Below are 57,671 nucleotides of genomic sequence, written 5' to 3' on the forward strand. Positions count from 1 at the left end.
GGCCACATAGGCGCGCAGAGCGACACTCCCGACTCCGACAACCCGGTGCGCGACGTCGATGACGTTGTATCCCGAGACGACTCGGCGCCAGTGTGGTGCAAGGGTTTCGAGATACTCGTCCAGACCCTCCAGGAGGAAGTCGGTGTCCTGCGGCGTGAGTCGTGTTGTGAGCGGCGGGTTCTCGACCAACTGGCGCCGTCCGTGATCCTCGACGGTGAACCGCGGCACCGCATGGTCACTCGTACGCCGCCGGGCGCGCTCCGCGGCGCGCCTGATCTCGGCCAGCAACCCAGGATCGGTGACGTGGTCGGTGAGTCCGTCGAGATCGACCCGGTCGAAGGAGCGATCGAACAGCGGACGCTCGGAGAGCTTCGCCAAGTGGAGGCGATACGCGGACACACACGAGGTTGTTGCTGTTTCGCATTGAGCTTCGGTGAGACCGTTCTGCCGACCGGCCACCCAGATGCTCGCAGCCAGCCTTCGTAGATCCCATTCCCAGGGGCCGGGATGTGCTTCGTCGAAATCGTTGAGGTCTATGACAAGTTCGCGTTCCGGAGATCCGTAGAACCCGAAGTTTCCGACGTGCGCATCTCCACAGATGACGGGAGTGATGCCGGTGGACGGCAGCTGCGCCATGTCCTCTGCCATCAATCCGGCGGTACCGCGCAGGAATCCGTATGGCGAAGCGACCATTCGCCCCACACGGATCGGAACCAACCAGTCGAGTCTTCCCTCGTGTGCCGTGTTGACCTGATCGACCGGGTCACGTCGATCGGATGGGGGCGTCCAGTCGCCGAGCGACGATCGCGCCACTCGCTTGCGCAGGCCTTTCCCGATCTTGCGACGCTCACTGCGGGGCGTCTGACGCGCCCGCAAAGTCGCCCTGCCGTCCGGTTCGTTCTCGAGAGCCAGCTGACCGGCAGGCCTGTTCAGCGGGTCCATGTCGGGCTCTCTTTCGTCGGGCGTGCGAAACTCGCGCTCGATCTTATGCCCGCCGGATTGTGCGCCGCGCGACGAGTTCCTTAACTACCCGCCTGGGCAATCAACTCGACAGCGCGGTCGGCGCACAGTTCAGGATCCGGCATTCTCCCGATACCGAGGCATTCGACAACGGCGAACGACGCATCCGGTGTGGTTTCCACGCCGAGCGCCCACCCGAAGTAGTGATTCCAGGCGAGTACGGCTCGGTGGCCACTGTGCTGCGGAATCTCGCTGCCCAGAACGAGTACTGCGTCGAACGCGGGGCCGTCGCACCAGATGACCGATTCGGCGAAGGTGGAGCTGGCGACGGCGACTACGTACCTGTGACAAGTCGATTCACTCGGAATGGCGATGTGTGCACGCATGGTCGCTCCTCCGGCTCGGTTTGCGATCGGAGGGTTCCCCGTTGCCGGCGCCGAAAAAACGCTTGTCAGATTACGTCCCGGCCACAGATCTACGACGCAGACGGTGCCTGAGATGTTTTTGTGCTGCCCGCGCGACCGAGCGAGTCGAGAGATACTGTTCGGCCGGTATCAACCGGGAACCGAACAAGTAGAACCTTCGGGCTTCGTCGTGGTCGTGGGTGGCCGCGGAGATGAGCAGACGTTCGATCGCGGTGAACTTTCGCCCACCGGCGTAACCACTCATGTAGTCGATGTGATTCGTCATACTCGCTCTGGCGCTACGGTATTCGGTCAATGCAGCGTTCACGTTCCGATGTGAGTCGAGTGTGTCTGCCGGCGTCTCCGTCAGCATGTGCGCGGTCGCATCGACCAGCATCTGAGCGGTCTCGAGTGCCCACGAGCATCCGATACCCCACAACGGGTCGTTGGTTGCCGCAGCGTCGCCGATGAGTGCGAACCCGTTACCTACGGGTTCGGTGAGGGTTGTGGAGAAGTGTTTGGTACCAACGATCTTTCCGACGATGTGCTCTCGCCGAACAAGCGGAGCGCCGGGTAATGCGTTGGCGTACTCGAGGAAAGCAGTAGACAGGTCGTCAGCGAACGAGCCGAGCTTGTCGAGGGCAGGGAAGACCACCAGCACGCTGATTCCGCCGTCGTTGGGGAGCGGATAGGCGACGTCGGGATCCATGAACCACGACAATGACGTTTCTCCGCCGGGTCGTTCAAGTCCGGAGAGTTGGGCGAAATAGCTGAAACGCCCGTTGGATGCAGTCACGGAGTCACAACGAGCGGATCGTGCGACGGTCGAATCCTTGCCGTCCGCTCCGACGGTCAATCGTGCTTCGACAGTGAAGACCGAACCCTGTTCGGTGCCGTAGACGCCTGCAGTAGTGCCGTTCTCGGTCAGCAGTCCGGAAACGCGATACCCGAGAAGAAGGTCGACGTTCGGGTAGTCGTTCGCGAGTTGGCGCAGTAGGGGGTCGAGAGTTTCCCTTCGGACGTTGAACCCAGGTGGCGGTGAGTTCTCTGCCGCGTCAGGGGTGATCACTCCCCAAGGGGTCCAGAATGTCGGAACGGTTTCCACCATTCCCAGGGCGAGCAGTTTTTCCGTGGCGCCGAGTCGTTGCAAGATCGGGGCACCGCACGGTTGCAGGTGGTGAGTGCACAGGACTTTGTGCGCCCGGATGTCGGAGCGAGCGTCGAGAAGCGCTATCCGCAGACCTTGCTGGGCGTACATGATGGCGGCCGCGCATCCCGCGATGCTCGCGCCGACAATCACAACGTCATACTTTTCCCGTGCCTTCGAAGTCACTCGATCAGCTTAATGCATAAGGTTATAACTTAAATATGACTGGATTCAGTCATCGTGTTCGGGCGTTAAGTCCCGAACTGCGGCCCGGATGGACTGTTCACGAAGCTCGTTCTCTCTGTGCAGTTCACGACGCCGTCGCCCGGCCTCGAATCGCTGCCTGGCGATTGTTCCGGTCGGCCGGAGTTGGGGTACCTCAGCCGGTTTCCCGTCGCTTCCCATCGCCACCATCGTGAAATAGCAACTATTGGTGTGGCGAGATTTTCCGAGAAGAAAGTCTTCGGTTTCGACTCGAATTCCGATTTCCATCGAGGTGCGCCCGGTGTAATTGACGGAAGCGCTGAACGTGACGAGTTCGCCGACATGCACCGGCTCGCGGAACACCACACGATCCACCGACAGAGTCACGACGTAGGTCTGGGCATATCGACTCGCGCACGCATAGGCAACCTGGTCGAGAAACTTCAGAATCGTTCCGCCGTGCACGTTGCCCGAGAAGTTTGACATGTCCGGCGTCATGAGGACGGACATGGACAAGGTTTGTTTCGATGCTTGCTGCGATGCTTGCTTCAATTCAGGTAGGGAGTTCGATTCAGACATCAAGCGGGCCTCTTCGGTTCGGTGGACGGTGAAGAGACCGTATCCGGCAAAGAGGGTTACCCGCGCGTTCGGAAGAGCGCGGTGTCAGAGTTCGGGACAGTGCCCGTGTGGAGGACGTATTCGCTGGTGGCGACGGGGCCGGCCGCGCTCGACCTGAGACAGGGTGCGAGCGTCGAGCGGAGGTGCGCTGACATCGAAGCCCAATTCCCTGCGCCTCGAACCGCCTCGCGAAAGTTCTTCAACGCCGGCGCCTGGTCGCACAGTTCCTCGACGGGATCCGAACCGGCTGGTAGTTGCCACTCGAGCAGGTGCGAGGCCGAGCTCACCGACTCCAATCCAGCTGCTGCCTTCTCGAATTCGCTCGGGCTCGACCATGTCGTCGGTAGTGGTGTGATGCCATTCAACGCAGAGGCGGCCTCCCTTCGGAGTGCTGCTGCCCACCCGTTCTCCGACCACGTTGCGACACAAATGCTTCCACCCGGGCGGGTCACCCGCATCATCTCTGCGAGGGCGATCGCAGGGTTGGGGCAGAAGATGATCCCGAAGATGCTGACACAGGCGTCGGCGCTCGAATCCGACCACGGCAGAGACTGTGCATCGCCGATCGTGAAAGTGGGTTCGGTAGTTCCGGGGCGAGGAATCCAGCGTTCGCGCGCGACCTCCAGCTGGCTGGCGGAGAGGTCGAGTGCGTGGACCGCGATCCCGGACTGGGCCGCCGGGAGCGTAAAGTTCCCCGTTCCGGCGCAGACGTCGTACGCCGTGCGCACGTGCCCGATCGAGCGCAGCGCCTCTGTCGATGCAGGTGAGAGTTGTTCGGCAAGAGGGGAATATGCCGCACCGTTCCAGTTTCCCCGATTCACGACAAGCTCCTTTCGACTGCGTCGATGACCGTATCGAGCGCTGCGCCTGCCGCACGCGCTGCTTCGCCGGGGTTGCGTTCCTCGATGGCAGCGATCAAGGGTCGGTGCTCGTCGACGTGGAAACCTGGACCGACACTGACGGCGGACAGCGAATCCGTCACGGCGGCAAGGACTCCCCGGTAGACGTCGATCAGTGCGGAATTGTGGGACGCCTCGACGATCGAAAGGTGCAAGGCCATGCCGGCTTCGACAGTGAAGCCGCCGACGTGACCGGGGTGGGCATTCCAGGCTGCATGTATCCGCGCGAGATCTTCGGGGGTGTGGCGCTGCGCTGCAAGTCGCGCGGCTTCGACCTCGAGTCCGCGTCGCAGGCTCAGTACGTCGAGAACGTCACCTATGGCGAGCCTGCGCCCGAGTAGTCCTTCGACCGGCGACGCCGCCATGACGTACACGCCGCCACCGTGACGAACGGACAGAACTCCGGCGTGTGCAAGCGCCCGTACCGCTTCGCGCATGGTGTTTCGGGCGACTCCCAATTCCTCGACCAATGCGGTCTCCGGCGGGAGTTTTGATCCGACGGGCCATCGGCCGGTCGATATCGCCTCCTCGATCGCCGCAGCGACGATGTCTACCTTGCGTCCGGAGTCGGACATGTGTGCCACCTCGGGTAAGTGAGTCAATGACTTTGCCCGAGGTTAGCGTGCTCTCACGAGTGGGTCAATGACTTGGGAATTATCCGCGTACGTCCAGGCTGCGGGCGTAGTGCTCCTTGAAGACCTCGAGATGCGCCCACGATTCCAAGCCGCTGACACCGTCGATGCCCCGGATTCGCTCGGACAGGGCATGGAGGTCGTTGGACGAGTTGGCGGCGACCGTCGCGATCACGTCGTATCGTCCGAGGGTCCGGGCGAGGAATTCGATTCCGGGCAGCGACTCGATCTCCGATACCGCGTTGTCGTCCCGTGAGCCCAGATTGACGCCGATGCCCATCGCCAGCGTTCGGCCACCACCTCGCCGCTTGACGACAGCGCCGACGCGCAGTGCCGTGCTCGCGATCAGATGATTGACCCGGTTGCGCACGGCGCTCGGCGACAGTCCGGTGTGTTCGGCCAGCTCGAGAAAGGGCATTCGCCCGTTGCGCTCGAGCAGTTCGATCAACGCGACATCTGTCGAGTCGAGTCGGATATCGGCTTGTAAAGCGGTCTCGGGCATGAAGATTCCCTTGATGACGTCGACGTAGACCAGCGTGCTCACGGATCGAACGCCACGTTGTGAGCGGAGTTCGGCGATGGCACGGTACAGATCGTCGTGACTGGGCACCCGAAGTTCCGCAATCACGTTGTACTGCCCGCTGACTGCCGAGATGTAGACGGCGGCCTCGGATGCGATCAACGCGTCCAGCACCGGGGTCATCGGTCCGGACACTGCGATCGAGACGTGTGCAAGCGCCTTCAGCCCGAGAAGTTCGGGGTGCGCGACGGCCACTACGGACACCGTTCCCGAGTCGAGTAGCGCCTGCACTCTGGTGGACACCGCCGCTCGTGGGGCGTCGACCGCCACGGACAGTTCGCGGTACGTCGCTCGCCCGTTGCGCTGAAGTGCGGCAATGAGCTTGGAATCGAGATCGACCGTCATGGTTGCCCCAACTTTTCCAGAGATTTTTCTGTATGAGCTTCCTATTAGAACAGTCGCATGTGGCCATGGATGATGTGGATAAGTGCAGAAATGCTCAAGAACTCATACAAAAAAGTTGTATACCGCCTGGTCTGAAACTTTGATGCATTGCATAGCTCCAGGTCAGGGCGTAGTTTTCGCTCAACACGCAGTGACCTGCACCACCATCTCGACGAAGGACCACCATGCGCAAGTTGCACACGCACGAAGCCTCGCCTCTCGACGCCACCGGCACGATCTTCACCGGCGCCAAGATCCACACCGTTGACGACAGCACGGTGGGAGCCGAAGCGTTCCTGGTGTTCGGAAACCGCTTTGCAGCGGTGGGAACGCTCGAGGAATGCCGCACCGAGGCGCGTCGGCTGAGCACTCGCACAACCGCGGTGGTCGAACTCGACGGCGCCACCGTCGTCCCCGGCTTCGTCGATCCACATGCACACCCGTTGATGTACGGGCAGATGCTCAGCTGGGTGGACTGTGGGCCGGAGAAGGCACATTCCATCCCCGGAATCATTGCGCTACTTCAGGAAGCGGCGCTCACAGCACCTGCGGGCGTCCCGATTCGCGGATACGGCTACGAGCACCGCAACCTGATCGAAGGGCGTCACCCGCTCAAGGAAGAGCTCGATCAGGTGGCCACCGATCGCGAGGTCTACCTCATGAACGCGAGCGGTCACGGCGGCGTCGTCAACTCCTTCACTTTCGACAAGCACGGTATCGACGCGAGCACCGAGAATCCGGCCGGTGGCGAGTTCTTCCGAGATGAAGACGGCGAACTCACCGGTGAGCTCTCCGACGCCGCGTGCAACATTCTCACCGGCGTCAACGGAGTGAAGGTCGGCCATCACGGCCCCAACTTCCATCTCGAGGACGAGCCGGAAGAGCACCTTCGCCAGCTGTCGGTCGCTCAGGACAAGTTCCTGGCCGGTGGCGTCACCACCATCGGTGACTGCCAGGTGACCCGGCGTGAATTCGACATGTACCTGCGTCTGGCCGAGCAGGATCAGCTCAAGACCCGCGTCAGCATGTACATGCTCAGCCACCTCCTCGATCACGTCATCGACACGGGAATGCACGGCGCCTTCGGCAATTCGCGGCTCGCGTTCGGCGGCATCAAGTTCTACGCCGACGGCACACTCGGAGGCTGGACCGCATACTTCCCCGACGGCTACGTGGGCGACCCGTGCCGCACCGGGCAGCTCTACCACGAGCCGGCGGACTACTCGGAGCTGATTGCCAAGGCACATTCGGTGGGTCTGCAGACCGCCACGCACGCTCAGTCACCGACCGCCATCGACATGGTGCTCGATGCCATCGAAGCTGCGCAGAAGGCTCACCCCGACGCCGACGCTCGTCACCGCATCGAGCATTGCGGACTCCCGACGGCCGAGCAGATCGCAAGGATGAACCTGGCCGGTGTCTACCCGGTGAACCAGCCACAGCACTACTACAACTGGGGTGAGGGCGTGACCGCTGCGATCGGCACTCCGGGCGAGCGGTTCAACCCGCTCGGCGAGTTCATCGCTGCCGAAGTTCCCGTGACCATCAGCTCCGACGCCCCCGTCGCAGAGCCGAAGCCGCTCGAAGCAATTCAGGCAGCCGTTACTCGTGTGACGCGTCAGGGCCATCAGCTCGGCTCCGATGCACTCCGCATCACCGCCGACCAGGCATTGCAGGCTCATACCCTCAACGGTGCGCGTGCGCTGGGCCGCGAAGCAGAGCTGGGCAGCATCTCGGTCGGCAAGCGGGCCGACTTCGTCATTCTGGGCGCGGATCCCCTCGAGGTTCCGGCCGACGCGATTGCGCAGATCGAGGTCCGAGAGACCTGGATCGACGGCGAACTCGCACATTCAGGTCATAACCACCTATTGTCGAGCACTTCGACCACCGAGGAAAAGTAATGAACCGAGAGCAACAGATCGTGAAGGCCCGCAAGGCGGGATTTGCAGCCTTCGTCGGTACAACTATCGAGTGGTACGACTTCTACGTGTATGCCACGGCAGCCGCCCTGGTGTTCGGTGACATCTTCTTCCCACCCGGAACCGACCGCCTGACCGGCGTTGCGGCGGCGTTCGCGACATACGCCGTCGGTTTCTTCGCTCGCCCGCTCGGCGGAATCGTGTTCGGCCATGTCGGTGACAAGATGGGCCGACGCACCGCATTGGTTGTGACTTTGACGCTGATGGGTGCAGGCACGTTCCTCATCGGCATGTTGCCCACTTACGCGTCGATCGGGTTCTGGGCGCCGTTACTGCTGGTACTGCTCCGCTTCGTCCAGGGCTTTGCCGTCGGCGGCGAATGGGGCGGCGCGGTCCTGATGGCCGTCGAGCATGCACCCGAGGACAAGAAGACCTTCTACGGCGGTTTCGCTCAGCTGGGCAACCCGGCCGGCGCGCTCCTGGCCACAGGTTTCTTCAGCATTCTCTCCACCTTCGGCGACGACGCTCTGCGCGAGTGGGCTTGGCGACTGCCGTTCCTCTGCTCGGCGCTGCTGATTCTCGTCGGCTTGGTCGTTCGCCTGAAGGTCGAAGAGTCCCCGGTTTTCGAATCCGAGGTGAAGTCCGCGGACGTACCGGAAATGCTCCCGCTCAAGTACGCGCTGGTGACCAACTGGCGCCCGATCATCCTGGGCATCGGCATTCTGCCCGTCGCAGTCGGCGGCTACTACCTCGTGACGACCTTCATCACGGCATACGCAACCGACCCCGATGTCGGATTGTCGGAGACGTTGATTCTCAACGCGCTGAGTGTCGCTGCAGTGGTCGAATTGATCGCGACTCTCGGCGTGGCGTGGCTCGGCGACAAGGTGGGACGCGTCCGCGTCGTCATCTGGGGCCTTGCGGCAGTCGCGATTCTCGCAGCGCCGCAGTTCCTGGTGCTGAAGTCCGGATCCGTGTTCCTGATCTTCCTGACCTTCGCTGTCATGCGACTGGTGCTGGCGGCCACGTACGGCCCGATCGCCGCCGTCCTGTCGCAGATGTTCAAGCCGCAGGCCCGCTACACAAGCATTTCGTTGGCGTACCAGGGTGCAGGCGCGATCTTCGGTGGGTTGTCTCCGCTGGTGTCGACGCTGATGTACAAGGCAACCGGCAGCATCTGGCCGGTCATCGCACTGCTGATCGGCATGTGCGTCCTGAGCATCGTCTGCCTGCTCTTCGCTCCGCAGCATGTGGACGAGGCGACAGATACCGACGGTGCTCCGCAGGGCCTGAACAAGGAATCGGCTTCCGCCTGATTGCCGAGAGTCGGCTTCCGCCTGATTGCCGAGAGTCGGCTTCCGCCTGACAACTGAAACACGACAGCTGGGGCAGTACACGATTTCCGTGTACTGCCCCAGCTGTCGTTTCAGGTCAGTTGTCGTTCAGCGCCGGTTACGCGCCGACGAGATGGCGATGAAAATGATCGCTGCGTCGGTGGGCCTGGCTGAGATTTCTGATCTCACGCAGCCAGAAGTGAGACGCCAGCGTGTTACTGCTTCCGTAACCAGTGCCGGACGTGTCTTCGTCGATCAGGGCGACAAGCGCTTTGATCAGGCTGGTGACCTTGAGGTTGTTGGTCTGAGAATGTCGGAGCAACAGCTCGGCGGCTTCGTCGGTGCTGCAACGGTAGAGGGTGCAGACGATTTCGATACCGCGCTCGCGGATCCGGCCCGAAGTAGTCGGGATCCGTAGACCGTTCGTCGAGTTGCTGTTCGTCTGGTTGTTCGTGTCGTCGGGGTGAATCATGGTGTTGATCAAGGTATTCCTTTAAACCGCAGGGTCTTTGGGCCCGTGCGGTGTGTAGCGCATGTTGATACTGGTGCAGTCGGTACGCGATTGGCGGCGGACTCCGTCGGAGCCTTCGGCCTGGTCAACAATCTGCGGGACTGATGAAAGTGCGTAGTGATCAAAGGCGCGGATTTGCACCGAACTGGAAGTCTGCCCCTGGAACGAATACTGGAACTGTTGTTCCGGGCGAAGCGACCGGCTGCCTGACTGACGGCTGCCCTCTGATAACCCCACCGTACGTCATCGATTGAGTTTCAGCTAATTCTATTTCGAGCGGCTGAGAGCACTGTGGCCCGTATTACCTGCTCAAGAGGCATTTATGTGGCCGATTATTGCTTGCTTGGTGGTAGCCCAGGCGTCGGTCGTCGGGTTGCCGAACTCGCCGTGGCCGACGCCGGGAAGTTCGATCAGATCGACCACGTCGCCTGCTGCTCGGGCGGCACGGGCATAGCGCCGACTCTGTTCGACCGACACGACCTTGTCTCCGAGTCCGTGGATCACCGTGACGGGGAGGCCGGTGGGGAGGTGCTCGATCGGTGATGCGATGCGGTAGCGATCGGGATGATCGGTAGGCATGCCGCCCAGAAGATTTCGAACAAATCGATCTTTGCCCGCGGTTGCGGCGAGCGTCATGTCGAAGACGCCGGCCATGATCGTCGTCGAGCGAACCGGCACCGAGAGGTTTGGTTCCGGGGCGTCTGCACCCTGTTGGGATCGCGATGCGACCCAGGCGGCAAGTTGTCCACCCGCGGAGTAGCCGGCGATGTGTACACGGCTCAAATCCAGTCGCCCGGAGGCCTTTTCCTGAACGATGCCGGCCAGAGCGTTGGTGGCCGTAACGGTATCGGAGAGCGTGGTCGGCCAACCACCCTGACCGCCGACGCGTCTGTATTCGATGTTCCAGACCGCAATTCCGTACGGGGTCAGGGTTTTTGCCCACGCGCCCGCGTATTCGAGATTGCTCTTCTGGGCCCATCCACCGCCGTGAATGAGTACGACGACCGGCAGGTCACCGTCCGATCCTTCTGGAAGATACAGATCGCCGAAAGTGTCTGCGGCCGCGGCGTAGGCGATGCGGACCGGAGCGACGTCGCGGTCGAGGCCGGTCGCACTGCTGACAGATGCGAGGAGGGCGAGTGCACAGACCAGCACTACGGCGAGATACCCGGCCAAGCGGTCGCGGGAGCGGTGCGCGATGACCTGATTCCTCTCGGCAGGCGACGGACGATAATTCGGAAATCAGTCTATCGGTGCCAGGTGAATTTATGGTGTGAGCGAATGGGCCGTGCTCGCTCGCACGCGGAGTTCGCTACGCGTATAGCTCTGAACTGGGGGTTCGTCACCGTTGACCAGAGCCAACAGTGCATCTACGGCCGCTGCCGCCTGTTCTTGGGGGAAGAAGTCGAAGGCAGTGATCGGGGGCTGGGAAACCAGCAGGGCGGGTTCGTCACTGTCCTGTGCAATCAAGACGTCACCCGGAATCGACAGCCCGAGATCGAGGGCCGCTCGCGCCGCTGCCGGGGCGCAACCGAGAATCAACGACAGGATCGCGTCAGGCGGAGTCGAGGAGTCGAGGGCCTCGCGGGTGGCCGCATACGCGGCCCCGATGAGGCCTCCGACGGTGCTGGCGCCCGGAAACGACGTCAATTCCTCGCTGGTGCGTGGTGCCACGCCTCGGGCGCGGCACCACTCGAAGTAAGCGAAAGTCGTTGCGCGGGTCCACTCCGAATGCATTCCGGGAGTGAGGACGAAAATGTCCCTTGCGCCACGTTCGGCGAGGTGGTTCAGAAGAGTCTCCGTGGTGGAGACGAGGTCCGGTGAGGTGGAGTATCCGAACTGCCCGGATTGTCCAGGACCCACTGCGACAGAGGGGATTCCGATCTTCTGCAGAACTTCGACGCGCGGGTCGTCGACCATCGGGTCGACGACCAGTACGCCGTCCATCTCGATGCGCCGCAGTCCGTTCGGATCTTTCATCGACGGCAGTAGGAGGAGTGAGTGATCGGCGTGGAATGCAGCCTGGGTCGCGGCGGTCGCCACGCGCCCGTACCAGTCGAAATTGAGGTACTCGGCCGATGACAGTTGGTCGGGAGCGGGGAGCATCAACCCGAGGGTGGCAGTCCGGCCTGACCTGAGATTCTGGGCCGACCGATTGGCACGGTATCCAAGGCGGTCGGCAACCTCTCGAACCCGAGCGCGAGTGGCCGCGTCGACCCGGCCCTTGCCGTTGAGTGCATAGGAGACCGTGGACACCGCGACGCCGGCGGCGTTGGCGACATCACGAAGCGTCGGCGAAACAGGGGTAGCCACTGCGGATCGTTTCTACTCGTTGGTCGGTTTGTCTCCAGCCTATCGATCAATCGTTTCGGCATGTTGCGTGCACCGGTGAGGGGCACCTCAAAACAAAACGTCGAATCGTTTCAGCGCAGGTATTGACACTGATGAAACGATTCGGCACTCTCTTAGGAACACCGGGCGAACGTCGAGAGAAATTCGGGCGAACCTCGGGAAACCTGACCAGGCAGGCGCATACTTGCCTTAACTCGCGGAGCCTCCCCATGACCGAAAAAACCGACCCTCCCGGTGCAGGAACGCATTCTGAATCCGGTTCTCCCACGTCATCCTCGGGCCTGCGCGCCGGAACTATCAACAGCCGTCATCTGGTCTTCTTCGTCATCGCCGCAGCGGCGCCACTGACGATCCTGGTGGGATTCGCGCCACTGGGCCTGATGGTTTCCGGCGCTGCGCTTCCGGTGGGGTACGTCGTTCCCGGGATCGTCTATCTACTGTTCGCCGTCGGCTTCACGGCGATGAGCAGGCATATCCGCGGCGCGGGCGCGTTCTACGCCTACATCACCGAAGGGCTCGGAAAAACAGTCGGCGCAGGCGCCTCTGTGCTGGCTTACATCGGCTATCTCGGTGGCCAGATCGGATTCGTCGTCGCTTGCGGCATCTTTCTCTCGTCGACGATCGAGTTGTTCTTGGGAGTAACCGTTTCCGTCTACACCTGCGCATTGGCGGTCGCAGTTCTGGTCGTGGTGGTGGGATATCGCAGGGTCGATATCGGCGCGAAGGTGCTGGCCGTTTTGATGGCGCTCGAGCTCGGCGTCCTCGCAGTCTTCTGTGTGGCGGTTCTGTTGAAAGGCGGCCACGAAGGACTGTCGCTCGACAGTTTTTCGCCGTCGACCTTCATGACAGCCGGACTGGCGAGCGTCTTCGTGTTGACCTTCACCTCCTTCGTCGGTTTCGAGCAAACGGCGATCTACAGCGAGGAAGTTGTCGATTCCAAACGCACAGTGTCGCGTGCGACCTACACAGCAGTCACTGTTCTGGCTGTGGTCTACGCATTCTGTGCTTGGGTGATCGTGCAGGCCGTCGGCCCGAGTCGGATGGGCGACCTACTCGGCGGTGACCCGTCCGAGCTGATCTTCGATCTCAACAATGAATTTGCCGGCTCCATGATGACCGACGTGATGCATCTGTTGATCGACACGAGCTTCTTCGCGGGTTGCCTTGCCCTCCACAATGCTTGCAGTCGCTATCTGCTCACCATGGGGCGCGCGAAAGTCTTTCCTGCCGCGCTTGCACGGGTTTCGCCGACCACTGGAACGCCGAGCGTCGCCGGAATCACACAAGGCGCACTGGTATTCGCGGCAATCGCCGGCTTTGCGCTGACGCCCGCAGACCCGTACACCCAAGTAGTCGTGTGGACGAATACACCAACGATCATCGGTGTGCTGGTGTTGCAGGTTCTCACTTCCGTCGCCGTGCTCAGGTTCTTCTCGCAGGATTCTCGCGGTGAAGGTCTGTGGCAGAGGTTGATTGCACCCTCGCTCGCTGCAGTGGCGTTGATCGTCGCGCTCGGATACCTCTTGATGAACATGAGTGACCTGACCGGGTTGACCACCGCGCAAAACTTCTTGTTGGCAGTGCCATTGCTGTTGGCTTTCGCATTCGGCGTGGGACGCGGGATGCGCGTACGTGAACACTCGGTCGAGGAGTTGTCGGCATGAGCGAATACGCATGGTCGGTCCCCGGAGGGTTGGTCGAACGTCCCGGAATTGTTCCGGGCGCTCCCGAGATATGGGTCTATGCGGACAGGTTCTCGTACTTCGGTGGTGACACCGTCTCGATCCGAGTGCATACCACCGCAGAAGAATACGACCTCGAAATTGTTCGAGACGGCGCCCGGCCGCAACAGGTCGCGCAATACGTCGGTCTGCCGGGCAAGCAGCAGCAGACGCCTGCCGACGCGTACGCAGTGGGCTGCGACTGGTCGGAATCCCTTGCCGTCGAGATAGATCCGAAGTGGACGTCCGGCATGTACTTGGTTCTGGTCCGGATGCTCCACGAAGGGGTGACTATTGAGCGGGAGGGCTTCTTCGTCGTCAAGGCGCGCGAACCCGAGCATGCCGACTTCGTACTCATTCACACCACCAGCACGATGTTGGCCTACAACGACTGGGGTGGGGCAAACCACTACCGAGGTGTTCCGGACGGCTCCGGCGATGTGCCGACACCGATTTCCTCGACGCAGCGTCCCGTCGCGCGGGGGATGTTGCGCAAACCCGAGGGCGCAGCACGCAACATCCACACCGACACACCGGGAATCGGATGGATACCCCGTCACCCGCCGTACGAATGGGCGTGGGTGAACGGCTACTCGCGTCACCATGCGGACGCCTTCTGGGCCACTTACGAGAGGCCGTTCACGGTCTGGGCGGAAGAGCAGGGGTTCCGCGTCCACCACGTGACACAACACGATCTGCATAACGATCCGTCAGCGCTGCATGGATATTCATGCGCAGTTGTCGTCGGTCACGACGAGTACTGGTCCTGGGAGATGCGTGACCGCATAGATGATTTCGTCGAAGAGGGTGGTGGTCTGGCGCGATTCGGCGGGAACTTCCTGTGGCAGGTACGCCTCGAAAACGACGCACAAGTCTGTTACAAGAATCCGTTCGACGATCCGATGCGAGAAGTCGACCCGACCCGGGTGACGACGGCGTGGGATTCGCCCGAGGTTGCCCGACCGGGGGCGTGGACGATGGGATTGACCGGCATGGCCGGTGTCTACAATCGTTACGGTGCAACAACTCCCAGGTCTTCGGGCGGTTTCACGGTATACCGGCCGGATCATTGGGCGTTGAACGGAACCGACCTGTACTACGGAGACAACTTCGGGATCGCCCCGATCTGTGTTGCCGGATTCGAGATGGACGGCGTGGATTTCACGTTCCGGAAGGGCCAGCCGTATGCGACCGGCGTCGACGGCGCTCCCGAGGATCTGGAGATCATCGCGATGGCGCCGGCAGTTTCGGGTTCGCGGGACAAATGGAACGGGAAAGTTCCGATCGGTGCGCCTTTCGCCGAAGTGCAGGGAATCATCGAATGCTTCTATGGCAGTGAGCCTCCAGATCACCTTCGTGATCTCGAATACGGATCGGGAATGGTCGCCTGTCACAAGCGAGGTCTCGGCTCCGTGTTCAACGCAGGTTCCACCGAATGGGTGAACGGGCTGATCCATCACGATCCGTTCACCGAACGAATAACTGCAAACGTACTGAATCTGTTTGCTGCACGAATTTCCAGCTCCAACACGAAGGAAAAATGACATGAGTGTCAACGACATTCGAATGTTCGGGCCAGGGCAGGGGACGCGGTTCATCCCGGAGTGGGGTGACGACGCGAGCCCGAACTGGTCGGAATCCGAATGGAGGTCGTTCGGAGATCCGAACGGGGAATACTTCGGCGGTGGTTGGGAAGGCGAGCCCGGCACGCTCTTGTGCGACCCGTATCCGTACGACGAGGTCTGCATCATGATCAGCGGCCGGGTGGCGCTGATCGACCTCGATGGAAACCGTCGCGAATTCTCCGCTGGGGAAGCATTTTTCGTGCCGCAGTCGTTTCGCGGTACCTGGGAGACGGTTGAGCCGTCGAAGAAGTTCTTCGTCGCGCTCCCCGGATCGCGCTCATGACGGTGGAAACTTCGATGACTGTCGCAGCGTTTGGTCACGTGATCAACGGAACGTGCGAGAGCCCGGCAGGTAGACTTTCCGTGCTGGTCGATCCGGTGACCGACAATGTATACGCCCGTGCTGCCGTCGGTTCCGCCGATGACGTCGACCGAGCCTGCCGTTCGTCCGAGAAGGCTGCGCGGTCCTGGCGCCGGTCCACCCCTGCGCGCCGTCAGGAGTTGCTGCTGGCCCTCGCGGACGCGCTGGAAGCAAACGCGAAATATTTCCTCGAGGTCGAATGCCGCAGTACCGGCAAGCCTCTCAGGCAGGTGCGAGACGACGAGATCCCGCAGTGTGTTGACTTTCTGCGGTACTTCGCGGGTATTGCCCGCTCTCTGCCGGGCGTTGCCGCAATGGAGTACACGGAGGGTGCTACGTCTTATGTCAGACGTGAACCCATTGGCGTGATCGGTGCGATCGCTCCTTGGAACTACCCGTTGATGATGGCGGTCTGGAAGATCGCGCCGGCACTCGCGACGGGAAACACCCTCGTGCTCAAGCCGGCCGAGGAGACGCCGGAAACCGCGGTGATGCTGGGAGTGCTTGCAGCGCAGATCTATCCGCCCGGGGTGTTGAACGTAGTGTGCGGCGATCGCGATACCGGAGCCGCGCTCGTCGCTCATCCGGTTCCTCGGATGATTGCGCTGACGGGATCGACGAGAGCGGGTATTTCGGTCGCAAAGGCCGCGTCGGAAGACGTCAAGCTGTTGCATCTCGAACTCGGAGGCAAGGCACCCGCCGTTGTTTTCGCCGACGCGGACCTCGACGGCGCAGTCGCGGGGATTGTTGCCGGGGCCTTTTACAACAGCGGTCAAGATTGCACCGCTGCGACGAGGATTCTCGTTCAAGAGGAGGTTGCGGAGGAGTTCACCGAGAAGTTGACGGCTGCGGCCGCGGACTTGAGGTTGGGCGGACCGGAATCGGGCGATTGTCTCGGCCCCCTGGTCAGCCGCGCTCACCGTGATCGAGTGGCGGAGTTGGTAGAGAGACGCTCAGCAAATACGAACGTATGTATTGGCGGGGGAAAGCCAGCTGGACCAGGGTTTTTCTATCTGCCGACTGTTATTTCCGGGGTGCAGCAGGAAGATGAGCTGGTCCAGGAAGAGATATTCGGGCCGGTTGTCACCGTACAGTCGTTCTCCACCGAGGCTGAAGCGATCGAACTTGCGAACGGGACCAAGTACGCTCTCGCGTCGAGCGTGTGGACGTCCGACCACGGCACCGCGATGAGGATGACGGCCGAACTGGATTTCGGCTGCGTCTGGGTGGGAGCCCACGGAATGCTCGCCGCTGAGATGCCTCACGGTGGCTTCGCCGGGTCGGGTTACGGCAAGGATCTGTCGGAGCTCGCACTGGCGGAGTACACGAGGGCCAAGCACGTCATGCATGTGACGAGCGTCTGACTCCTCGGCAATATCCAACGACGGCCACCTGCCCGCGCTGCGGGACGGTGGCCGTCGTCGTGCCTCGGTGGACCTGCAAGCTGCTGTTTGAATATGTTGCAGTGCAACATGTTTAGAGAGAATTTTCGTTGATTCGGGTCGCGAATGCCGGTAAAGTGACGTGTGCAACATTGCGCACTTCGGCGCACATTCAACCCCACTTTCAATTCTGACTCCAGGAGACTGCCATGGGTTCATCCGACACCGATCTCAAAGCGCTCGACAGCGTTATCACCGTCGCCGGTGCATTGGCGGCGATATTCGGCGGAATCGCCGGAGTTGCCGGGCTGGCCACTTTTCTCGGAACCGGCGGCGGTTCTTAGGTTTTCAGCTGACATCAGTGAGGCTCGGACCGTTCGATTCTGACGATCAGATCCGCGCGTGGCCTGACTGCGCTGATCAACTCGGCGTTCGGCTGATCTACCCGTTTCACCCACTCTGCAGCCGCTTCGGAACTCTTTCCGAAGCGGCTGTGGCGTTTCACCAAGCGCTTCGTCCGAGTTTCCTCCGGAACGTCGAGATACCAGACCTCGTCGAGTGCTGCTCGCACTTCCTGCCATCCACCACTGGGTAGGAGGAGATAGTTCCCCTCGGTGACTATCAGCGGTGTACATGGATCGACAGCCGTTGTGCTGCCTATTGATTCGTCGAACTCGCGATCGAAGACCGGAGCATAGACCGTCGAGTTCGAGGCTCGGAGTCGGCGTAGTAGAGCCGCGTAGCCGTCGACGTCGAAGGTGTCCGGTGCGCCTTTGCGTTCATGCCTGCCGAGTCGGTCGAGTTCCCGATTGGCAAGATGAAAACCGTCCATCTCGACGATGGAGCAACGAGAACCTAATTTCCGCACAATTGCCTGTGACACCGTCGACTTTCCGGCTCCCGGTGCGCCCGTGATGCCGAGGATTCTCCGACCGTCGTCGGTGATCAGGGAAGCAGCGCGTGAAGCAAGTTGGTCGAGCGTCAGCGAGACGGTCGGCGGTGAGGTCGTCACGTGTTGCTCCGATCAGTCCGAAGGGCCGGTGCATCGAGAGTACGCCGGAGGCTTTCGGCCATTGACAGTCTGAATGGACTGTGAAACTGTGATCCATGCCACTCGAGAAGTTGGAGGTGAGACCGTGACCCTGCGCGATGCGCAGCGCGAAGCGACGCGCCACCGGATTCTCGATGCGGCAACGGATTTACTGATAGCGGACGGTTATTCATCTCTGACGGCGCAGTCGGTGCAAACCGCTGCCGGAGTCAGTCGGGGCGCTCTGCTGCACCACTTTCCGAACATGCAGGAGCTCACTGCGGCGTTGGTGTCGAACATCGTCGTACGGAACGAGGTGGCGGTAAGAGCTGCCATGTCTCGGCAGGATTCGTCGGTTGACACGATCGAGAACTCGATCTCCGCTCTGTATTCGGCGTTGACTCAGCCGCCATTTCAAGCGGAACTCGAACTGTGGTCCGCAGCGCGGACGGATCCGGTGTTGGCCGAGGTGCTCCGGGAATCGGAGCGAATCGCCGGGCGGGATCTGCGGCGAGTTGTCCACGACGCTTTCGGTCCCGAAATTGTTGCTTCCGAGAACTATTCGCAGATTGCAGATCTGACGGTGCTGATGCTCCGTGGTTTGGCGCTGTCCCGGGCAGTGCAGAAGAGCGACGCGTCTGCGCGTCGTTCGATCAGTCAATGGGCAGGCGTCGTTCGCCTGCTCCTCACCCAGAACTAGCGCAACTCGTTCCGAGCGAGGCGCGCTCTGTCGACAGGACCGATGATGACGGATTTTGCGACCCTGAAGTACGAGACGTCCGGTGGTAAAGCGTATATCACGCTCAACCGTCCCGATCGGCTCAACGCGATCGACGACCGGATGCCGTCGGACATTCGAAACGCGGTGGCAGCAGCCAATGACGACGACGAGGTCCGTGTGATCGTCTTGCAAGGTGCGGGCAAGGCGTTTTGTGCCGGGTACGACCTCAAGAAGTTTGCCGAAGGCGACCTTGACGGAAAGTGGAACCAGGGCCCGGTCTGGGACCCCATCAAGGACTTTCGCGGGATGAAGCAGAACACCGACGACTTCTTCACGCTCTGGCGATCGCTCAAGCCGACGATCTGCAAGGTTCAGGGATATGCGATTGCCGGTGGGAGTGACATCGCGCTGTCCTGCGACATGCTGATCATGGCCGACGACGCTCGCATCGGATACCCGCCTGCGCGTGTGTGGGGTTGCCCGACGACGGCGATGTGGGTGTACCGGCTCGGAGCCCAGCGTGCCAAGCGAATGCTGTTGACGGGAGACACCATTGACGGTGTCACTGCGGCTGACTGGGGATTGGCGCTCGAAGCGGTGCCGGCCGACGAATTGGACTCGGCGTTGGGAGCGTTGGCAGATCGCATCGCCGGTGTTCCGCTCAATCAGTTGGCCATGCAGAAGATGATGATCAACCAGGCGTACGACAACATGGGATTGCAAGGCACCCAGGTACTGGCAACCCTGTTCGACGGAATTACGCGTCACTCCCCGGAGGGGCGCTGGTTCAAGGATTTTGCCGAGCGCGACGGATTCCATGCCGCGGTTCAGTACCGCGATTCCGGACGCAAGATTCCAGACGGAGGCGGGCCGCTCCCCGCGTCCGACACCCCTCCTCGATAGAAAGTGGATGTGAGATGAGCAGTGTTCTCGAAACGTCGTACTTCCCCGCTGACGTGTCTGACCCGATAGAGGAGCAAACGGTGGGTGGGCTGCTGCGAGAGTGCGCCGCGGACTCGCCGAATCTGATTGCAATCAGAGAAGTGGTTCCGACGCAATCGCATTCGCTTTCCGGGGCGGCTGAAACCGATCGCACGTGGACCTTCGCGGAGCTTCTCGACGAAGCAGAGGGGTGTGCGCACTACCTCTTGTCTCAGTTCGACTGCGGAGATCGGATCACTGTCTGGGCTCCGAACGTTCCGGAATGGATGATTCTGCAATACGGCGCCGCGCTCGCCGGGATGGTTCTGGTGACCGCCAATCCTGCGTTGGGTGCGGAGGAGCTGGCGTACGTCTTGTCGCAGTCCCAGTCTCGGGGGCTCTTCCACACCGGAAAGTTTCGCGGTGGCGATATGGCAGCGGTTGCATCCGAGGCGATTTCGATTTCGGGAGAAGAAGTTCTCGCAGTCAACTTCGAGGAGTGGGATCGCCAGGTTCGAGGTTGGGCGGGCGAACGGGGCGCTCTGCCGGAAGTCTCGCCTGACGACAATGCGCAGATCCAGTACACGTCGGGAACCACCGGAGTTCCCAAAGGTGCTCTGTTGCATCACCGCGGATTGGTCAACAATGCCGATTTTGTGAGTCGGAGAGGCCGATTCCCTGAGCGGGGTTCGGTTGTGTCGGCCATGCCGCTGTTCCACACCGCCGGGTGCGGCATCCTGGTTCTCGGCGCCGCGCAGCGAAGAATGTCCATCGGCCTGATCCAGTACTTCGATCCGACTGCGGTTCTCGATGCGGCGGAACGCTTTCACGCTGACGTGGTCAGTGGAGTGCCGACGATGCTGATCGCGATGATCAACGACGCCAGCTTCGCGAGTCGCGACTTTTCGGCCTGTTCGGTGGTCGTATCCGGCGGGTCGTCGGTCCCGCCCGAACTCGTCAGCACGGTGGAGTCGGCCTTCGGGGCGGGGTTCAGCATCGTCTACGGACAGACCGAGGCCAGCCCCGTCATCACACAGACCAGCCCGGCCGACACCCCCGAGGACAAGTCGGAGACGGTCGGACTCGCGTTGCCGCAGGTCGAAGTGAAGATCTCCGACGTCGTGACCGGGGACAGCGTGCCGCTCGGCGAACAAGGCGAGATCTGCGCGCGCGGGTACCTCGTCATGACCGAGTACTTCCGTAATCCGGAGGCTTCGGCCGACACCGTGGACAAGGACGGTTGGTTGCATACCGGCGATTTGGGGACGATGGACGAACGTGGATACGTCCGGGTTACCGGCCGCCTCAAGGACATGATCATCCGCGGCGGTGAGAACATCTATCCGCGTGAGGTCGAGTCCGTGATCTTCACACATCCGAAGATTCTCGACGTGGCGGTCGTGGGTGTGCCCGACGAGGTGTGGGGTGAGCGAGTTGTCGCCGTTATCCGCTGGAAGGACGAGTCCGACCAACCGACCGCCGCCGAGCTGGTCGAGTTCTGCACCGAGCGACTGGCGCGCCACAAGGCGCCCAAGGAGTGGTTCAGCGCGGAGGCGTTCCCACTGACAGGGTCGGGCAAGATCCAGAAATATCGAATTGCGAGCCTGGTCGGCGAAGGCGTGTACGGCGTCGTCAACTGATCGGTGCACATAGCACGTCGGAGCGATTCTGTCTGGGTTATCCCCGTAAATCGCTTCGACGTGCCCTGTTTATCCTGGTGCCGTGAGTTCAACCTTCGGTGAGACCGGACACAACGCCACCTCCAACCGCATTCGCGCCACAGCGTTTGCGTCGAAGGTGATGTCTGCGTCCGACGCCGTGAAGTTCATCAACCCGGGCGACACCGTCGCGATCAGCGGTTTCGCGAGCGCCGGTACACCCAAGGTTGTCATTCCGGCCCTGGCCGAGCGTATTCACCGGACCCGCGGCAACGGATCGAACTTCACGATCAATCTCCTGACCGGCGCTTCTGTGTCCACCGAGACCGAAAGGCTGCTCGCGGAGGTCGACGGAATCGCGCTGCGCATGCCGTATCAGTCCGAGGCCACCGCACGTCGCCGGATCAACGAGGGTCGTATGGACTACGTGGACATCCATCTCTCCCACGTGGCTCAGCAGGTGTGGGAGGGCTACTACGGCAACGTAGACGTCGCGGTGGTCGAGGTCGCCGGTATCACCGAATCAGGGGAATTGATTCCCTCCGCGTCGATTGGCAACAACAAGACCTGGCTGGACGTCGCCGACAGAGTCATCCTCGAAGTCAACTCGTGGGTGCCCGAGGCGATGGAAGGTATTCACGACGTCTATTACGGCACCGCGCTGCCGCCGCATCGCAAGCCGCTCGAGATCATTCGTGTCGAGGACCGGATCGGCCAGACCACGTTCCGAGTGGATCCCACGAAGGTTGTGGCCGTTGTCGAGACCAACTGCCGTGACAGCGCGAGCCCTCTCACTGCACCCGACGCCGTCAGTGAGGCGATCGCCGGCCACGTCCTGGAATTCTTCGACTTCGAGGTGCGCGCCGGACGGATGCCGGCCGATACGTTGCTTCCGCTGCAGGCGGGCATCGGCAATGTCGCCAACGCGGTGCTCGGAGGGCTCGATCGGGGGCCGTATCGCGGCCTGACCTGCTACTCCGAGGTCATCCAGGACGGGATGCTGAAGCTGATCAAGGACGGAACCGTCGCGCATGCGTCGTCGACGGCTTTGGCGCTCACCGAAGAGGGCATCGAAGAACTGACCGCGAACATCGACTTCTACCGCCACCACATCACGCTCCGTCCGCAGGAGATCAGCAACCACCCGGAGGTGGTGCGCAGGCTCGGAATCATCGCCATGAACGGCATGCTCGAGGCCGACATCTACGGCAACGTGAACTCGACGCACGTCATGGGGACGAAGATCATGAACGGAATCGGCGGCTCGGGGGACTTCGCCCGCAACGGCTACGTGTCCATGTTCCTGAGCCCGTCGACGGCCCGCGGCGGTGAGATCTCGGCGATCGTGCCGATGGTTCCGCACGTCGACCACACCGAGCACGACACTCAGGTGTTGGTGACCGAGCAGGGGTTGGCGGATCTGCGCGGTCTGTCGCCGCGGCGACGCGCGCGCCTGATCGTCGACAAGTGTGCTCACCCGGAATTCCGGCCACTGCTCCACGATTACATCGCTCGCGCCGACGCTCAACCGGGTGCGGGGCAGACGCCGCACATCCTGGGCGAGGCATTCTCGTTCCATCAGCGGTACATCGACACGGGTTCGATGCGCCTTTCGTGACGCCAGGCAATGCTGCCGGCAGTGAGAGAATGCGAGGGTGAGCCGAACCGGGGTACCTGACGACGCCATACGCCGGGTTGCCGCGGCGGGGGCCGATGACGCCGGTGGCCTGCCCGTCGAACTGCTGGGTGATTTCCTCGACGTGCTCAGCGACGCTGTCTGTGAAGGGAAACCGCTGCAGCGTCGTCAGCTGCACCGCTTCCGCGCTCGCGGGGAAGAAGCAGCGCAGCAAGGTGTGGCCCTGCGAGCCCTGCTCGATCTGTATCTCTCCTCGGCCTGGCGTCTGTGGCGTGAACTGCCTGCTGTTATTGCGGCACAATCGGATCCGAACGCCGTCGTCGCGGCCGGCGAAGTGATGCTGCGTGCCGTCGACGATGCCGTCGCCGAACTGGCCGAAGGTTTTCAGTTGGCCAGGCGTTCTCTGGTCCGCTCGCAGGTATCGGCACGCCGCGAGTTCGTCGACGACTTGTTGACCGGCGGCGCTGACGTCGTCGGATTGTTGGATCGCGCTTCAGGATTCGGTCTCCACCTCAGTGGTCCGCATGCCGTGGCGGTAGTGACCGCCGCCCGTGAGTTCACCGACGACAACCCTTTGGTGCGCGCCGTCGAACGTGCCGTTCTGGGTAGCAAGGGTGACGCCGATGCGTTGGTCGCCAGCAAGAGCGGCAAACTGGTGGTCGTTTTCGCGGCGCCGGATCGCGATGCCGTCGACCACGTGCTGGCAGGGATTCGGTCGGCTCTCGGGCCGGGGACCGATGACGACGGGCGAGTGCAGTTGCAGCGGCGTCCTTTGGACGGCACGTGGCAGATCGCTGTCGGGCGCCCTCGAACCACCGCTTCGGGCGTGGTGGCGTCGTACCGGGAGGCGCTGGACGCACTGGACCTGGCGCAGCGCCTGTCGTTGACCGCACCGATCATCGATGCTCGTGACCTGCTGGTCTACCGGGTTCTGGTCAACGACAGACCGGCGGTCACCGACCTGATCCACACCCTTCTCACACCGCTGCTCGAGGCGCGTGGTGGCGCTGGACCGATGATCGACACGCTGCTCGCGTACTTTTCCGCCGGCGGCAATACGGCTAAGACCGCCCGAGACCTGCATTTGTCCGTCCGCGCCGTGACGTACCGGTTGGACCGCATCCGTGAACTCACCGGTCAGAACGTCAACGATCCCAACGACAGCTTCGCGCTCCACGCTGCCGTACTGGGTGCGAAGCTGCTCGACTGGCCGGCCACCGAGCTGACCTGATCAGCTTGCGCGGGCGCGTTCTTCGTAGGCAGCACGTGCCGCGGTGTCGACGTCGCCGAGAAACTGCGTCTCGACGCCGAACAGTCGGCTCAATGCCTCGTACGGCCGCCGGGGGAAGAAGCCCTGTGCCTGCACGAGCAGCCCGGACACCCGCGTAATGCGTACGCGTGGACGCGGTTTGGTGATCAAACCGACGACGGCTTCGGCGATTTCCTCCGGCTGAACTTCTCGGAATCCCTTCATTCCCGAAGTGCCCGAGGTGAGTTGGGTGTTGGTGAGCGTCGGCAGCACGGACGAGATGTGAACTCCGGTGCCACGAACTTCCTTGCGGACAGAATCGGTGAAGCCCAACACCGCATGCTTGGCGCCGCAGTACGTCGACAAACCGGGGCACGGGAGTTCGCCTGCAAGCGAAGCGATGTTGATGACGTGTCCACGTCCGCGCGGAAGCATCCGTCGCAATGCGAGCTTGGTTCCCGTGATCACGCCGAGGACGTCGATCTCGATGATGCGTCTGGTCACGGAGTCGTCCTCGTCGACGATCCGTCCGACCGGCATGATGCCCGCATTGTTGACCAGCACGTCGATCGGGCCGAGTTCACCTTCGACGGTGTCGAGGAAGTCGAAGAACGAGGCGGGGTCGGTGACGTCGAGGCGCCCGAACGTGCGGATGCCCAAATCCTTGGCTGCTCGCGCGAGAGTGGCTTCGTCGATGTCGCCGATCGCGACGGTCGCACCCAGGCTGATCAGCCGCTTCGCGGTGGCGTATCCGATGCCCCGGGCGCCGCCGGTGATGACCACTACCTGACCGTCGAAAGGTTTGTTCATTTACTCCAGCGTCTCCAAAGATAGGGGTTGGTTGCAGTGAGATGAATCTGCAGTGAGATGTGATTGTGGACCAGTCGAAACCGGGTTGCTAGGGCTTCTTGGCCGAAGTGAGACGATAGATTTGTGACTAAGTCACAATCAGGGTGACAAGTCGGGGAGGCGCCATGGACACATCGGAGTTGGACGGCTGGATTGCAAATCTCGCGCCCATCTATCTCCAGCCGGATGTGATCGACGGTTTCGTTCAACGCATCGACGACGCCATTGCGGTGGCCAATCCTGAAGTGGCGGGTGATCGGGAGCTACGACGCGATGTGGATGCGAGCACTGCGGCGCAGCTTCGCGTCATCGTGGCCGCGATCGCGGGCGGTTCCCAGGAGGTCACGCCGCCGCCGGAGTCGGTTGCGCTTGCACTCACCGTTGCCAGGCGCGGTATGGATCTTCGAGTCCTGCTCAAGATCTACGGTGCCGGACGCCTCGCGATGCTGGGCTTCGTCGACGAGTCGATAGAAGCACTTCCGATCGGTCCGGAACTCAAGCGCGCACTTCTGGTCCGAGTGTGGGGTTCGGCGATGAGATGGCTGGAAGTGACCACCGAATTGTTGGTGGCAACGTATGCGAAGGAGCGTGAGAGCTTGGCGCGCGGCGCTTTTGCGCGTCGGTCCGAGACGGTGCACGCGATTGTCGCAGGCGAAGCACTTCACTCCGATGAGGTGTCGCAGATTCTCGACTACCCGATGCGGCGCCACCACACTGCGTTTGTTCTCTGGACGGACGACACCGATCCGGCCGCCGACGTATTGGCCCGATTGGACTCGTATGCGCGTTCCTTTGTGGACGAGTCGAATGCCGAGCGCGTGCTGACGCTGCCTTCGGGGGCGCGCGAGGTGTGGTCGTGGGTCGCGCATTTCGACGACCATGAGTGGGCGGCGCTCGATCGTGCTCGGAATTCGGACCTCCGTGTCGCGGTGGGGGCCAGCGGTTACGGAATGGAAGGATTCGCGCGCAGTCACCGCGAGGCTCTCGCCGCGCAGCGCATCGCGGTCCGTTCGACGGGTTCGCCGGGGGTCACCGTCTACGAAGATGTTCAGGTTCCCTGTCTGCTCACCGAAGATCTGGACGAACTGCGTGCGTTGGTGGCCCGGGAATTGAAAGGACTCGCCGGCGCGGACGGTGTCACGACGCGTATCCGTGACACCGTTCGGGTCTATTACGAGAACAATTGCACTGCAGCCGCTACCGCCGTGGCGCTCGGTCTGCACAAGAACACCGTGCGGTATCGACTCGATCAGGCCGAAAAGCTGTTAGACCGCAGCGTGGACCAGCGTCGGCTGCCAACAGAGTTGGCGCTCATCGCGCTGGAGAGCTACGGAGCCGCCCTCCTGGCGAACCCGTGACTCGCTACTGCATGTCGTCGAGCCCGGGGAGCGAATAGCCGGAGCTGTCATCCCAATCGGCGGGGGTGTCGTCGAGTGAAACGTCCCAGTCTGCGTCGGGCACCGCTCGCCGGAGTTCGGTCAGAGCGTTGAACCAGTAGACGAGCGAAGGGAATACCTCGGTCGGGTCGCTCGAGATCTTTGTCGAACCGTTGAGCAGAGTGTTGGGGATATCCGACGGATAGAGGTCCAGGACCTCGTAGTCGAACGGAAATTCGTCGTTGTGGACGGCGATGAGTCGGTCGACTTCGGCCTTCTCGTCGTCGGTCAGCGGTGTGGTGCGGACGGCGGAGTAGTACAACGAGGTGCTCATGCTTGCCAGGCTAGAACAAGATGCCGTCCAGCGGCGGTTTCGGACGCAACACCCTCAGATTGCATGGTTTCGGCAACTTCAGGTGTGAAAGTCGTCGATATTTCGACCGGGATGGATAGAAGTCGGCAAGGAACACTGGAGAAGACGGCGAGACGGCCGTCCGAACCCAGTGAAGGAGCTCCCCGTGACCGCAGTCATCAGTGCCATTCGGGTAGGTGGTCAGCGATGAACGTTCCCATGTGGGCGTGGGCCGCGTTCGCCGCAGTCATCGTCGTCATGTTGCTCATCGACCTGCTCGCCCACCGCGGCGCGCACGTCATCGGCTTCAAGGAAGCGGCCTGGTGGAGTGCACTCTGGGTCGGTTTGTCTCTCGTATTCGCGGTGGTCGTCACCCTGACCTTGGGGGTGAACTCGGGCGTCGAATTCACCACGGCCTGGCTGTTGGAGAAGAGCCTCTCCGTCGACAACCTCTTCGTGTTCGCCCTGATCTTCGGTTACTTCAAGGTGCCCCGTGAATACCAGCACCGCGTGTTGTTCTTCGGTGTCATCGGCGCCCTGATCTTCCGCGGTATCTTCCTCGCCGCCGGCGTTGCCGTGGTCAGCAAGTTCACGGCCGTTCTGTTCGTCTTCGCCGCCATCCTGCTCTACAGCGCCTACAAGCTGCTCAAGGACGACGACGAGAACTTCGATCCGGGAACCTCGCTGGCGGTTCGCTTGCTGCGCAAGATCATGCCGGTCCGTGAGGAATACGCAGGAACCAAGTTCTTCGTCAAGGAAGCCGGAAAGCGCGTCGCAACACCACTGTTCGCCGTCGTCGTCGCCATCGAAGCTGCCGACCTCGTGTTCGCAGTCGACAGTGTCCCGGCAGTGCTGGCAGTGAGTGACGATCCATTCATCGTGTACTCCAGCAACGCGTTTGCGATCTTGGGTCTGCGTGCCCTGTACTTCCTGCTCTCGGGCCTGCTCGAGAAGTTCCACTACCTGTCCAAGGGTCTGTCGATCATCCTCGCCTTCATCGGCGTGAAGCTGATCATGCAGGCCAGCCACAAGGTGATCAGCACGTCGATCCCCGAGATTCCCTCACTGGTCAGCCTCGCGGTGATCATCGTGGTGTTGGCAGGCTCGATCATCCTGAGTCTCAAGAAGCCGCTACCGGAAGAGCCTGAGGCCGAAGAGGTTGCGACCGGTGATGCACCGATCGACCTCGAGAAGTCAGGTGCTGACGGCAGCATCGAGAAATCCGGCGTCCAGCTCGCAACCGGCGAGCGCGACGACGATGACGACAAGGTAGATGCTCGGCCCAGAGGCTGACGCCTGATCGGCTGAACGAATCGAAAAGGGAGACCACACAACGACGTGTGGTCTCCCTTTGTCAAATCATCACCAACTGCTTCCCCCGGTTGTGCCCCGAAAGCTGCCCGATCAAGGCCGCTGGGGCATTTTCGATGCCCTCGGTGACATCGTTGCGGTAGCGCAGTCCACCTTCGGCGATTCGAGCGGACGCCCACGCCCGGTACTCCGGGTACCGGTCGTAGTGGTCGTAGCAGATGAACCCTTCGATGCGTAGACGTTTGCGTAGTACAGGGCGTAGGGGAGGCCCGACTTCGCTTTCATCCTGGTTGTATTCGCTGATCATTCCGCACACGACGACCCTTCCGAAATCGGCCATGCGATCGAAAACCGCTCGCGTGATCGAGCCTCCGACGTTGTCGAAATAGACGTCGACGCCCTTCGGACACAATTCGTCCAACTGCTCGCCGATGTTCGCCGTCTTCCTATCTATGCAGGCGTCGAACCCCAATTCCTCCACAACGTATTCGGTCTTCTCACCCCCGGCGATTCCGATCACCCGGGCGCCCGCCAGCTTCGCGATTTGGCCTGCAACCATGCCGACTGCTCCGCCGGCCGCCGAAACCACGACTGTGTCTCGCTCTCGGACGTCGGCGACCAACCGCATTCCGCAGTGTGCGACAAATCCTGGCTGTCCTAGAATTCCGAGTTCATCTCCTAGGGAAGCTCGATTCTCCCTCGGTATGCGGTCCAGGGCAGCGCCTTTGATTGTGTGATAAACCTGCCAGTGCGTGCCGCCTCGAACCAAATCACCTGCCGCAAAGTCAGGATGCCGCGAAGAAATCACTTCGCCGACTGCGATGCCGTCCAAACCGGAGTGCGCAGGCACTACTCCAGCCAAGACGACGTCGCCGATACCGGCAACAGCTCCCAACGGCCCGGGGGCAGAGCTGGTGGACGGTAGGCGTCTTCGTATCGCCGGATCGATCGAAAGATAGTGGGCGCGGAACAGAACTTCGCCGTCCGCGGGCGGCCGGATCGGGACCTCGTCGATCCGAAAATCTTCTACGACAGGCAAGCCGCGGGGAGCTCGAACGACTCGCACAGCGCGGTTCACATATTCGGTCATGCGCAATTTCCAATCTGCTTCGACACCGGTTCGCATCACTTCTCGGGACGATTGCCCGGAATTGATCTCGCCGCCTTACTGATTCACGGCGAAGACGTCTGGGAATTCTGTCCTCGAGCAGCAAGGAGCGCACCTTCCCGCCCGCTCAGTGAGAATGTGGCAACCCGACGTCCGGAGCGCGACTTCATTTCCCATACAGCGGGCGGTTTGTTGGTTGCCTCGTAGTCCGACTGTGAAGCTCTGCGCAGTTCAGTTCAGCGCAGCGCTGACGCTCGTCACCAGTGGTATTCGGCTGTGGATTTTTACGAGGGCGTCAATGATCTGCCAGATCTTGTGTGAGTGATTTTGTCGAGGACGAGAGGTTGACTATGACTTCGCCGGTGGGTTCGGAGCGTGCGGTTCATGACACAACGGATTGGCTCAGAACGGGATTGGTCGATCCAACGGAGCCAGGCTTCCTGTCCGATCCGTACGCGCGGTACGCGATTGCGCGAGAAGTTGCTCCGGTACAACAGCATTCGAATGGCGTATACATGCTTTTCGCCTACGACGACGTGAAACGCGCACTGGCGGACAAGTCGCTGAGTTCGTCGGAACAGTATGCACTCGAGGCACCGCGCAATATGCGGATCAAGGCGGCCGGTGGCAGCGACGCCTACTTGTTGCGCCCATCGTTGTCGAAGCTGGATCCACCGGACCATCTGGCATTGCGCAAGCTACTGGCGCGCCCGTTCACGCCCAGGGCAATCAAGCGTTACGACGCGCGGGCGAAGGAAATCGTCGACGAGTTGCTTGCCGATCATGGACGGGGCTCCGAGATCGAGCTGGTGACGGAAGTTGCTCATCCGCTACCGATTCGCCTTGTCTGCGAAATTTTCGGTATCCCCGTACCTGCCGACACCGATACGATGTTCGAGTGGACCCGTAAGGGACTCAACCTACTCGATCCGTTTCTGACTGCCGAGCAGACCAGCGACTACATTTCCGCTCAGCGTGATTTCTCGGCACACCTTCAGGACGTTATCGCTTGGAAGCGCAACAATCTTGGCGACGACATCCTGTCGGACTTCATCTCCGCCGGCGACGAAGGCGAGATAATCGGGCCGGATCAAGTTGCCGCTACCGTGCAGACTTTGGTCATCGCCGGACTGGACACCACAGTCAATCAGGTCGGTCTCACCATGAATGCACTTATGGGCCATCGTGATCAGTGGGAACGACTCGTCGACGACAGGGCACTGCTCGATCACGCGGTAGAAGAAGTCCTGCGCTATGAGCCGACGGCGCAGTTGATGATTCGCATTGCTCCCGAGGATTACGCGGTGGGAGATGCGGTGATTCCGGCCGGAAATCACATTGTGACGTGGCTGGCGTCGGCAAACCGCGATGAAACTCGATTCGGTCCGAACGCGGACAGATTGGACTGGTCGAGGTCAAATGTCCGGGACCACATCACGTTCGGTCACGGTGCGCACGCTTGCCTCGGTGCGTGGTTGGCCCGGCTGGAGATCAAGACCATCCTGAATGCGTTGATCGACAAAGCGCCGAATACCGAGCTCGTCGACGGTGGAGTGACGTGGGGTGGCACGGCCTTTATCCGCGGTGTCTCCGAACTGCGATTGAACCTTTTCTGATTGCACGAATTCGTGAACAGACCACTCGGTGGGCAAGTCGGTGTCAGGTGGTCGACGTCTTGTTAGTCTGGGCCGGTGCCTGATCCCGCAACTGCGTGTTACCCGGCATTGCCCGCGACAAGTTGGGCAGTGCTGGGAATGCTCACATTCGGAGAAGAACTCAGTGGCAGCGATCTGAAAAGCTGGGCCGACTGGAGCATCGGGTTCTATTACTGGAGCCCGTCGGTGAGCCAGGTCTATACCGAGCTCAAAAAGCTGGAAACGCTGGGATTCGTCAGTTCGCGGGAGGTTTCGGAATCGGGTGGGCGTCGTCGACGAGTGTTCACGATAACCGAATCCGGTATCGAGGCTCTCAGATCATGGTCACGCCGATCGGAGATCGAAACCCCCGTTCTCAAACATGGAGTGATGTTGAGACTGTGGGTCGGCCACCTCAACGACCCCGATCAGCTCAAGTCGATAGTGCTCGATCACATCGACAACCTCGAGGCAAAGAAGCTCAAGGCAATCGAACACGCCGATAACTCGGAGAATGAACCCGCCTGGGCATTTACCGAGATGAGTCTGCGATGGATAGGCCGCCATTTTCAGATGGAGATCGACCTCGCCGCTCAGTTGCTCGATGACATCGATGAGGCCGCCGCTCGATTCGCGCAAGGCGACGCCAACGCTCTCGGCTTGCCGCAGCCCGTCAATGCCGGTAGTTGGAAGTTGATCTGAGCGTGCGGAGGTACAACTCTCCAGATTCTGCCCCACGCCAATAGAATTGTGCTGTCGAGGTTTTCGTGCCCAGTCTTCGTGCTTAGTCTTCGTGCTTAGTCTTCGTGCCTAGTCTTCGTGCCTACTGAGCTCGCATGCTTTCGGTGGTCCGGACGCCCGCATTTCGCCACAGGGAAGCGGCTGTTTCCCGAAGAAGCCCGGTGAGAGGCGAGTTCCGCTCGTCGAGCGGCATTTGTCGGAGCGGTCCGCAGATCGACAGCGCGGAGGTCGCGACGCCGATCGGGCCGATCGGAGTGGCGATCGTGCCGAATCCGTCGATCGGCGTGTCACGGCCGTATCCCACGCCGGTTTTTCGGACCTCGTCGGCCGCCTCTCCTCGCTCGTTGTTGAAGGTGTGGAGGACCCTGCCGACGAGAGTTCCGTCTGCGCGCGTGCTGAAACCGATCCGATTCGGAATCATGCTGGCGAAACGACCTGCCATGTGGGCGCGGCACACCACATTTGAGCCGTCGAGAATCGTCATCTCGACGATCAGTCCGGTACGCCGGTGCAATTCGTACAGGTGCGGATGCGCAGCTGAGTGAAGTCTGTCCTGGTACACGGCCAACGAGCCGAGTTCCACGAGCCGCAACCCGAGCGTGTAATCGCGGCCGCTGCGGTGCAGCCACCGAAGTTGGACCAGATGGTCGAGTATGCGGTGGGCTGAAGACCTTGGAAGCCCGGTTCGTCGGACAATCTCGGCGAGGGTGAGACGATCTCGACCGCCGAACGCATCCAGTAGCAGAGAGACTCGGTCGAGGAAGGCGTTCGGCGTTGCGGGATCGACCTCGAGCTGGAGCGACATGTGTTCCCTCTGCTATCCCGTAGTCAAGTTGGACAACTGCCCTGGACAAGGCTATTTCGATTAGGAATGATGACATGTTTTTTCTGCTTTGTGAAGAAGGCCACCCTGTGGATCGGACGCCTCCGGTGCTCGTCGGCGGAAACGGACCACTGATCGGGAGAGCGGGTTCCTTGCTTGGTGGTGGGCGATCTACGTTGACGTGATCACACGCCAAGTGGACAAACGCGGATGCCGGCGCAGACGTAGCGCCACCCGCCGGGCTGAGAGACCAGGAGACTATATGACGATTCAAGCGGAAGTCACCACGATGCTTGCAACCCTCAACGCTGGATTCCCGGATGTCACCAGTGTCCCGCCGTCGGAGCTACGAACTCTGATTCGGAACCGACGTGCGCCGCTGACGGGTCTTCCCGACATGCTTTCAGTCGAGAATCACGTAATCGACGGTCCCGGTGGAGATCTGGCAATTCGCGTCTTTCGTCCGCATGGAACCTCGAACGACGTTCCTCTCGTGGTCTTCGCTCACGGGGGCGGTTTCGTGTTCTGCGATCTGGACAGTCACGACGAATTCTGTCGATCGATGGCGCAGGGAGTCGGCGCAGTAGTGGTTGCCGTCGACTATCGGTTGGCGCCGGAGCATCCGGCACCGGCAGCCCACGACGACGTCTACGCCGCGGTGGCGTGGGCCAGCGAGCATGCTGCCGAATACGGTTCCGACGCAGGTAAAATCGCACTTGTGGGCGACAGTGCGGGAGGGAACCTCGCGGCGACCGTGGCTATTGCCGCTCGGGATCGGGGTGGTCCGGAAATTGCCCTTCAGGTTCTCATCTACCCCGTGATCGACGACGACTTCGAAACCGAGTCGTATCGGCTCTACGGCACGGGTCACTACAACACCACCGCAGCGATGGAATGGTACTGGCAGCAGTACGCGCCTGAAGGTCGCGACGACGCCCGTGTGATTCCTACGCGTGCGGAGACGCTCGCCGGTCTTCCGTCGGCTGTCGTCGTGACAGCCGAACTCGATCCGCCGTGTTCGTCAGGTGACGCGTATGCGCAGATGCTCGCGACGGCTGGCGTTTCGGTGCGCCATCATCGCTTCGAAGGATTGTTCCACGGCTTCCTCACTATCCCGTCTTTGTCACTGACCGAGCCTGCGCGACAGAAGCTTTGGGCGATGACGCGCGAGGCGCTCGGTAGCGAGTAGGCAGATCACTTCACTGTCAGGAGTCTCTCGGTGAGATTGCCGAACGTGTGACAGATTCTGTCGTGGACCACTGCCTCGGGACATTCGGGGTCGAACCACCGGTCCACCACTGCCCAGTGAATCGGATGATCGAGGTACTGGGTCTGCAGTGAGCCGAGGTCGGTGAACTCCTGCTCCCAGACATGAGTCCATGGTGTGTGCCCGGTCGCTGCGTCGACTCGGCTGAGACGCCAGGCGCAGATCGACGAGATATGGGTAGGCATCCTGAGCAGATCCCGTTCGAATTCTTCGAGTACGTCCTGGGGTGTGCTGGGGGATACCCGGATGAACAGCGCTCGGTACACCTGACCGGCGGCTTCGGCGCCGGAACGTCCCGTGGTCCCGGACGAGTACTCGGCGCCGTGGAAGTGGTCGACGGTGGCGCAGCGCAGGCTGTCGTCGACCGCATCTCGGGCTGTCTGCCAAGCCATCTCGTCTTCGAACTGAAGATGGACGATCAGATCTCCGCCGTTGATGACGCCGGGAAGTGTCGTACAGACGTGACGACGTAGCGCGTTCGACGATTCGGCAACTGCGGCAATGTTCTTCACTGCAGCGGCCCACTCGTCGGCGCCCGCCCCGTTGGCGGCGTGCACGACTCTTGTCACGTTATACATTGCTCAGTCCTTCGATGTCCTTTGCTGCGGCGGCCATGGAGCGACTCCGTTCGATTATGAGCGGAGCCATTGCATCCCACCACTGTCTGAGGGTGGAGTCTCTGCGGCCCTGGCGCGTCATCGACCACCAGCCGGCCGTGCCGTCGACCGTCCAGGTGACGGTCAAGGTGTTCGGGTCTTGATCGCACCACAACGGAGGGCTGACGAGTACGTCGGCGAGTGTCATGCCGCGACGCTGTGCACTCGGCAAATACTGGTCGAGTAGCGCGTCGACGAACTGTCGACCGCATCCCGGTTTCGTGACTATCCGATCGATCACGTAGAGCGTTTCATCTGCCATTGGTGAAGATTACTTTCCCCTAACCCGTTGTGATGCTTTCGATCTCACACAGCGGGAGATAGCGAATTTGGTCATGTGCCCGGCATTTCGACACCTCCCGTCAGGCGGGAATCGTTGCTGTGCAACAGAATCGGATGATGCAACATGGCGGACAACGATTGCGTGAAATGCAGTCGAACTCAGGTCGAACACATACGTCATGTGTTCGATGTCGTGAAGTGGAAGAGCCTTGGAGGAGCAGTTGAATCACTCGCTGGTAGGGAAGACCGCGCTGGTGACCGGGAGCAGTCGAGGCATCGGCAGGGCGATCGCCAGGCGACTGGCGGCAGAGGGGGCAACCGTGGTCGTCACCGCACGGTCGACTCGGCCTACCGCGGCAGTCCGTGCCGACAGTAATGTCGTCATCGGCGGTACGTTGTCCGAGACCGTCGAGATGATCGAGTCGCAACACGGTCGTGCACTTGCCATTCCGGCCGATCTCGAGGATTCCGAGGCTCGCGACGGATTGATCGAGAAGGTCGTCTCGCGGACCGGAGGTATCGACATCCTCGTGAACAATGCCGGGTTTGCCGACTACGCGCCGATCGAGAAGATGTCGCTGGCGACGTTCGAACGGACCCTCGACCACTACATTCGCGCGCCGTTCGCCCTGTCGAAGGCAGCCATCCCCTACATGCGAGAGCGCGGCGCAGGCTGGATCGTGAACATCGGTTCCTCGACGGGACTGAATCCGATCAGGCCCTTCCGCGACTACAACAAGACGTCGGGTGACGTGATTTACGCGTCGATGAAGGCAGCACTGCACAGGTTCACACAGGGCCTCGCCGCGGAGGTGCTGGACGACAATATCGCGGTCAACTCGGTGGGGCCTTCCACTGCGATCTCGACTCCCGGCGCCGACGCACTCATTCCGGATGGATACGAAACCGAGCCCGTCGAGTATCTTGCCGAGACGGTACTGGCCATGTGTTCTCTTCCCGCGGCCGAGCGGACCGGCCTTGTAGCCTTCAGTCTTCATTTTCCCTGGTATCAGGATCTGGTCGTGAAGGCGCTCGACGGGCAAGGGCTGATGCCCAGACGTGAGCCACCGACGTGGTGCAATCCCAACATTCTGCCCGAAGGAATCTGAAGTCTTTGTCGAGCAATAGTTTCGGCGACACAACCCGAGGAGTGGAGATGTCCCACGCTGAACGCCGGTTCGGTACCGGTACGGCCGTCGTGACCGGTGCGGGGGCCGGTATCGGTGCAGGGTTCGCCCGTCACCTTGCGCGGCTGGGAATGACGGTGGTCGTTGCCGACATCGACGAGGAGCGTGCGTCGCTCGTCGCCGAGGACATTCGCGCGGCCGGTGGGAGAGCTGACGTCCATGGAGTGGACGTAGCGGATGCCGATGCCGTGAAGAGGATGGCGGACAATGTGTTCGATCGTCACGGCAGCGTCGAGTTGCTTGTCAACAATGCCGGAGTGGAGACGGCCGGGTTGCTGTGGGAAGTCAGTGGTGCGCGGTGGAGACGGTTGATGGAGATCAACGTCGACGGCGTCTTCTATTGCCTTCGTGCTTTCGTGCCATTGATGTTGAAGGTGGGTAGGCCGGCGTGTGTGGCCAATCTGTCTTCTGTCGGCGGGATCAACAGCGCCGCGGTGCAAGGACCGTACATCGTCAGTAAGTTCGCGGTGCTGGCGATGACCGAGAGCTTGCACCAAGATCTGTCGTTGGTCGACTCTCCGATTCAGGTCAGTGCTGTTGTTCCACACTCGATCCGGAGTGAGATCTTTCGTGCGGCCCAGCGTGACGCGCCGACTACGAACGTCACGGCAAACGCTGTCTTCGATGCAATGCAACAGGCGAACGTCGAATCCGGACTCGACCCGCTCGATGCCGCCGAGCACATGACCGAAGCAATAGCGCGTGGGGACTTCTGGGTGTTCTCCGACGACGACGCGTGTCGGCAGTTCACCGACCGCCGAGCCGCTCAGCTTCGAGACCTGCTACCTCCCGCCGATCCTCGCACAATGCTCACACGCATGGGCATCTCGTGAATGCGGAGCTGTTCGGAGCAGGCCTGTTCACGCGCTGCCGTTGACAGACGTCGACGCACTCTTGGGGAGGCCTGACCAACCCACCAGGCCGACCAGAGCGAAAGCTACGGCGGCAGTGACGAAGGTGACGGTGAAGGCGGATTCGCTGGGCAGAGCGGATACGCCCTCTGGCAGGTTCGCGATGGTCATCGAGGCGAGAATCGTAGTCACCACTGCACTGCCCATGGCGCTGCCGGTGGAACGGGAGATCGAGTTGATGCCGTTGGCTATTCCACTCTGGTGTCGCGGAACGCTCGACATGATGATCGCGGGCATGGCCGCGTAGCCCAGGCTCACGGCGGCGCCGATCACGATGCCGGCCCCGATGACCGACGCGGTGTGCGTGTGGTCGTACGCGAGCCAGGCGAACGGCACCGCACCACAGATGGCGGTGAGTCCCAGGACGAAGCGTGGCCCACGCACTCTGATGAGCCGCCCACCGATCGGTGCTGCGATCAGCGAGGCAATCGCACCCGGCAGCAGGAATTCCACCGACGCACGCAGAATGCTGGCGTCGAATCCGTATCCCGTGAGGGCGTGGGGAAGCTGCACGAGATAGGAGATGCCCAGGAAGTTGGCGAACATTCCGAAGCCCAGCATGACCCCCGCCAGATTCGCCATCATCACGGGCCGGTGGACGAACATTCGCATGTCGACCAGTGGTTCGTCGACGATCTTCTCGATCCAGACCCAGACTGCGAACATCACGATCGAGCCCAGGAAAACACCGATGGTCACGGGTGAGAACCAACCCCATTGGTGGCCTTGCGAAATCGACAACAGGAGCAGAAGGAGTGCAGCGCCCAGGCTCAGCGCGCCGATGACGTCGACGCGCCCGCCGCTCTTGTGCTTGGTTGCCGGAACCAGCGTGATGACGGCGACGAGGGCAAGCAACGCGAACCCGGTGGCCATCCAGAAGGCGTTGCGGTAGTCGGCATCCGGAGCCGATGTGAGAAGTCCGGTGGCTACGAGGGCGAGCCCGCTGCCGAATGCGAGAGTTCCGCTGACCAATGCCATCGCGCCGGGAAGCTTGTGTGGGCGGACCTCTTCGCGCAGGACCGACAGAGCCAGCGGGAAGATGGCGGTGGCGGTCCCCTGGAGGACGCGTCCGAGGATGAGAAGTGGCAGATTGTGTGCCAGTGCGGCGACGATCGAACCGATGACCATGACGACCAGAACGCCGACCAGCGTGCGCTTCTTGCCGTGCTGATCGCCGTAGCGGCCCAACAGGGGAGTGAAAACGGCGGCCGACAGCAACGTCGCCGTCGTCACCCAACTGATGCCGGCCGCGGATGCGCCCAGATCGGACTGAATACGCCCCAAAATCGGGACGGGCAGTGTCTGCATCATCGAGACGATCATCGCGGCCAGGCTGAGCGCTCCGATGATGACGGCCTCGCGGCGCGGCGATGTTACGACGGATACATCCGGGGTGTCGTGGACCGTTGGCTGCGCAGCGCTGTCGGTCGTCACTGAATTCGTCAAGTGGGTCCTTCTCGGGAATTACAAGAGAAAATGCTTAATGTGGCGAAGTAATTTTCTCTGGATGGTAAGTCCGCGAGATCGATCCCGTCAATGCTGGTCAGTGAGCCCCTGGGGCCAGCTCGGTGTATTCAGGACCAACTCGGCGTGTTTCGGACTAGAAGGGGTAGACCGGGAGTGCGCTCTGCGCAGTCACCCACTGCGTTTCGGTGAAGGCGTCGAGGTTTGCGCCGATACCGCCGACACGGCCACCGTTACCCGAAGACGCCATGCCGCCGAACGGGATGACTGCTTCGTCGCCGACGGTCTGATCGTTGATGTGTACGAGGCCGGTGGGGATCTGTTGAGCGAGTTCGAGTCCGCGCATGGCGTCGGAGGTCAGAATGCCCAGTGACAGTCCGTACTCGGAATCGTTGGCTATGGCGACGGCCTGTTCGACGGTGGCGAAGGAGGTGACCGGTGCGACTGGCCCGAAGACTTCGTCGGCGAAGGCCGGGGCGGTCAGTGGGGTGTCGGCCAGCACGGTGGGCCGGTAGAAGAGATCCTCGTAGGTGCCACCGGCTGCCAGTTTTGCTCCGGCCGCGATGCTTCCGGTGACCAGGGAGTGGATGTGGTCGCGTTGTCCGGAGTCGATGATGGGTCCGAGTGCGACCTGACCGGTGAACGGGTCGCCTACCGGAAGCTTGTCGGCGCGTTCGGCAAGGAGTGCGGTGTAGTCGGCGGCGATGCTTTCGTGGACGAGCTGGCGGCCGGTGGTCATGCAGATCTGCCCCTGGTGCATGAAGGATCCGAAAGCGCCTACAGATGCGGCCTTTTCGAGGTCGACGTCGTCCATGACGATCAGTGCGTTGTTTCCCCCGAGTTCGAGGTGTGCTCGTTTGAGATGGCGGCCCGCCAGTTCACCGACAGCGCGTCCTGCCCGGGTCGACCCGGTGAATGCGATGACGCGAACGCTCGGATGAACCACGATTGCCTCACCGGCGTCAGCGCCACCCGGCAGCATGCCGAACACTCCGGCAGGCAGACCGGCTTCTTCGAAGATGCGGGCAAGAACCACACCGCCACAGATCGCCGTGCGCGGATCAGGCTTGAGGATCACCGAATTGCCCAGTGCCAGTGCGGGAGCGACTGCACGGATCGACAGAATGATCGGGAAGTTGAACGGTGCGATGACGCCGACGGTGCCGACGGGGACGCGACGAGAGAAGCTCAGCCGCGGTTGCTCCGAGCGCAGCACCTCGCCGACGGGGTGTGCGGCCAAAGCTGCTGCGTTGTAGCACTCTTCGGCAGCGGTGTGGGTTTCCAGTCCGGCTTTGGCGGGAATGCTGCCGGCCTCGCGGATTACCCATTCGCCGATTTCGTCGGCGTACCGCTCGAACAGTTGACCGGCGCGGCGTAGAACGGCGGCTCGTTCGGTGTACGGCCTTGCTGCCCAATCCTTCTGAGCGGCAGTAGCTTTTGTTGCAGCGGCTGCCACGTCGTCTGGTGTTGCCATGCCGACCGTCGTCAACTGCTTGCCGGTGGCCGGCTCGACGACAATACGATCGTCGGCGCTACCGCGAACCCATTCGCCGTCGAAGATCTTCGATTCCCACACAGGTTCGCTCAGCAAACGCGTCATGGCCGCTCCTCGGTAAAGGGATGCAACCGCGCGCCGCATCACATGGTTGTGGACCACGTTGCTCCGTGAGGGGAGTCGATCGCCATCGCACTTTCACTCAGTGAAAGACGGATTCATGGCGTCCTTGAGCGCTTGGATCAGATCGGCGAACTCGGTCGAGTGGGTGGCGCCGCTGCGGGTCACTCCCGAGACGGGAATTCGCAAGCGGCCGTTCGATTCTCGCATGAAGCTGATGCCGGCGCGTGGAGATTCGCCTGCGGTGATCGAATACAGCAGGGTCCAGGCGCGCGGGTTGGTGATCACGTCCAGCGTGGCTGTGTGATCGCTCGGAATTGCAGGGCCCAGTTGGACGCGTCGATCTATCTCGCGGAACGCGTCCTCGACCACCTTGTGAATGAGCACCTGGCTTTGGCGCGGCGGCAGGAGCAGGGGGTATGCGGCCAGATCATTGAGGTCGACGCTTTGCTGGCCGGCCAGGGGGTGCCGGCTCGACATGACGACCAGGAGATCTTCGACGCCGAGGTCCAAGGGTTCGAGTCCGGGGCGGTCGACGCCGCCGCGAATCAGCGCGATGTCGGCGTCACCGGAGGCCACGGCGTCCATGCGGTGGGCAAAACTCTTGATGACGAACTCGACGTCCAGGTCCGGATGAAGTTCGCGCACGTGTGCGATGGCGTCCAGCGTCTGAGCGGCGAAGCTCATGTTTCCGGTGATCCGGATCCGGGCTCGTGGGTCCCGTGCGACGGAGTAGGCCATCGTTTCGAGGCTGAGGACTTGCTGCGCGATGGGCACGAGTCGCGATCCTGCCGGGGCAAGGCGAACGGCTCGGGTCGAGCGTTCGAAGAGTGTCGCGCCAAGCTCCTTCTCCAGTCGGGCGACCTGATGGCTGATCGCCGACTGCGAGATGAAGCAGCGCTCGGCAGCGCGACTGAAGCTCAGTTCCTCGCTCACGACGAGGAAGTACTTGAGTTGGCGGAAGTCCATGAGGACAGCTTACTTATGAGCAATCGAGATAACAGTCTTGCGAATACTCCAGCTAGCTGGACCCGACCCATGATCAGTCCATACCGTAATAGTCATACTTTCAATTTGGTTGAGGAGATTTGTTGTGGATAGAACAGCTGCGGGTCGCGCTGACATCGACGCGACTGGACACGAGCAGACTCAGGTAGTCATCGTCGGTTCGGGATTCGGAGCCCTCGCCGCGGCCAAGACCCTCGCGAAGTCCAAGACGCCGTTCGTCCTCATCTCCGCCACCACCGAGCACCTCTTCCAGCCGCTGCTCTACCAGGTGGCGACGGGCGTTCTGTCGGCAGGCGAAGTTGCTCCGCCCATCCGCACGATCCTGCAGAAGTACCCCAACGCCGACGTGCGTCTCGGTCGCGTCGTCGAGGTCAACGCCGAAGAGAACACCGTCGTCTACGAGGCTTCGGGCACCCGCCACACTCTCGGATACCGCTCGCTCATCGCAGCCACCGGTGCCACCCAGGCGTACTTCGGTCATGACGAGTTCGAAAAGGTCACCTACAAGCTCAAGACCGTCGAGGATGCCGAGGTCCTGCGTAAGCAGATCCTGCGTTGCTTCGAAGAGGCTCACACCACCAACGACGCGCTGGTTCGCCGCAACCTGCTCAGCTTCGTTGTCGTCGGTGCAGGCGCGACCGGCGTCGAGCTCGCCGGACAGATCAAGGAACTGGCGCGTCGCTACTTCGCCAAGTCCATCAACAACATCAGCGCCGACGAGGTCACGGTCACCATGGTCGAGGGCGCGGGCGTTGCGCTTCCGGCCTTCGGCGGCAAGCTCAGTGAGTACACACAGGCCTCGCTCGAGAAGTCGGGTGTCGAGGTTGTTCTCAACACTATGGTCACCGCCATCGACGAGCACGGTGTCACCGTCTCTTCGACAAAGACCAAGGAAGAGAAGCGCATCGACGCCGAGACCGTCATCTGGTCGGCCGGTGTTCGCGCCAACGACTTCGCAGCAGTGCTCGGCGAGGCGACCGGTTGTGAGAGTGACCGTGCAGGTCGTCTGCTCATCAATCCGGACTTGACCGTCGGCGGGTTTGCCAACGTCTTTGCCATCGGCGACATGACTTCGCTGAACGGTCTGCCTGGTCAGTCGCCCGTTGCAATGCAGGGTGGACGTCACGCAGCGAAGACTGTGAACGGAAAGGTCAAGGCCGGAACGCCTTTCAAATACTTCGACAAGGGCAGCATGTCGATCATCAGCCGATTCAGCGCTGTGTGTCGCGTCCGCAAGGTCGAGTTCAAGGGCACGATCGCCTGGTTCATGTGGCTGGCCGTGCACGTGATGTATCTGGTGGGCTTCCGCAACCGGTATGTCGCTGTGATGTCGTGGTTCGGTTCGTTCATCGGTCACCGTCGTCCGCACTTCCACTACGCGCAGGAGCCGATGAAGATCGAGGCCACGCCGCCGGTGACCGAACGCGAACCGGAATTGGCGCACTCCGCGTAGCTCCGCACCGCCTGAACACGTTTCGCCTGATGTCAGTCACACTGTGTGAATGGCATCAGGCGAGCGTTCGTTGATCGGCCGGGCATTTATCGTGCTCGGTGCCTTCGACGCGAAATCGCCGCGGTTGACGCAGTCGGAGATCAGTCGTCGCAGCGGTTTGCCTCTGCCCACCGTCCATAGACTGTGTGGGCAGTTGGTGGCTGAGGGCGCACTCGAGCGTCGGAGTGACGGCAAGTACCAGGTCGGAGTCCGGTTGTGGGAGATCGGCGCTCTCGCTCCCGGCGCTCACGGCCTACGGCAGGTGGCGTTGCCGTTCCTCGAAGACCTGTACGAGGTCACCCGAGAGAACGTGCAGTTGGTCGTTCGTGAGGGCACCGAGGCTCTGTACCTCGAGCGCTTGTCCTCGCGTAGCGCCGTCACCGTGGTCGGCCGTGCCGGCGGAAGATTGCCGTTGCACGCGTCCAGCGGTGGATTGATTCTCCTCGCGCACGGCGGAACCGAGCTTCTCGACGACGTCCTTCGCGCCGGCCTCGAGTCGTTCACTCCCAAAACCATTACTTTCGAGCGGATTTTGCGAGCAACTCTCGACGAGATCAGGCGCGCCGGATTCGTGGTCTGTCGCGAGTATCTGAACGTCGGAACCCTTGCCGTCGCCGCTCCTGTCCGCGAAGCCGGGGGCAGTGTCGTGGCAGCGGTCTCGACAGTTGTTCCGGTGGAGCAGGATCCGGCTCCTTTACTGCCGGCGTTGGTCGCGGCCGCCCGTGGAATATCACGCGGGCTTGGTAGCGGTGGGTTTCGATAGCTCGTTTCGGTCTTTCACTGAGTGAAATTGCAGCTGTTCAGAGGAGTGATCGTGGTCGAGGGTGGTCTCAATCGTCACTCACCTCAGGAGCTCTCTGTATGTCTTCTTCACGCACCCAGGTCGGAATCGTCGGTGGTGGTCCCGCCGGGTTGATGCTCTCGCATCTGTTGCATCTGAAGGGAATCGATTCGGTTGTCCTGGAATGCCGCACCCGCGAAGAGGTAGAAGGCACCATTCGTGCCGGCGTGCTCGAACAGAACACGGTTGATCTCATGGTCGAGACCGGACTCGGTGATCGACTGAAGCGGGAGGGCCTCGAACATCACGGAATCGAGTTGCGATTCGGTGGACGAGGGCACCGAATCGCGTTCGACGAACTGACCGACGGGCGAGCAGTCACGGTGTATCCGCAACACGAGGTGCTCAAGGATCTGATCGCGCGGCGTCTCGCTGACGGCGGGGACATTCGATTCGGAGTGTCCGACGCGCAAGTACACGATCACGAATCGGATCGCCCGAGTATCACTTTTGTCGACTCGGACGGAAATGATCAGAAGCTCGAGTGCGCCCTGGTGGCCGGTTGCGACGGTTCACGCACCGGAACGCGAAAGCTGATTCCCGAACCGTCGATCCGAACGGATCATTTCCGCCAGTATCCCTTCGCGTGGTTCGGCATCCTGGCCGAGGCGCCGCCGTCGTCCGAAGAACTGATCTATGCCAACCATGAGCGCGGGTTTGCACTGATCAGCACACGGACGCCCGAGGTACAGCGTCATTACCTTCAGGTCGATCCGGACGACTCCGTGGACAACTGGTCCGACGATCGAATCTGGGACGAGCTGCACATGCGCGTCGACGGTGAGGGGGCGGAGATCAAGGACGGCAGGATCTTTCAGAAGTCGATCCTCCAGTTCCGCAGCTTCGTGTGTGAGCCGATGCAGCACGGCAACCTGTTTCTTGCAGGGGATGCGGCGCACACCGTGCCGCCGACCGGCGCGAAGGGAATGAATCTCGCGATCGCCGACGTCTACGCACTGGCGAAGGCAATGGACGGTTTCTTCACCTCGTCCGACCGAAAGATGCTGGACGGGTACACCGAAACGGTGTTGCCGCGTGTGTGGCGGACGCAGCACTTCTCGTGGTGGATGTCGTCGATGCTCCATCGCTTGCCAGACGACAGCGGTTTCGGGCATCGCCGACAGTTGGCCGAGTTGGACATGGTCACGCGTTCCGTGGCGGGACGAACGCTGATCGCCGAGAACTACGTCGGAACTCCCTTGCATCAGTAGGCCGATTCGCAGGTTGCACGGTGCGAAATCAGGGGGAGTGGGGTGCCAGGTGTCACCAGGACCCCGAAGTTCTTGGTATGTGTCCGCCTGGCGGGAAGCCGCCGAGCCGAAGTAGCGGGAGCTTTGTAACCTCGAACACGTCCTTGTCCAACCGAGGGTGGCTGATGCTTCGACCGCACTGCGGGGGAGTTGTCGTATGACTGAGCGTTGCAAGAAGTGACTGTTCAGGATCCACTGTCTCCCAAGCCGATCGGTGCGAACCGACTTCGAGCTCATCGAGGCACTTCAGTCGCTCCGGTCAACTGAACAGAGGGATCTTCCGATGAAGTTCAGCCTCGCCGTGGCGATGATTCCCCTCTCTCAACTCGTTGCACTTGCGAAAGTGGCCGAAGAATGCGGCTTTTCTTCGATCACGATGCCCGACTCACTGTTCTTTCCCGAGCGGGGCGCTACCGGGTATCCGTATACCGCTGACGGTGTGCGGATGTGGGACGCGAAGACACCATTTGTAGACCCCATGATTGCCGCGGCCTTCATGGGACCCGGAACGTCGAAGATTCGCTTTTATCCGCAGGTGCTCGAGCTCAGCTCACGCAATCCTCTGCTGCTGGCAAGCCAGGTGGGGTCGGTCGCGAATCTGACAGGAGGCCGCTTCGGTCTCGGGGTCGGTGTGGGCTGGGCGCCAGAGGAATTCGAGTGGTGCGGCGCTTCCCCCAAGGATCGAGGCCCGCGAGTCGACGAGATGCTCGAGGTACTGCGACTGGTTCTAGGCGGCGGTATGGTCGAACATCACGGCAAGTTCTTCGACTTCGACAGGCTGCAGATGAGCCCGGCGCCGATCGATCCCGTCCCCATCTACATCGGAGGACATTCCGCGGCCGCATTGCGCCGTGCAGCGCGAGTGGGTGACGGTTGGACCTCGGCTACAGTCTCTTTCGCTGATCTGCAAGCTCTCATCGCGAGGATCGGCGTCCTGCGGGTCGAGTACGGGCGCGCCGAGTCCCCGTTCGAAATTCAGGCCGTCTGCGCCGATCGCTTCGGTCTCGACGGCTCCCTGGAACTGGCCGATAGCGGAGTGACGGAATCGATCGTCATTCCTTGGGCCATGTACGGCCTCGGGTTCGACTGCGACCTGGAAGCGAAGAAAGATACGGTACGCAGGTTCTCCGAGGAAGTCATCTGCAAATTCTGAATTCACGTAGCGCACCCGTGCTGCAATGACCCGTGTGCGGGGATCAATCCGTATGCGGGCGTTGCGGCTCCAACATCCGTTCGCGCAGACTGTCGTAGATAGGTGCCGACCCTGCCGACGTGGTGACGAATACCGCTGCCGCAGTGGCAGCGAGCATCGGGACCAGCGTCGACGTCACCGCGGTCATTTCGACCACGATCACGATGCCGGTGAACGGTGCGCGTACTACGGCGCCGAAGAAGGCCGCCATACCGACGGTGGCCATGGTGACCGTGAGCCCGGCGTCCACTCCGGGCACGAAGCTCGACAGTCCGGTGAAGATCGACCCCCAGAGCGCGCCGAGAGCGAGTAAGGGAGCGAACAGTCCGCCGGGAGTTCCAGCGGCATACGAGAGCGGGCCGGTGAAGAACCGAACCACCAAGTACAGCAGCAGGATCGGCAGTACGAAGGTCCTTCCGCCGACGATCATCTGTGCAAGAACGTCGCCGCCCCCACTGGCCAACGGGTCGAGGAACAGCGTCAGGCCGATGACGGCGCCGATCGTTGCGCCGATGACAGTCGGTGGGATCTTGTCGAGCCGTGCCACGATGTCGAGTAGTCCTAGAATCAGGCGGTTGTACGCAATACCCAGTAGCCCCGTGAGGATTCCGAAGACGACGAACAGTGGCAAGAATGCGAGTTGCGGTGTCGGGACGGTGCCGACCTCGAAATCGGGTTGATCACCGATGACGATCCGTGCACAGCCCACCGCCACTGAAACACCGAAAAGCGTTGGCAGCACGGTGCGCAGCCGGAACGAGTGCGTCACCTCCTCGCAGACGAACAGTGCCCCCGCGATCGGCGCGTTGAATGCGACAGCGAGACCTGCTCCGGCCGCGGATGTTTGCAGCATGGCGACGTCGGGTTCGGTGAGGCGGGCTCGCCGTCCCGCTTCTGCTCCGATCGCCGCACCCATGTGTACGGTGGGGCCTTCACGGCCGAGAACCAGACCGGAGCCGATCGCCAAGAGGCCGCCGATGAATCTGGCGGGCACGAGATTGATTCCCGGCGGTTTCGCTTCACCGCGGGACACCGCCTCGACGTGCTGGATGCCGCTTCCCTTTGCGAGGGGCACTCGTCTGACGATCAGTACGGCAAGTACGGTGCACAGGGCCACCAGGAGGACCGGCACGAGCCACCCGACGTACGGAACGTGATGCGCCCAGTTCACGATCGCCTGACGAAGTTCGTCGGCCCTGATCAGACACCAACGGAACGCGCCGCCGACAAATCCGACCCCGACGCCGGCGACCGCAGCGAGTAGACACAGCAAACCCAGTCCGCGGTTGGAGTCACGCGGTTCGGTGCCGCCATCGTCCTCGGTCATCGTGATCAGCCCTACCTGATGGTCACAACTCGCGACAGGTGAATTGAGCTTCCTCATCTTGGACGGTAACCCATCCCGCTACCCGCAGGGTCGGATCGAGGTTGTGCAGCCTGGTCACAATTCGACAAGCAGGCTGATTCCGAGAACCGCCATCATCACGGCGATCAGAGCATCGAGAACCCGCCAGGCGTTGGGTTTCGCAAAAAGCGGCGTCAGCAGACGTGCGCCGTAACCGAGGGCGCCGAACCAGACCACACTTGCCGTGATGGCACCGACGGCAAACCACCAACGTCCGATCTCGCCGCGACCGTTGGCGATAGAACCCATGAGCACCACGGTGTCGAGGTACACGTGTGGATTGAGCCAGGTGAGAGCCAATGCCATCGTGACGGCGGCAAGCCTCGACCCGTTGCCATGTCGATCCGGTGCCAACGTCTGGGGGTGAAGTGCCCGCTTGGCGGCGAAGAGCGAATAGCTGAGGAGGAAAACGGCGCCGGCGATACGAACGAACGTGATCATCGACGGTGCGTGTTCGAGGAGGGTCCCGATTCCGCCGACGCCCGCGAGGATCAGAATTGCGTCTGACAACGCGCACACTGCGACGATCGGGAGTACGTGCGATCGCGTCAGGCCTTGACGAAGAACAAACGCATTCTGGGCGCCGATTGCGACGATCAAAGACAGTCCGACCCCGAAACCGACGAGGGCCGACGCAGGGTCGTTGGTGCTGAGCATGTTGTCGAGCCTGCCGCGCAGATATCATTCAGTCCAGCTAATGATTCTAAGGGCACATCAGAGTAGCTTCAGATTATGTTGGATTTCGAGCAACTGAGGGCATTGCACGCCGCGGTCGACGAGGGAACCTTCGAGGCGGCGGCGCGGAAACTACACATCACGCCTTCGGCGGTCAGCCAACGAATCAAAGGTCTCGAGACCTCGGTTGGCCGGATCCTGGTGCAGCGCACCAAACCCGTCCAGGTCACCGATTCCGGGAGAGAAGTCCTGCGTCTTGCACGTCAGATAGACGCTTTGTCGCGTGACACCGTGCGAGAGCTCGGCCTTGAAAATGGTTCAGGGATGTTTGCGCGTGTCTCGATCGCGGTCAATGCCGATTCGCTGTCCACCTGGGTTCTCGGGGCCCTCGCGGAGTTCACGCAAGAAGTCAGTTTCGATTTTCATCTCGACGATCAAGACCACACCACCGAACTGCTGCGCGACGGTTCGGTCATGGCTGCCGTCACGTCTGTTGCGTCACCGATTCAAGGGTGTACCTCCAGTCGGTTGGGCATCATGCGGTATCGGCCGATGGCGAGTGCGGAGTTCTGCCGTCGTTGGTTCGCAGACGGTGTCACGGCCGAATCCCTTTCGGAGGCACCGCTGGTTGTGTTCAATCGCAAGGATCTACTGCAGGATCGCTACCTCGATCAAAAGGTCGGCCACCCCGCCGATCCGCCCCGTCATCTTGTTCCTTCATCGGCAGACTTCGCGGACGCCGTCAGGCGGGGATACGGCTGGGGATTGATACCGGACCTGCAGCGCGGCGACGACGATCGCTCCGGCGTGCTGATCGGATTCGATCCGGACTTCGTGGACGACGTTCCGCTGTACTGGCAGCAGTGGAAACTGTCGTCACCTGTCTTGCGCCGGATCTCCGAGGTGGTGACCAGACGCGCCCACGAGGTGTTGCATCAGCCGTCGAGCTGATGTGCACCGCACGGGCGGTGTTGTGCTCAGGCGCTGTTGTGCTCAGGGAACAAAGAACCTGGACAAGTTGATCCCCTGGGACCGTTTCTTCGGCCGCAGGACGCCGATAGTGTTTTGAGTCACACACGAATGAAAGGTGCTGACTCTCGTGGCGAACATCGGATATCTGGCTTGGGATCTTGCAGAGAAGTACGGGCAGAAGCCGTGCTTGCGGGACGACCACGTCGAACTCACGTATGAAGAGTTCGCAGATCGCACGGAAGCTGTTGCCGCGCAATTGGCCGGACTCGGAATCGGCCTCGGTGACGTGGTGGCGATCATGCTGCCCAATCGCGTCGAGTTGCTGATCGCGATCATGGCCGCCTGGCGCATCGGTGCTGCCGCTACACCCATCAATCCGATGTTCACCGCGAACGAAGCGGACTACCAGATCGCGGACTCCGGGGCCGAGTTGGTCATCACCGCCACTGCCGACGCACCCTCGGGCGGCCGCGCAGTGTTGGCCGTCGAGGATCTGGCGACAGTGCCGCCGACCGATCCCCGACCCGGAATCGATGTTGCAGCAGACGATCTGGCGTTGCTCATCTACACCAGCGGCTCCACCGGACGGCCCAAGGGAGTGATGCTGACTCATGCCAACCTGCAGTTCATGGCTTCGTCGATGGGCAAGAACATCGGTGTCACCGGCGCGGATCACTGCCTGCTGATTCTGCCGCTGTTCCATGTCAACGCGATCTGCGTCAGCGTCTTGACGCCCTTGCTTGTCGGCGGACAGGTGAGTGTCACCGGGAAGTTCTCGGTTTCGAGATTCTTCGACGACGTCGCGCGGCTTCGCCCCACGTATTTCTCGGCGGTGCCGGCAATCTACGCGATGCTGACCTCACAGCCGGAAGACCCTTCGATCGACACGTCGTCCTTGAGGTTTGCCGTGTGCGGTGCGGCGCCGATCAGCAAGGAACTCCTCGAACGCGCTGAGCAGCGTTTCGGTTTCGTGATCGTGGAAGGTTACGGACTCACCGAGGGGACCTGTGCGTCGGCCTGCAATCCTGTGGACGGCGTGCGCAAACTCGGTACGGTCGGCCCGGCGTTGCCCGGCCAGCAGATTTCCATTCTTGCCGAGGACGGAACCTTTGCGCCCGCCGGGACTGCCGGAGAGGTGGTCATCAAGGGTGGCAACGTGATGCGTGGCTATCTGGGTAAGCCGGAGGAAACTGCGAAGACCGTCAAGGATGGTTGGTTGCATACCGGTGACGTCGGAGTCCTCGACGAGGACGGCTACCTGACCCTGGTCGATCGCATCAAGGACATGATCATCCGTGGGGGAGAGAACATCTACCCCAAGGAGATCGAAAACTCGCTCGCTACGCACCCTTCCGTGCTCGAGGCAGCCGTCATCGGCGCTCCGCACCAGGTCTACGGAGAGGTGCCAGTTGCCTATGTTGTCGCCTACCCCGATGCGCCCGTCACCGAAGACGAACTGCTCGAACATGTCACGGCCTTGCTCACCCGAGTAAAGGTGCCAGTGGCGATCTACGTCGTCGATGCGCTTCCCCGAAACCCGGTGGGCAAGATCGACAAACCTGGAATGAGACGAGCTCTGAGCGCAACTCCCGCTCACTAGTCACTTCCCCGTAGTACCAGCACAACTCGACGACGTCCGTCGAGTCGATCCGTCATGCCCACATTCCGTATTTCAGGAGCACATCATGGGATTCAAAGAAGGAAACTTCCCTCCCGTCGATCCGGCAACGTTCATGGACAAGCCGTTTCTCGAGCGTCTGCGTGACATGTCCACGCACTGGGTGGATTACGGCTTCGGTACGCCGAAGATGGTCCACACCGTCTACATCATGAAACTGTTGTTCCTTTACCTGGCAGCTGGAACAGCCGTTGCCACTTTGACTTCCGGCCTCTCGTGGTTCGACATCGGATCGTGGTGGAACCAGCCGATCGTCTACCAGAAACTCATCATCTGGACGATGATGCTCGAGATGCTGGGCTTGGCAGGATCCTGGGGGCCGCTCGCCGGCCACTTCAAGCCGATGACCGGTGGAGTTCTCTACTGGCTCCGCCCCGGCACCATTCGTCTGCCACCGTGGCCGGGCAAGGTGCCGCTCACCTCGGGTGACACCCGCACGGTGTTCGACGTCTTCATCTATGTCGCCGCAGTCGCCAATCTCCTTGTTGCCGCTGTTCTCCCCGGTGTTCACACCACAGGAATCGACTCGGCAATCGCTGACAATGCCGGACTGGTGCGCCCGACGGTCTTGTACTCCTTCCTGGTACTCATGGTGATTCTCGGGTTGCGGGACAAGGTGCCCTTCATCGCTGCCCGTAGTGAGCAGTACCTGCCGGCGATCTTCTTCTTCACATTCCTGCCGTTCGTCGACATGATCCTGGCGCTCAAACTGCTGATCGTCATGGTGTGGATCGGTGCCGGTGTCTCGAAGTTCGGTCGCCATTTCTCGCTGGTGGTTCCTCCGATGCTCAGCAATACCCCGTGGATCCCGTCGAAGAAGATCAAGCGCGCCCACTACCGGAATTTCCCGGAGGATCTGCGGCCTTCACACCTGGGCGGCGGCGTCGCACACGTGGCCGGAACGATGGTCGAAATCGTCACCCCGTTGATACTGCTGTTCTCGACGAACAAAACCCTCACGATCCTCGCCGTGATCCTCATGGTCGGATTCCATCTGTTCATCGCGTCGACCTTCCCGCTTGCCGTCCCACTCGAATGGAATCTTCTGTTCGCCTACGCCTCGGTCTTTCTGTTCCTGGGATTCCCGGCATGGGACGGCTACGGACTCGGCGCCATGTCCTCACCGTGGATTACCGCGGGAATTGTTGCAGCCCTAGCCTTCTTCCCCATTCTCGGAAACCTTCGACCCGATCTGGTGTCCTTCCTGCCGTCGATGCGCCAGTACGCCGGCAACTGGGCATCCGCGACGTGGGCATTCGCGCCGGGCGCTGAAGCCAAGATCGACCAGTTCATCAAGCGTCCGTCGCCGGATACGCGCAATCAGTTGATGACGATGTACCCCGAAGATGTGTCCGATGTCGTTCTGCATCAGCTGTTGGGCTGGCGTTCCATGCACAGCCAGGGGCGTGCGCTGTTCTCTCTGATGATCAGGCACCTCGGCGACGACATCAACACGTACTCACTGCGGGAAGCAGAGTTCATGTGCAACTCCATCGTCGCCTTCAACTTCGGTGACGGGCACCTGCACGACGCGAAGTTGATCGCAGCCATTCAGCGTCGCTGCAATTTCGCACCCGGTGAGTTCCTGGTGACCTGGATCGAATCGCAGCCCATCCACAAGGGAACGCAGGAGTACCAGGTGATCGATGCCGCTCTCGGTGTCATCGAACGAGGTACTTTCAAGGTCGCCGACGCAGTCGCCGAACAGCCGTGGTTGCCGAACGGGCCCATTCCGTTCGACGTTCAGTGGACACTGGACGTACGGGCCGACCGCGCGGCAACGGATCCGCAGGTTGTCTCCGAACCGAAGATGCGTACGAGGGTCAGCGGTAGCGAGCAAGAGGTGAGTAAGTGACAAAGGCCGTAGTCGTCGGCAGCGGGCCCAATGGGCTCGCTGCCGCGGTACACCTCGCACGTAGCGGTGTGGACGTGCAGGTGCTCGAGGCTGCCGACCAGATCGGCGGAGGCACCCGCTCCGGTCCGATCGACGTGCCGGGGTTGATCCATGATCACTGCTCGGCGTTTCACCCGATGGGTATCGGCTCGCCGTACCTGTCCAAGCTGGACCTCGAGCGATACGGGCTGATCTGGAGATGGGCAGAGGTGGACTGCGCGCATCCGCTCGACAACGGGGACGCCGGGGTCCTGTACCGCTCGCTGGAGCAGACGGCTGCGGGGCTCGGCGCTGACGGGCCGCGATGGCAACGCATGTTCGGTGACTTGTCGACTGGGTTCGATGCGCTGGCGTCCGATCTGATGCGCCCGATCGTCAATGTTCCGCACCATCCGCTGCGGCTCGCAGCTTTCGGTCCGCGAGCGCTGCTTCCGGCAACGGTGACCGCGAAGTTGTGGAAGACGGACAAGGGGAAGGCGCTGTTCGGCGGGGTTGCCGCACACGCCTTCTATCCACTCAACCGTCCGGCCACCTCGGCGGTGGGATTGATGATCACTGCTGCTGGTCACCGCTACGGTTGGCCGGTTGCCGAGGGAGGTTCGCGGTCGATCACCGACGCGATGGCTGCGATGCTCCTCGATCACGGCGGCAAGATCGACACCAGCGTTCGGGTTCGTACGGTCTCCGAGATTCCGGACGCCGATGTTGTTCTGCTGGATGTCAATCCGGGGGGTGCGCTCGAAATTCTGGGCGATCGACTCCCTGGTCGAGTGGCGAGGGCCTATCGAAAGTTCAAGCAGGCTCCCGGAGCATTCAAGGTCGATTTTGCGATCGAAGGTCATGTGCCGTGGACCAATCCGGACTGTGGTCGGGCCGGAACTGTGCATCTGGCAGGTGGTTTCGACGAAATCGTGGCCGCTGAGCGTGAGACGAATTCAGGCCGTATGCCGGACCGGCCGTTCGTGCTCCTAGGTCAGCAATACCTGGCTGATCCCACCCGATCTGCCGGGAACGTTCATCCGCTGTATGCCTATGCGCACGTGCCTCACGGTTACGCCGGCGACGCTACGGAGGCGATCATCCGTCAGATCGAGAGGTTTGCGCCAGGATTCCGGGAGCAGATTGTCGCGACGTCGAGCAGTGGTACAGCTGACCTGGCAGAGGACAATCCGAATCAGGTAGGCGGCGACATCATCGGAGGTGCCAACACCGAACTGCAGGTTGTCTTGCGTCCGCGCGTCGCAGTCGATCCGTACAGCACGGGGATCGCGGGCACTTACCTGTGCTCGGCCTCGACCCCGCCGGGTGCCGGAGCACATGGAATGTGCGGGTACAACGCAGCCGAATCGGCTCTGAAGTACCTGCGACGAAAGGGTGCGGAAGTTCTGTGAGTAGTCCATCGCACAAGGAGCGAGGCGCCGGTGCGATGCGGCGCCTCGCCCGAGTGCCTGCAGCCGCGGAGCCGGAAGTGCTTGCGGTGGTTGCCGAGTTGGCACGACGACTCGACGAGCGCAGCGCCGACATCGCGCGTGAGATGGCCTTCATGATGGCTCACGAAATCGACCAATTGGATGCAGACGCCAAATTGCTCGAAATGCTCGAGGCCAGCGTGCAGGGAAACATCACGACGATCATCCACGTATTGGCCAACGACATTCCGATCGATCATCTCCAACCCACCACTGCTGCAGTGGAATACGCTCTGCGTCTGGCGCAGCGGGATGTCCCGTCCAACTCCCTTGTCCGGGCCTATCACATGGGCCAAGGCGATCTGATGCGGATCTGCCACGACGAGATCAGCACACTGGATATTCCGGCGCGACTCACTTTGGCTGTCCTGAAACACACTTCGGACGTGGTCTACAGCTACATCGACTGGATCACGCTCTACGTCTTCGACGCGTACGAGCGGGAACGCAGTCGATGGATGGCAGCGCAGGGAAACCTCCATTCGGCCGCAATCCACGCCCTCCTGTCCGGCGCCAACGCAGATACCGCTGCTTTCGAAGCGGAGACCGGGTACCGCCTCGGTCAGAACCACGTCGCCCTGGTGGTCTGGTCGACGTGGGATGCCGACGTCATGGGCATCAATACGCTGGACCGACTCGTACGTGATCTCGGCGCAGCGGCGGGAGCGGACAAGCCGCCGATCATCACCGCCATCGATCGGCGCACGGTGTGGGCGTGGCTGCCGTTCGGTCGCCGGGTGCCTGCGCCGGATCCGGAGGTTCTCGCGGCGGCAGTGCCGTTGGACGGCGGGGCGCGGGTGGCAATCGGACTGCCGGGGTCAGGGGTCGACGGTTTCAAACGGTCCCACGAACAGGCAACCGCCGCCTATTCGGTTGCTGCCGTCCCGGATACACCGCAGCGACCTGTGGTGAGCTTCGGAGACCGCGGCGTCGCTGTGGTTTCACTTCTGTCCGAGAACATCGATTCGACGAAGTCATGGGTCTGGGAGGTGCTTGGCCCGTTGGCGGAAGATACGCCCTCTGCGGCATCCTTGCGGACGACGTTGAGTGTGTACTTTGCACATGGTGAAAGTCATCTGCACACTGCCAATCACATGAATCTGCACCGGAATACGGTGAAGTATCGCATCAACAAGGCGCTCGGCGATCCAGTTGCTGCCGGCCGAGACAAGTTGGATCTTGCTCTGGCCCTGCAGGTTTGTGAGTTGTTGGGCAGATCGGTCTTGCGCCCCGCGCGAACGTCGTGAGTTGTGGAAAGTTGTGGACGCGCCACGGCCTGTGGGCTCCGTATCGGGTTTTGATGTCCGATGCGGAGCCTGGCCGTGTTCTGTTGTCGCCAAAGAGGTTTGACCCCTCAGGTTTTGAAGGTGGTGTTCGCGGGCCGCGGTTGCTGCCCGGGGTCGATCGAGGGCGGCGGGACGAACCAGGGTTTGTTGTCGACACCGATGCGGATTTCCCATTTCCCGACGAACCCGGATTTTCGGTGCATCAATCGATGATGTGAACGGCACAGCAGCACCAGGTTGTTCATCACCGTCGGGCCACCGTTGGCCCAGTGCCGGATATGGTGCGCATCCGTCCAGGCAGGCACACATGAACACCCCGGGAACGCGCAACCCCTGTCTCGGGCGATCAACGCCACTCGCTGTTCGGGGGTGACCAATCGTTTTCCGGGTTTCGCATCGAGCGGTACGCCGTGATCGTCGAGCAGGACGGTGGAGAGGAAGCAGTCGCAGCCGAGGAGTCTGGTCTGTGATACGGACAGTGGTCCGAGCCAGGGCATGTGCCCGACATCAAGATCGGCCAGGTCCAGAGAGTCGTCATCACCCGAATCCGAAGACTGTGCGGCACAATCCCGATGCTCCGCCAAATCACGAGCATTGATGTGCACGTTCACATGCGGACGCTGACCACCATCGGTACCGGTTTTCGCGCAGTCCAGGTAACGGCGGATCAGTTCGGTGAACCCGTCCGCCGTGCGCTTCGCCGTCGACCGAGCATCCGGGGTTCCATCGGGTGCCGGGGTGGGCATCGTCAGATTCGACAACGCCGACAGCAGCATTTCCCCGGTCAGGGCGTCGAAATCGCCGCGCACCACCACCCGACCGTTCAATGTCGACGCGATCCGCAACTCATTGAGATCGACATCCTCGGCGGGCGGGATCTCATCCGATTCGAACAACCTCTCCAACGTCGCGATCACGTTCCGCACCTTCGTGGTCGTCGCCTCCACCCCCGACGCAGCCGCCAACAACAAATCGATGCACTTCGGTAGCGCCTCCTCCGGCATGCCTTTCGGGGGTGATTCACAGAACGCCACGATCAACACCGCATGCTCGAACGAGCAATCCCCGCCATCGAACCGAGCCGCCACCGCCGGAAACGGCCGCAAAGCTGCACCCAACGCGGCGATCTTCTTCCCGTCCCGAACCTGCAGCATCGTGTTCGCCGCCAGCCACGCACCCACACCGCGGCTGGCAATCACCTGATCATCCGGACGCATCGAGAGCTCGTCCACCACCGCCACTCGAACGGCTTCCAGGCGCAGAATCTCCGCGCTCGCCGACACCGCAGCCGCACGTAACTCAGAAGCAGGTAACTGCCACAGACGTCCGCGTAACCCCACCGCAGAACCAGACACCACGTCCGACAACAAGACACTCATTGAATCCCCCGATCCCCTCCCCAAATCATATTCGAATATGTGTTCGAGTCAAGGGGTAATTCACCAACGAATCGGCCTGGCTCTGTGATGTCAGCGGGTTGTCATACTGTGGTCGAGTGACTTCGCCGTGGACAGCTGGGCAGGTGGCGTCGGTAGCTCCGGACGCCGCATCGCTGGCCGCTGCGCGCAAGTTGGCTGGTACGTGGAGCCATGCCGGCAACAGGGGTCTCGCGCTCTGGGGGCTGTGTCAGGGCAGCGGCTCGAAGCCGTATCAAGCAGTGGTCGACCTGCGGGGCCCTGCATACAAGTGCTCGTGCCCCAGTCGAAAGTTTCCGTGCAAACATGCTCTGGGGCTGTTGGTGGAATGGTCGGAAGGGCGTGTGCCGTCGGCGGACGAGCCCGCCGACTTCGCGGCAGAGTGGTTGTTGCGCCGCGAGGAGAAGGCCGAGACCCGCGGCGAAAGGGCTGAGACCGGCGACGAGGCTCCCAAGAGGGCTCCCGACCCGGCGACAGCGCAGAAGCGCGCCGACCGCGTTGCGAGCGGTCTCGTCGAATTGGACCTGTGGATCACCGATCAGATTCGCAGTGGTCTGGCAGCGATGGACACATCCTGGGCGGGCTTCGACGCAGTAGCTGCTCGAATGGTGGATGCTCAGGCGCCTGGTGTCGCAGGCACACTTCGAGCCTTGGCGGGCACCGTTGCGTCTACCGAGAACTGGCCCGAGAAAGTCCTCGACGAGTTGGCTCGGTTGCACCTGCTGGTTGCTGCGCATCAGAAGCTGTCCGAGTTGCCGGAAGATCTTGCCTATTCGGTGAAAGCACACGTCGGCTATCCGGTGTCAACCGAGAGTGTGATGGAATCGATTCCGGTGAAAGAGAACTGGATGATTCTCGGTTCCGGGATCACCGAGGAGAAGCGACTGTTCACCCGAACGGTGTGGATGCTCGGCAGGAATTCGAAGCGGTGGGCCATGCTGCTCGACTTCTCCCACGGGTCGGCCAATTTTGCCACCGAAACGCCGCCAGTCGGGTTTCTGCTCAACGCCGATGTTCATTTCTATCCTGGTGCCGCGGCATTGCGGGCGCGGATAGGGGTCACGCACGGAGAACCGGAGCCCTTCACAACCATGCCGTTCGGAAGCATCGACACTGCGTTGCAGCAGTTTACCGATGCCCTCGCCGCGGATCCATGGTTGCGCTCGTGGCCGGCAGTGATCAGTTCGGTGGTCCCGTCGTTCGTCGACGGATCATGGTTTGTCGTCGACGAATCGGGCACAGCGCTTCGGGCAGAGGGTGATTCGGATCT

The 57,671-nt window shown here is 61.6% G+C and carries 52 protein-coding genes (2 of these 52 only partly in view); 29 read left to right on the plus strand and 23 right to left on the minus strand.

Annotation, left to right across the window (positions count from 1 at the left end):
• The 7 genes from YH3_RS13705 to YH3_RS13735 form a co-directional block, all read right to left on the minus strand.
• On the minus strand, positions 1-942 hold the 5' portion of the coding sequence (locus tag YH3_RS13705; RefSeq protein WP_047269369.1) for a DUF2252 domain-containing protein. 480 nt of this gene lie to the left of the window's left edge; only the first 942 of its 1,422 coding nucleotides appear in the window; the start codon lies at positions 940-942; the stop codon falls past the left edge of the window.
• A gap of 80 nt (positions 943-1,022) precedes the next feature.
• A complete protein-coding gene (locus tag YH3_RS13710; protein ID WP_003942947.1) occupies positions 1,023-1,346 on the minus strand; it encodes a DUF6292 family protein in 324 nt (107 codons plus the stop codon).
• 70 nt (positions 1,347-1,416) lie between these two features.
• A complete protein-coding gene (locus YH3_RS13715) occupies positions 1,417-2,697 on the minus strand; it encodes an NAD(P)/FAD-dependent oxidoreductase (RefSeq protein ID WP_238592614.1) in 1,281 nt (426 codons plus the stop codon).
• Between the two features lie 45 nt (positions 2,698-2,742).
• Positions 2,743-3,294 carry an acyl-CoA thioesterase gene (locus YH3_RS13720; protein WP_064443591.1) on the minus strand — a complete coding sequence of 184 codons (552 nt, stop codon included), beginning with the start codon at positions 3,292-3,294 and terminating at the stop codon, positions 2,743-2,745.
• Positions 3,295-3,350: 56 nt separating this feature from the next.
• Positions 3,351-4,154 carry a class I SAM-dependent methyltransferase gene (locus YH3_RS13725; protein ID WP_064443592.1) on the minus strand — a complete coding sequence of 268 codons (804 nt, stop codon included), beginning with the start codon at positions 4,152-4,154 and terminating at the stop codon, positions 3,351-3,353.
• Positions 4,151-4,807: a FadR/GntR family transcriptional regulator gene (locus YH3_RS13730; RefSeq protein ID WP_064443593.1), complete on the minus strand. Its 657-nt coding sequence runs from the start codon at positions 4,805-4,807 to the stop codon at positions 4,151-4,153. Before YH3_RS13730 ends, YH3_RS13725 begins: the two co-directional genes overlap by 4 nt.
• A 79-nt stretch (positions 4,808-4,886) precedes the next feature.
• The gene (locus YH3_RS13735) at positions 4,887-5,789 is read right to left on the minus strand and encodes an Lrp/AsnC family transcriptional regulator (protein WP_042921480.1); all 903 of its coding nucleotides are present in this window, start codon (positions 5,787-5,789) and stop codon (positions 4,887-4,889) included.
• Positions 5,790-6,013: 224 nt separating this feature from the next.
• Between YH3_RS13735 and YH3_RS13740 the strand changes: the two genes are divergently transcribed.
• Together YH3_RS13740 and YH3_RS13745 are read left to right on the plus strand one after the other, a co-directional pair.
• Entirely contained in the window at positions 6,014-7,729 is a 1,716-nt protein-coding gene (locus YH3_RS13740) for an amidohydrolase (RefSeq protein WP_030536127.1), read from the plus strand.
• On the plus strand, positions 7,729-9,063 hold the full coding sequence (locus tag YH3_RS13745; protein WP_003942898.1) for an MFS transporter: 1,335 nt from the start codon (positions 7,729-7,731) through the stop codon (positions 9,061-9,063). The genes YH3_RS13740 and YH3_RS13745 overlap by 1 nt, the downstream gene beginning before the upstream one ends.
• Positions 9,064-9,199: 136 nt before the next feature.
• Here the strand turns inward: YH3_RS13745 and YH3_RS13750 are convergent, their stop codons facing one another.
• The 3 genes from YH3_RS13750 to YH3_RS13760 form a co-directional block, all read right to left on the minus strand.
• The gene (locus YH3_RS13750) at positions 9,200-9,565 is read right to left on the minus strand and encodes a hypothetical protein (RefSeq protein ID WP_007730475.1); all 366 of its coding nucleotides are present in this window, start codon (positions 9,563-9,565) and stop codon (positions 9,200-9,202) included.
• Between the two features lie 336 nt (positions 9,566-9,901).
• On the minus strand, positions 9,902-10,768 hold the full coding sequence (locus tag YH3_RS13755) for a S9 family peptidase (protein ID WP_030536126.1): 867 nt from the start codon (positions 10,766-10,768) through the stop codon (positions 9,902-9,904).
• A 90-nt stretch (positions 10,769-10,858) separates the two neighbouring features.
• Positions 10,859-11,905 carry a LacI family DNA-binding transcriptional regulator gene (locus YH3_RS13760; RefSeq protein WP_030536125.1) on the minus strand — a complete coding sequence of 349 codons (1,047 nt, stop codon included), beginning with the start codon at positions 11,903-11,905 and terminating at the stop codon, positions 10,859-10,861.
• 248 nt (positions 11,906-12,153) lie between these two features.
• On the opposite strand from YH3_RS13760, the gene YH3_RS13765 reads away from it, so the two are divergent.
• The 5 genes from YH3_RS13765 to YH3_RS37150 all read left to right on the plus strand — a co-directional run bounded on the left by YH3_RS13765 (position 12,154) and on the right by YH3_RS37150 (position 17,377).
• Positions 12,154-13,608: an APC family permease gene (locus tag YH3_RS13765; RefSeq protein ID WP_064443594.1), complete on the plus strand. Its 1,455-nt coding sequence runs from the start codon at positions 12,154-12,156 to the stop codon at positions 13,606-13,608.
• Complete coding sequence (locus YH3_RS13770; protein ID WP_007730498.1) at positions 13,605-15,209, plus strand: N,N-dimethylformamidase beta subunit family domain-containing protein; 1,605 nt, start codon at positions 13,605-13,607, stop codon at positions 15,207-15,209. The genes YH3_RS13765 and YH3_RS13770 overlap by 4 nt, the downstream gene beginning before the upstream one ends.
• Position 15,210: 1 nt before the next feature.
• Complete coding sequence (locus tag YH3_RS13775; protein ID WP_007730501.1) at positions 15,211-15,573, plus strand: cupin domain-containing protein; 363 nt, start codon at positions 15,211-15,213, stop codon at positions 15,571-15,573.
• Positions 15,570-17,015 (plus strand): aminobutyraldehyde dehydrogenase, encoded by a 1,446-nt coding sequence (locus tag YH3_RS13780; RefSeq protein WP_064075032.1) that lies wholly within the window; start codon positions 15,570-15,572, stop codon positions 17,013-17,015. The genes YH3_RS13775 and YH3_RS13780 overlap by 4 nt, the downstream gene beginning before the upstream one ends.
• Before the next feature lie 227 nt (positions 17,016-17,242).
• Positions 17,243-17,377, plus strand: a complete 135-nt coding sequence (locus YH3_RS37150) for a hypothetical protein (RefSeq protein WP_003942853.1) — start codon at positions 17,243-17,245, stop codon at positions 17,375-17,377.
• A gap of 14 nt (positions 17,378-17,391) precedes the next feature.
• On the opposite strand, the gene YH3_RS13785 is transcribed toward YH3_RS37150, so the two are convergent.
• Positions 17,392-18,045, minus strand: coding sequence for a nucleoside/nucleotide kinase family protein (locus YH3_RS13785; RefSeq protein ID WP_007730507.1), 654 nt, complete (start codon positions 18,043-18,045; stop codon positions 17,392-17,394).
• A 124-nt stretch (positions 18,046-18,169) separates the two neighbouring features.
• Here YH3_RS13785 and YH3_RS13790 point away from each other — a divergent pair, with 124 nt between their 5' ends.
• The 5 genes from YH3_RS13790 (at position 18,170) to YH3_RS13810 (ending at position 24,230) form a co-directional block, all read left to right on the plus strand.
• Positions 18,170-18,763: a TetR/AcrR family transcriptional regulator gene (locus YH3_RS13790; protein WP_007730510.1), complete on the plus strand. Its 594-nt coding sequence runs from the start codon at positions 18,170-18,172 to the stop codon at positions 18,761-18,763.
• A 45-nt stretch (positions 18,764-18,808) separates the two neighbouring features.
• A complete protein-coding gene (locus YH3_RS13795; protein ID WP_238592615.1) occupies positions 18,809-19,687 on the plus strand; it encodes a crotonase/enoyl-CoA hydratase family protein in 879 nt (292 codons plus the stop codon).
• A 14-nt stretch (positions 19,688-19,701) separates the two neighbouring features.
• Positions 19,702-21,345, plus strand: a complete 1,644-nt coding sequence (locus tag YH3_RS13800; RefSeq protein ID WP_054826917.1) for an AMP-binding protein — start codon at positions 19,702-19,704, stop codon at positions 21,343-21,345.
• Between the two features lie 82 nt (positions 21,346-21,427).
• The gene (locus tag YH3_RS13805; protein ID WP_064443596.1) at positions 21,428-22,981 is read left to right on the plus strand and encodes an acetyl-CoA hydrolase/transferase family protein; all 1,554 of its coding nucleotides are present in this window, start codon (positions 21,428-21,430) and stop codon (positions 22,979-22,981) included.
• A gap of 37 nt (positions 22,982-23,018) precedes the next feature.
• Complete coding sequence (locus YH3_RS13810) at positions 23,019-24,230, plus strand: CdaR family transcriptional regulator (protein WP_007730515.1); 1,212 nt, start codon at positions 23,019-23,021, stop codon at positions 24,228-24,230.
• On the opposite strand, the gene YH3_RS13815 is transcribed toward YH3_RS13810, so the two are convergent.
• Positions 24,231-25,058, minus strand: a complete 828-nt coding sequence (locus tag YH3_RS13815; protein WP_003942902.1) for an SDR family oxidoreductase — start codon at positions 25,056-25,058, stop codon at positions 24,231-24,233.
• A 164-nt stretch (positions 25,059-25,222) separates the two neighbouring features.
• On the opposite strand from YH3_RS13815, the gene YH3_RS13820 reads away from it, so the two are divergent.
• A complete protein-coding gene (locus YH3_RS13820; protein WP_064443597.1) occupies positions 25,223-26,455 on the plus strand; it encodes a CdaR family transcriptional regulator in 1,233 nt (410 codons plus the stop codon).
• Positions 26,456-26,459: 4 nt separating this feature from the next.
• Here the strand turns inward: YH3_RS13820 and YH3_RS13825 are convergent, their stop codons facing one another.
• Positions 26,460-26,807 carry a hypothetical protein gene (locus YH3_RS13825; RefSeq protein ID WP_058226856.1) on the minus strand — a complete coding sequence of 116 codons (348 nt, stop codon included), beginning with the start codon at positions 26,805-26,807 and terminating at the stop codon, positions 26,460-26,462.
• Positions 26,808-27,032: 225 nt separating this feature from the next.
• Here YH3_RS13825 and YH3_RS13830 point away from each other — a divergent pair, with 225 nt between their 5' ends.
• On the plus strand, positions 27,033-28,118 hold the full coding sequence (locus YH3_RS13830; protein WP_003942925.1) for a TerC family protein: 1,086 nt from the start codon (positions 27,033-27,035) through the stop codon (positions 28,116-28,118).
• Positions 28,119-28,179: 61 nt separating this feature from the next.
• Here YH3_RS13830 and YH3_RS13835 read toward each other — a convergent pair whose 3' ends face one another.
• A complete protein-coding gene (locus YH3_RS13835; protein ID WP_042451682.1) occupies positions 28,180-29,226 on the minus strand; it encodes an NADP-dependent oxidoreductase in 1,047 nt (348 codons plus the stop codon).
• Positions 29,227-29,594: 368 nt separating this feature from the next.
• On the opposite strand from YH3_RS13835, the gene YH3_RS13840 reads away from it, so the two are divergent.
• Both YH3_RS13840 and YH3_RS13845 read left to right on the plus strand, forming a co-directional pair.
• Positions 29,595-30,860, plus strand: coding sequence for a cytochrome P450 (locus tag YH3_RS13840; protein ID WP_042451552.1), 1,266 nt, complete (start codon positions 29,595-29,597; stop codon positions 30,858-30,860).
• A gap of 138 nt (positions 30,861-30,998) precedes the next feature.
• Positions 30,999-31,580, plus strand: a complete 582-nt coding sequence (locus YH3_RS13845; protein ID WP_050656919.1) for a PadR family transcriptional regulator — start codon at positions 30,999-31,001, stop codon at positions 31,578-31,580.
• A 121-nt stretch (positions 31,581-31,701) separates the two neighbouring features.
• Here the strand turns inward: YH3_RS13845 and YH3_RS13850 are convergent, their stop codons facing one another.
• Positions 31,702-32,424 carry an IclR family transcriptional regulator gene (locus YH3_RS13850; RefSeq protein WP_007730520.1) on the minus strand — a complete coding sequence of 241 codons (723 nt, stop codon included), beginning with the start codon at positions 32,422-32,424 and terminating at the stop codon, positions 31,702-31,704.
• A gap of 280 nt (positions 32,425-32,704) precedes the next feature.
• Here YH3_RS13850 and YH3_RS13855 point away from each other — a divergent pair, with 280 nt between their 5' ends.
• Entirely contained in the window at positions 32,705-33,631 is a 927-nt protein-coding gene (locus YH3_RS13855; protein ID WP_007730522.1) for an alpha/beta hydrolase, read from the plus strand.
• A gap of 5 nt (positions 33,632-33,636) precedes the next feature.
• Here the strand turns inward: YH3_RS13855 and YH3_RS13860 are convergent, their stop codons facing one another.
• On the minus strand, positions 33,637-34,287 hold the full coding sequence (locus YH3_RS13860; RefSeq protein WP_064443598.1) for a Dabb family protein: 651 nt from the start codon (positions 34,285-34,287) through the stop codon (positions 33,637-33,639).
• A complete protein-coding gene (locus tag YH3_RS13865; protein ID WP_007730530.1) occupies positions 34,280-34,627 on the minus strand; it encodes a hypothetical protein in 348 nt (115 codons plus the stop codon). The genes YH3_RS13860 and YH3_RS13865 overlap by 8 nt, the downstream gene beginning before the upstream one ends.
• 241 nt (positions 34,628-34,868) lie before the next feature.
• Here YH3_RS13865 and YH3_RS13870 point away from each other — a divergent pair, with 241 nt between their 5' ends.
• Positions 34,869-35,756: an SDR family NAD(P)-dependent oxidoreductase gene (locus tag YH3_RS13870; RefSeq protein WP_030536112.1), complete on the plus strand. Its 888-nt coding sequence runs from the start codon at positions 34,869-34,871 to the stop codon at positions 35,754-35,756.
• A 47-nt stretch (positions 35,757-35,803) separates the two neighbouring features.
• Positions 35,804-36,667 carry an SDR family NAD(P)-dependent oxidoreductase gene (locus YH3_RS13875; RefSeq protein ID WP_030536111.1) on the plus strand — a complete coding sequence of 288 codons (864 nt, stop codon included), beginning with the start codon at positions 35,804-35,806 and terminating at the stop codon, positions 36,665-36,667.
• A gap of 27 nt (positions 36,668-36,694) precedes the next feature.
• Here YH3_RS13875 and YH3_RS13880 read toward each other — a convergent pair whose 3' ends face one another.
• From YH3_RS13880 to YH3_RS13890, 3 genes are all read right to left on the minus strand, one after another.
• Positions 36,695-38,191 carry an MFS transporter gene (locus YH3_RS13880; RefSeq protein WP_202426560.1) on the minus strand — a complete coding sequence of 499 codons (1,497 nt, stop codon included), beginning with the start codon at positions 38,189-38,191 and terminating at the stop codon, positions 36,695-36,697.
• A 154-nt stretch (positions 38,192-38,345) separates the two neighbouring features.
• Complete coding sequence (locus YH3_RS13885) at positions 38,346-39,809, minus strand: benzaldehyde dehydrogenase (protein WP_047269441.1); 1,464 nt, start codon at positions 39,807-39,809, stop codon at positions 38,346-38,348.
• Positions 39,810-39,902: 93 nt separating this feature from the next.
• Positions 39,903-40,793 (minus strand): LysR family transcriptional regulator, encoded by an 891-nt coding sequence (locus tag YH3_RS13890; protein ID WP_058038355.1) that lies wholly within the window; start codon positions 40,791-40,793, stop codon positions 39,903-39,905.
• A 124-nt stretch (positions 40,794-40,917) separates the two neighbouring features.
• Between YH3_RS13890 and YH3_RS13895 the strand changes: the two genes are divergently transcribed.
• The 4 genes from YH3_RS13895 (at position 40,918) to YH3_RS13910 (ending at position 45,568) form a co-directional block, all read left to right on the plus strand.
• Positions 40,918-42,285 (plus strand): NAD(P)/FAD-dependent oxidoreductase, encoded by a 1,368-nt coding sequence (locus YH3_RS13895; RefSeq protein WP_064443599.1) that lies wholly within the window; start codon positions 40,918-40,920, stop codon positions 42,283-42,285.
• A gap of 49 nt (positions 42,286-42,334) precedes the next feature.
• Positions 42,335-43,087, plus strand: a complete 753-nt coding sequence (locus tag YH3_RS13900; protein WP_064443600.1) for an IclR family transcriptional regulator — start codon at positions 42,335-42,337, stop codon at positions 43,085-43,087.
• A 98-nt stretch (positions 43,088-43,185) separates the two neighbouring features.
• The gene (locus YH3_RS13905; RefSeq protein ID WP_007730544.1) at positions 43,186-44,376 is read left to right on the plus strand and encodes a 4-hydroxybenzoate 3-monooxygenase; all 1,191 of its coding nucleotides are present in this window, start codon (positions 43,186-43,188) and stop codon (positions 44,374-44,376) included.
• Positions 44,377-44,698: 322 nt separating this feature from the next.
• Positions 44,699-45,568: a TIGR03619 family F420-dependent LLM class oxidoreductase gene (locus tag YH3_RS13910; RefSeq protein WP_064444191.1), complete on the plus strand. Its 870-nt coding sequence runs from the start codon at positions 44,699-44,701 to the stop codon at positions 45,566-45,568.
• 43 nt (positions 45,569-45,611) lie between these two features.
• Here the strand turns inward: YH3_RS13910 and YH3_RS13915 are convergent, their stop codons facing one another.
• Both YH3_RS13915 and YH3_RS13920 read right to left on the minus strand, forming a co-directional pair.
• Entirely contained in the window at positions 45,612-46,934 is a 1,323-nt protein-coding gene (locus YH3_RS13915; RefSeq protein ID WP_030536107.1) for a ClC family H(+)/Cl(-) exchange transporter, read from the minus strand.
• Positions 46,935-47,048: 114 nt separating this feature from the next.
• Positions 47,049-47,669, minus strand: coding sequence for a LysE/ArgO family amino acid transporter (locus YH3_RS13920; protein ID WP_064443601.1), 621 nt, complete (start codon positions 47,667-47,669; stop codon positions 47,049-47,051).
• Between the two features lie 75 nt (positions 47,670-47,744).
• Here YH3_RS13920 and YH3_RS13925 point away from each other — a divergent pair, with 75 nt between their 5' ends.
• The 5 genes from YH3_RS13925 (at position 47,745) to YH3_RS13945 (ending at position 54,947) form a co-directional block, all read left to right on the plus strand.
• Positions 47,745-48,638, plus strand: coding sequence for a LysR family transcriptional regulator ArgP (locus YH3_RS13925; RefSeq protein WP_007730552.1), 894 nt, complete (start codon positions 47,745-47,747; stop codon positions 48,636-48,638).
• Positions 48,639-48,786: 148 nt separating this feature from the next.
• The gene (locus YH3_RS13930; protein WP_054826947.1) at positions 48,787-50,259 is read left to right on the plus strand and encodes a class I adenylate-forming enzyme family protein; all 1,473 of its coding nucleotides are present in this window, start codon (positions 48,787-48,789) and stop codon (positions 50,257-50,259) included.
• An 85-nt stretch (positions 50,260-50,344) separates the two neighbouring features.
• Positions 50,345-52,192: a DUF3556 domain-containing protein gene (locus YH3_RS13935; RefSeq protein ID WP_042451545.1), complete on the plus strand. Its 1,848-nt coding sequence runs from the start codon at positions 50,345-50,347 to the stop codon at positions 52,190-52,192.
• Entirely contained in the window at positions 52,189-53,622 is a 1,434-nt protein-coding gene (locus YH3_RS13940) for an NAD(P)/FAD-dependent oxidoreductase (RefSeq protein WP_064443602.1), read from the plus strand. Before YH3_RS13935 ends, YH3_RS13940 begins: the two co-directional genes overlap by 4 nt.
• Before the next feature lie 35 nt (positions 53,623-53,657).
• On the plus strand, positions 53,658-54,947 hold the full coding sequence (locus tag YH3_RS13945; protein WP_042921507.1) for a CdaR family transcriptional regulator: 1,290 nt from the start codon (positions 53,658-53,660) through the stop codon (positions 54,945-54,947).
• A gap of 107 nt (positions 54,948-55,054) precedes the next feature.
• Here YH3_RS13945 and YH3_RS13950 read toward each other — a convergent pair whose 3' ends face one another.
• Positions 55,055-56,365, minus strand: a complete 1,311-nt coding sequence (locus YH3_RS13950) for an HNH endonuclease signature motif containing protein (protein ID WP_064443603.1) — start codon at positions 56,363-56,365, stop codon at positions 55,055-55,057.
• 116 nt (positions 56,366-56,481) lie between these two features.
• On the opposite strand from YH3_RS13950, the gene YH3_RS13955 reads away from it, so the two are divergent.
• Positions 56,482-57,671, plus strand: partial view of an SWIM zinc finger family protein gene (locus tag YH3_RS13955; RefSeq protein ID WP_064443604.1) — the 5' portion only. The gene runs 118 nt beyond the window's last position; the window shows 1,190 of its 1,308 coding nt (coding positions 1-1,190); the start codon lies at positions 56,482-56,484; its stop codon lies beyond the right edge, outside the window.

Source organism: Rhodococcus sp. YH3-3, from assembly GCF_001653035.1.
Lineage (GTDB): Bacteria > Actinomycetota > Actinomycetes > Mycobacteriales > Mycobacteriaceae > Rhodococcus_F > Rhodococcus_F qingshengii.

Excerpts from the sequence above, each read along its gene's own strand:
- YH3_RS13925 (WP_007730552.1), top strand. The coding sequence starts at position 47,745 with ATGTTGGATTTCGAGCAACTGAGGGCATTGCACGCCGCGGTCGACGAG.
- YH3_RS13765 (WP_064443594.1), top strand. The coding sequence starts at position 12,154 with ATGACCGAAAAAACCGACCCTCCCGGTGCAGGAACGCATTCTGAATCC.
- YH3_RS13915 (WP_030536107.1), bottom strand. The coding sequence starts at position 46,934 with ATGACCGAGGACGATGGCGGCACCGAACCGCGTGACTCCAACCGCGGA.
- YH3_RS13905 (WP_007730544.1), top strand. The coding sequence starts at position 43,186 with ATGTCTTCTTCACGCACCCAGGTCGGAATCGTCGGTGGTGGTCCCGCC.
- YH3_RS37150 (WP_003942853.1), top strand. The coding sequence starts at position 17,243 with ATGGGTTCATCCGACACCGATCTCAAAGCGCTCGACAGCGTTATCACC.
- YH3_RS13900 (WP_064443600.1), top strand. The coding sequence starts at position 42,335 with ATGGCATCAGGCGAGCGTTCGTTGATCGGCCGGGCATTTATCGTGCTC.
- YH3_RS13830 (WP_003942925.1), top strand. The coding sequence starts at position 27,033 with ATGAACGTTCCCATGTGGGCGTGGGCCGCGTTCGCCGCAGTCATCGTC.
- YH3_RS13860 (WP_064443598.1), bottom strand. The coding sequence starts at position 34,287 with ATGTATAACGTGACAAGAGTCGTGCACGCCGCCAACGGGGCGGGCGCC.
- YH3_RS13910 (WP_064444191.1), top strand. The coding sequence starts at position 44,699 with ATGAAGTTCAGCCTCGCCGTGGCGATGATTCCCCTCTCTCAACTCGTT.
- YH3_RS13945 (WP_042921507.1), top strand. The coding sequence starts at position 53,658 with ATGCGGCGCCTCGCCCGAGTGCCTGCAGCCGCGGAGCCGGAAGTGCTT.
- YH3_RS13875 (WP_030536111.1), top strand. The coding sequence starts at position 35,804 with ATGTCCCACGCTGAACGCCGGTTCGGTACCGGTACGGCCGTCGTGACC.
- YH3_RS13840 (WP_042451552.1), top strand. The coding sequence starts at position 29,595 with ATGACTTCGCCGGTGGGTTCGGAGCGTGCGGTTCATGACACAACGGAT.
- YH3_RS13775 (WP_007730501.1), top strand. The coding sequence starts at position 15,211 with ATGAGTGTCAACGACATTCGAATGTTCGGGCCAGGGCAGGGGACGCGG.
- YH3_RS13855 (WP_007730522.1), top strand. The coding sequence starts at position 32,705 with ATGACGATTCAAGCGGAAGTCACCACGATGCTTGCAACCCTCAACGCT.
- YH3_RS13745 (WP_003942898.1), top strand. The coding sequence starts at position 7,729 with ATGAACCGAGAGCAACAGATCGTGAAGGCCCGCAAGGCGGGATTTGCA.
- YH3_RS13890 (WP_058038355.1), bottom strand. The coding sequence starts at position 40,793 with ATGGACTTCCGCCAACTCAAGTACTTCCTCGTCGTGAGCGAGGAACTG.
- YH3_RS13820 (WP_064443597.1), top strand. The coding sequence starts at position 25,223 with ATGGACACATCGGAGTTGGACGGCTGGATTGCAAATCTCGCGCCCATC.
- YH3_RS13845 (WP_050656919.1), top strand. The coding sequence starts at position 30,999 with ATGCTCACATTCGGAGAAGAACTCAGTGGCAGCGATCTGAAAAGCTGG.
- YH3_RS13815 (WP_003942902.1), bottom strand. The coding sequence starts at position 25,058 with ATGAACAAACCTTTCGACGGTCAGGTAGTGGTCATCACCGGCGGCGCC.
- YH3_RS13720 (WP_064443591.1), bottom strand. The coding sequence starts at position 3,294 with ATGTCTGAATCGAACTCCCTACCTGAATTGAAGCAAGCATCGCAGCAA.
- YH3_RS13825 (WP_058226856.1), bottom strand. The coding sequence starts at position 26,807 with ATGAGCACCTCGTTGTACTACTCCGCCGTCCGCACCACACCGCTGACC.
- YH3_RS13885 (WP_047269441.1), bottom strand. The coding sequence starts at position 39,809 with ATGACGCGTTTGCTGAGCGAACCTGTGTGGGAATCGAAGATCTTCGAC.
- YH3_RS13770 (WP_007730498.1), top strand. The coding sequence starts at position 13,605 with ATGAGCGAATACGCATGGTCGGTCCCCGGAGGGTTGGTCGAACGTCCC.
- YH3_RS13865 (WP_007730530.1), bottom strand. The coding sequence starts at position 34,627 with ATGGCAGATGAAACGCTCTACGTGATCGATCGGATAGTCACGAAACCG.
- YH3_RS13920 (WP_064443601.1), bottom strand. The coding sequence starts at position 47,669 with ATGCTCAGCACCAACGACCCTGCGTCGGCCCTCGTCGGTTTCGGGGTC.
- YH3_RS13740 (WP_030536127.1), top strand. The coding sequence starts at position 6,014 with ATGCGCAAGTTGCACACGCACGAAGCCTCGCCTCTCGACGCCACCGGC.
- YH3_RS13795 (WP_238592615.1), top strand. The coding sequence starts at position 18,809 with ATGACGGATTTTGCGACCCTGAAGTACGAGACGTCCGGTGGTAAAGCG.
- YH3_RS13835 (WP_042451682.1), bottom strand. The coding sequence starts at position 29,226 with ATGACCGAATATGTGAACCGCGCTGTGCGAGTCGTTCGAGCTCCCCGC.
- YH3_RS13950 (WP_064443603.1), bottom strand. The coding sequence starts at position 56,365 with ATGAGTGTCTTGTTGTCGGACGTGGTGTCTGGTTCTGCGGTGGGGTTA.
- YH3_RS13800 (WP_054826917.1), top strand. The coding sequence starts at position 19,702 with ATGAGCAGTGTTCTCGAAACGTCGTACTTCCCCGCTGACGTGTCTGAC.
- YH3_RS13730 (WP_064443593.1), bottom strand. The coding sequence starts at position 4,807 with ATGTCCGACTCCGGACGCAAGGTAGACATCGTCGCTGCGGCGATCGAG.
- YH3_RS13935 (WP_042451545.1), top strand. The coding sequence starts at position 50,345 with ATGGGATTCAAAGAAGGAAACTTCCCTCCCGTCGATCCGGCAACGTTC.
- YH3_RS13735 (WP_042921480.1), bottom strand. The coding sequence starts at position 5,789 with ATGACGGTCGATCTCGATTCCAAGCTCATTGCCGCACTTCAGCGCAAC.
- YH3_RS13710 (WP_003942947.1), bottom strand. The coding sequence starts at position 1,346 with ATGCGTGCACACATCGCCATTCCGAGTGAATCGACTTGTCACAGGTAC.
- YH3_RS13850 (WP_007730520.1), bottom strand. The coding sequence starts at position 32,424 with ATGTCGCTCCAGCTCGAGGTCGATCCCGCAACGCCGAACGCCTTCCTC.
- YH3_RS13780 (WP_064075032.1), top strand. The coding sequence starts at position 15,570 with ATGACGGTGGAAACTTCGATGACTGTCGCAGCGTTTGGTCACGTGATC.